Below are 57671 nucleotides of genomic sequence, written 5' to 3'. Positions count from 1 at the left end.
ATAAAGGCGCGCACGAAGCTGAGTGAGGAAGTCATTTTCCGGACGTACAATTTGATCGTGGAGGATATTTTACGCAATATGCAGGAATTTAACGTGCAAACCGAAACGATTTTCGGCAAAAACCATAACCTATTTCGCGAGCTTGCCTCCAAAGAGACGATACATGCAATTCATGAATGGATTTGTGGCATGGTGCAAAAAATTTATCACACACTAGAGCAGCAACAGCCCAAAAAGAATACCCACATCGAAACCGTCATCGCCTATATGGATGCGAATTACGATCAAGACCTCTCGGTCGAGATGATTGCCGAGCAGGTGAATTTGAACCATGCCTACGTCAGCCGCATGTTTAAGCAAGAAGTTGGCAAAACCATGCTGGAATATCTAACGCTGAAGCGTCTGGAGGTCAGTAAGGTGTTTCTGAAGGAAACCGAACAAACGATTCTTGAAATCGCGACGAATGTCGGCTATAACAACGTCAACAGCTTCATTCGGTTCTTCAAGCGCTATGAAGGGCTAACCCCGGGAGATTACCGCAAAACGATTCGCTGACATCAAATAAGAGAGCTTCATCACTTCTTCGAAGTGATGAAGCTCTCTTTCTTTTGCGATTCAATTAACTAGCCGCACACCCCGCTTCGCCTGCTCCGCAATCTGCCGATCATGCAATCACAATAATCGTCCGACCCTGCTCGTTCAGCCGCCGGAAAATATCCATGATCTCCGTTCCAGTCTTCGAGTCCAGAGCTCCCGTAGGCTCATCCGCCAAAATAATTGGCGGATCTCCCGCCAACGTCCGAGCGATCGCTACACGTTGCTGTTGCCCACCAGATAGCTCCGACGGAAAATGCTTACGGCGATCCAGCAAATCGACTGCTTCTAGCGCTTGCAAAAACCAGCGGCTCCCGTTGTTTTCTCGATAATCCGCGATAAATCAGTGATAACTCCACAATATTATCGATAATTTTGAATAGCGAGCCTGCACTCGCGAACGCGAAATCCCCAGCTCCTTCGCGAATTCCCGCTGCGTCCGCTCTTCGCCGCCTCGCTGCCGAGCATGTCGATGAGCGTAATCTCATTCCCCTCTTTGTCCGTACCAATAGGATCATGCAAAAATACATCTTTACGTGTTTTCTTCAGCGAGCGCAAATGCATCAGGATCTCATTCTCAATACAAGGCGCAGCAAAAGTCGCCAACTTCGTGCCTTGTTCGGGGAGAAGGATTCGATTGCTTTGATCAGTCCAATCGTCCCGATGGAGATCAAATCTTCCAAATCTTCCCCCGTATTATCGAATTTTTTGAGGATGTGAACACGAAGCAAGGTAAAGTAGGCGAAAATCTCAATACCTTTGGCCGTGACCATAAGTATGGATTTTCGCTTTTTTTAATCAAGATTTTTCATCATTTTTGATAACTCACACTATATTTCTCTTGGTTACGCAGCCGCAGCATGGGCTATAGCGGATATACATGAGAATAGGTCAAGTGAGCTCGCCGCCAAATATTGTTTGCACCCGTTGTTAAGATATCAGCGAAGCAGTAAATTACTATGCGCAGGCTTCATTTCATAGGCATACTCATGATGATCCAAAAGGAGACTTACCGCTGGAGAATCTCCCAGTGACCACATTTCTCCTTTCGGGAACCGTGGATTTCCAGCTGCTGCATGGTTGAAATCCACTATTTGCTGGAACAAATAATTACCGATATCTCCGTAAGGGCGAAACTTCAGAGCCAGTTCTGCCAAGCCATCACGAATCGTTGAGTACACATTACGAGGCACTCCCCAAAGCGGAATAAGGGAAGCCATGACCACGTTAGCCGCATCGATGTCATTACTTAAGTTGAACTCCCTTTCCCCTTCTGGGCATTGCCTGCTGTGCGCCTCGATACAGAGTAATATCCTCACTCATGTTCAGAAAGGAAAGAATCTTCTCGCATTCCTCGTAACTTTCCTCCATCGATGCTTGGATTCGTTCCGTACCAAAATGTGCTGCGATAATCCCTTTAATTAAAAAACGAGGCGTCAACAAGGCATGCACGATTGCGAATTGGTCGTCCACTTCATTTTTGGCATCGGTATTAATGATTACACGAATTTTCTTACTTTCCGGTACCTCATAAGGTAAAAAGTTAGTCACTGTGTCATCTCCATTCCCGCATCTACGAAAGGCTTACTACTTAAAATCTAATTAAACTGCTATAAATACCACCATCACGTTCCCAAGGATGTATCGGTGTGGGTTTTCGGCACGCCTGAACTGACGACCGTACATGTCGCCAAAGAGCAAATAGCTCATTTGGCTGTGGACATATTGATCAAGCCAATCGAATCAGATGATCTGATCACAACCAAAATAACTGTAATACGTTATTCGCGAATCGCTTCATCTATGGTGACACCTCAACACCCGGGAGATCTTATCAGGAAATTTGAACCCCATTAATTCGGCATTGAGTACCGTATATCTCATAAAAAAAGCCCAAAGATTATTTTCTCTCCTTCGGGCCTCTACTCATTTATAACTAGCAACCTTCTCAAAGAAATTCACACCGCCAACCTGCCCACCCTTGAGTACGAGCTCCAGACCGTCAAACTGCGGGTCATTAGAATAAGCAAGACAGAGCGGTCCGCCTGGATCCAGTACAGACAGACATTCTAAAGCATAGATCCCAAGCTCCCTCGTCACATACCCTGAAGTGTCTCCACCTGCAATTAATATTCGTGAAATTCCAAGCTCCCGGACTAGGTCTTTCGTTAGAGAGCCAAGAGCCATGCCCAAAAGACGGCTGCTGTCTGTTGATCTCATTGCCTGTGCTGCTAGCACTTTACGAGTGTATGCTATGCTTTCATCGTTTGGCCCCGTTGCTGAGTAGATAATGACACTTTTCCCACTTGCCAGCCATTGCTGTGCTTCTTGTTTCAAAGCAGCTTTAGCAACCTCTTGAGTTTCAGCTAGTATCAACTCATCCACAGGAGCCCGAATGCCTACAAATCCTGCCCTCAGTGCATGTTGAATCTGCCCTTCAGTGACCGGCGAACAGCTGCCTGAAATGACTAATAGTGGCGATGGCGATGCCTCTGAGACTGCCATCATCTCCAATTTCATTTCGACTAATCCGTCCGCAATTGCATCTGCTTCCTTGCGCCAAACCTCACCAAGCGCATACTCAATACCAGACGATCCAATGACAAATAATCCGTCATTGGATTGTGCTTCCTCCCAAATCATTCTGCCTGCCATTTCTAACCGTTCTTTATCCAAGACGTCAAAAAGAAGCAGATCAGGGCGTTCCTGACGAATAATCGACTCCAACCGCTCACGTACCTCAGTTTCCGAGCCGCCGAGCGCCAAAATATCAAGCAATGAGGTTTTCAGCGTGGTCTGCCTCTCTAGATGCTGGCGAAGATCAGCTTCCGCCATCGGCGTAACCGGGTGTTTGGCCATCGTCGGATGACGATCCAGCCGATGCACGGTGCGTCCCGCTCCGCCAGCTGCAAAATGGTTGCCGAAAACTGTATATCGGCCTAGATAGGGTACTCCCACGAGCAGTGGAATATATCTGCCTCCGAACACCTCTCGCCCGATTTCCGCCGCTTTGCCTATAGAACCCATACTAGCTGAGGAGTCGAAGGTTGAGCATATTTTATAGTGGACAACTGCAGCTCCAGCCGCTTTTAACATCGTAAAGATCGGGCGCAGCTCCTTCTCCACCTCTTCAGGGGTTAACGAGCGTCCCACGCCAGCTACGCCAAAACAGTCAACGTCTTGAAAACGCGACTGCAGCAATTCAGGCTCAGGAGGTTCCAGAAAGAGGACGGTTTGGAGCCCCGCCTGAAATAATGATTCCAACACATCCGTAGAGCCTGTAAAGTCATCACCATAGTAACAGAGCGGTCGCCTAGAGACTTGACGCTCGGCAAGTTCGAGGCCACCTTGTGCAGGGATATCGTCCATCTGTCTTCAACCCTTCCCGTATTTCTCAATTGCCTTAAGCAATGAAGGATGCTGAGCCGCATAAATGTCCAAAGGTATTCCCTGAACCGCTGCCTCCCAGCCAAGCTTCATGCTCTCAAAGCCTGCAGCCGGGCCATCGGTATGAGCCAGCATACCACCTCCGGCCAAATGCATCACGTCAACCGTCCCCGTTGCCGCATAAGTAGCCGGCGCTGTTCCTGCCCATTGCGCCGAAGAAACGACAGGCATCGTGCTGTAGCCCCCGAGCAGCGGCTCCGAACAGGCTGCAATGGAACGAACCACAGAATCGTTGCTTTCGTAAAATTTACTATTTAATCCATTAACATGGAGGTGATCCGCCCCAGCCAACCGGCAAAGCTTCTGATAGGCCGTAAATTCAATACCAAGCAGTGGCGAACGCGTCAACATCCCCCATTGATTGCGATGGCCATGGATGGGAACCTCACTGTATTGGTTCAAATGCGTAAGACCCGATAACCCAATACTAAGGATGCTGACCATCACACAAGTGCCGCCTGCTTTCACAACCAAATCATGATTTCGGTGCAATTCATCGTAATCACCTGTGATGTTAAAGGCATACATCAGCTTCTTGCCGGTTGCATCTGCAGCCCGTTCTACGGCCGCCATGACAGCCTCTACTTTATCCGCCAAAGGAGCATAGGGGGGATTCGCATTTAATTCATCATCTTTGATGAAATCCATCCCTGCTCTCGCCAGCTTTTCCACCAAGGCCGATAATTCCTCCATCGATAAACCTACACTGGGCTTCACAATCGTCCCAAGTATCGGCCTATTATATACCCCTGTCAGCTTTCGAGTTCCTTCTATGCCAAACTTCGGACCAGGATAGCGATCTGCAAATGCATCAGGCAGCTGCAAATCCAGCAATCGGAGTCCAGACAACTCCTGTAGCTCATACAAATTGCCAGCAACAGCAGACATTAAATTTGGAATGGAAGGTCCAAAATTATGCAAGGGAAACGACACCGTCACTCGCCCGCGTCGATACTTGCCGTCATGATTCGGCGGTTTCTTTGCCCCTGGAAGAGATGGCACATCCGTCTCTTCTAGAGGTTCAATGCGCTCTACGATAGCACCATGTCGTTTTTTAAGCGCATCCGTCTCTCCGGGAACAGCCGTGAACGTTCCAGTTGATTGCTCTCCTGCGATAGAAGCGGCAGCTCGTTCCAAGGAATATGCAGTCTCTACCAAATAAATAGCTGTAACACGATCTTGATTCATCCTGTCCGCTCTCCTTCTACTTTCTTTGCTCGTGTTAGGAACCATTCTTCGCGACACTGGCTGCCTCAAGAATGGCCTTCACCTGTTCAACGCCCGATCGCGGCGAAGAAAGCACAGGCTTCCCTGTCGCCTCCGCCAGCGTTTCCTCCATACGTGCCATTGAGCCTTGCGCCAAAACTAACACATCGGCAGTTTCCGCAACCCTCTTCGCCGTTTCCAGCAATAAACGGTCATGCTCTTCAGGCTTGCCGCTGATCAAAGCGTCAAAAGCGCCTTCAGCGAGCCCGCTCACAAGCTGCACCTGTCTTCCTGCTTCATCTGCCTTACGGCTAACTAATCGCAATGTCGGTTCCAATGTAGACGGCAATGTCGCCAATACCCCAATCCGCGAATAGCTAGCTACTGCCTTGTCAGCCATCCACTCATCGATACGTACAATCGGCACACCGATTTGCTCTCGAGCTTCATCCGCAACATCTCCTACAGAGGAACAGGTGTTGAGAATGACATCCGCACCAATCTCTTCTGCATGCCGGTAGTACTGAATTAAATGACGATTCACGACCTCTGGAATGTGCCCTGCACGCACCACATCGCCGATGAGGCTATCATCGATAATATTCACGAGCCGTACCTGAGGAAGCAGCTCTTGAAACACCTTTTTCAATGGATCGGCAAGACCCTGGCCAGTATAAATCGCAACGACGGTTTGCATTGACATCGAAATCCTCCTTAGAGCCTCCCGGATGAGAAGCTAAGTATTTGAATTACCATACGAATTCCTTATTTAGTCGACGATACTCCCCTTCACGCATAGGAGACTGATCAAAAACTTGACGCCCGCTGTACAAAGGCTTCTTCGTGCCTTTTGGCGTAATATTAACAACATCATCACCACGCCATTCCGTCTCGAAGGTTTGCCCCACTGCATTCTCCAGCGTTCTACGGAAACTCAATGGGAAGGTGATCGTAATTTTCTCACCTGCTACTGCGGAGCCAAGCAAGAGAAAATGCTTGTTGACCCAGCTGCTCGCTTCACTTCCTTTGCCTTCGATCACTTCACCACTACGTTCGCGTACATACTTGATTTTCGTAAAGCCAGCCCACTCTGGAATTCGAATCTGCAGACGAGAAATATCCGTATGAATATCAAGCACTACCTTACCTTCGTGCGGCAGATAAGAGCTGACGTCCAGCCATTTAGAACCGCGGTTTAAAAGGAAATTAACGCTGATCGTGCCGTTCTTCTCGGTGATCGTGTGACTCCAGCCCATGAAGAGGCCTCGTGTTCCCGAGCCTAGGCAGCAAATTTGCAAATCGTTGGTATGGCCGCGGCCCTCGTTCACATCACAAACGAAATCGTTGGGTGCCGAGTAACCGGCAAAAGAGCCCCGTGTGCGCTCTGCTACTTTATAGAAGCTTTTGTTCGCAGGAATATCATCCGACTTGTCATCAGACTCTTCCACCCAATCCAGATCCAGCAGCTGCGATTCCGCCAGATGATTGCGCAAGAAACGTTCTACAGTTCCCCAATATTCCACATATCCGCTGCTTGCTAAAGTAATTCCCGTTGCAATCAAATCGACCAGAGAGCAAGTTTCATGCTCATAGGCTTGTTCGTGCAGATCACCTGGCGTCCAGCCAAAGTTCGTACATTTGGTCAGTGCCCAGTCGTAGCTTTTTTTGACCCAAGCAAGCATTGCCGCATCGCCTGTGAAAACACCGAATCTTGCGATAGCATCAAGTGTGCCTATTCGCGTATGAAAATGCCCGCTCCGATAAGCAAGTGCATCATTAAAGCTGCCGTCTTGATTGAATACGCCGCTGCGTTCCATAATAAGTGCCGTGAAGAATTGGCAAAGTTCAAAGGCATCCGGATTGCCCGTCAGCTCATGATATTTCAATAGAGGCATAACCAATCGACCGCAGAAAGCTGCGGGATCGGGTGCTAATCGCAGCTGTATCGCATTGCTCGACGGCCAGCCCGATTCTTTGTATTCGGATGCCGGATAATACCATACATCGCGCTCTTTGATGGCGATTCGCTTAAGTGCCGCAACGTGACGGTCTGCCGCTTCTTTTACCTTCTGATCCCCGGATTCCATATACCATGTTGTAAGAGATAAAATAACCGCACGCTGATCAATCAGGTTCGCATTCGGCTCCCAGTCACGTGTTGGATTGATCTGTCTGTAGCTCATCCCATCTTCTTTGAAGAACGAGAGTAGGTTTGCCCGATAGCGCTCCTCAACTTCTTTGCCAAACTCTTCTCCGGACATATGGCGGGCAAGAATTAATCCGTCAATCATTCGTCCATGAGATGAGCCATAGTCCCAATCGCCATGTGTCATGAAGGCAGGTTTATGCATCAGATCTGCAGCAAAAAACGGGATATAGTTATGGTCGCGATCCGCCATGCCAATCATGGCATTGATGGCATGGGCCGCACGTTCTTCGAGCATTAGCGTATCGGGAATTAAGCGTTTTGACATCACATTTCTCTCCTTAGTGGTCCGCCTGTCCGATGACTTTGCGGTATTCACCGATGGTCATGCCAACTTTCCGTTTGAAAATCTGGCTAAAATATCGGTAATCCTCATAGCCAACCTTTTGCGCGACTTCATAATTTTTATATTTTGTTTTATTCATTAGCTCTTTGGCTTTGTGCATGCGGATATCGGTTAAATAGTCGACAAAGTTCTTCCCTGTCAACTTTTTGAAAGTCCGACTTAAATAGTCAGGATTCAAATAATAGCTGCTGGCAATTTGATGCAAGGAGAAGGATTGTTCATAATTGCTTTCCAGCCATTTTTTCAACTCGCCTACAACCTTTTCCCCTTGTTTTTCACCGGAATGGCTGTAGAAGCTAAGCACGACGGGAAGCAGCTCCTCTTTGAATAGTTTCTTCACAGCGCTCAAATCATTGCGTTGGTGAATCAATTCGGAATACATTAGCGTATTTTTACCACAGATCTCCTCAATTCGTACATCCTTCTCCTGTAGCTGCTTTTCTATCGCATGAAGGAGTATATCCGCGCACCACTGCAAATGCCCTACTGTCGTAGAGTCACTCACGAATGACGCAAACAATCGCTCAAATTCTTGTTCCGCATCCTGTATATTTCCGGATTGGAGCACCCATAAGAACGAATCCTCTTTATCCTGAGGATAATTCCCAGATAAGTGCATCCCATTCTTCTCTGCAAAAAGCAATACGCCAACGGCTTCCAAAGGTTTACCCGATAAAGCTTTTCTCGCTTCGTTGTAAGCCTCCTCCAGCATAGCAACCTCCGGCTTCCCCATGCTCAAGCCAAAGCTGAAGCTAACGCTCTCTGCTTGTTTCAAGGCATTTTGCACTGTCGCATGCAGTTTGCAAAAATCTTTGGGATCCAGCACGGCTCCCGTAATGGCAAGTATCATCTCACGGCTGCCTTCCTGAATAGTCATAAGCTCATATTCCCAGCGCCCCCCGAAAAGGAATGGCTTCTTTCGGTTTAATTGCTCATGAATAGCCGGAAGCAGACATGCTAAATCACCATATTCTTCGAAAGTGTCTGACTGACCAACAAACAAAGCATATTCACCAGTCTGCCAGGTTGACGGAATGAACGGTTCCTCCCTATCTCCCTTACGAAGTAAAAGCTGTCTCAACCAACCCTCCCCATGAATGCGAGACACCTTAAGCTTCTCTGCTTCGCGTCGATCCAGCTCTAGGAGGGCACTTTCCACCACCGCTGCAAGCTCTTCCTTTTTAACCGGCTTCAGCAGGTAATCAAAGGCTTTATGTCGTATAGCTTCCTTCGTATACTCGAAATCCGAATACCCACTAATGACGATCGTTAACAGGTCCGGCACCTCTTGGCTCAACATGGCAAGCAGCTGTTTGCCGTCGAGACCCGGCATACGCATATCGAGGAAGAGTAGATCTGGCTTTTTGCCCAGGGCCATTTCATATCCTTCTGCCCCATCACTTGCTTCGCCTACAAGCTCTAAGCCCCATTCGTTCCAGGAAATAGACTGAATCAATCCTCTGCGTATCCACTTTTCATCGTCAACAATCATGACTCTTCTCATTTCCTGTACCTCCTCAAAGCTTAGATTTGGATTTTATTATCCTTTCATGGAACCCGCCGTCAGACCGTCAATAATATATCTTTGCAGCAGTAAGTAAATGATTAGAATGGGTGAGACCACAATCACCATGAAGGCAAACACAACGCCCCAATTCGTGCTGTACATCGTGACAAAATTAAAGATTTGCAGGACAATCGTCCATTTCGTGCTGTCTGTCATCAGATAGAACGGACCGAAGAAATCGTTCCAAACCGAAACCATCACAACAATGGAGACGGTCACGAGCACCGTTAGCAGCAACGGTAAAATGATTTGCCAGTATAACCGGAAATACCCGCAACCTTCCAGCAAAGCCGCTTCATCTAGTTCTCTCGGGATCGATTTCATGAACCCCACGAGTAGAAACACTGCAAATGGCAGCAGCACCGCTGTGTAATACATAATCAGACTGAAGTAGGTACCTCTAATATGAAGATCTCCAAGCAGTTTAATCGTTGGTACGATGGACACGGGAACTATAAGCCCCATAATGAACGTGTAATATGCCCCTTGTAGAAAGCGATTGTCTCTGCGTTGAATGATAAACGCAGCCATGGAGGCAAATACATTCACACAGATGACAACTAAGCCTGAAATTAGAATACTATTTTTGAATCCCCGGAGAATGTTAGCCTGTTGGAAAATTTCCTTATAATTGGTAAACTGCCATTCGGAAGGAAGGGATAAGCCGAATAGTGCTGATTCTCGAATTCCTTTGAAGGAATTGATCAATATCATTAGAAAGGGAATCAGAATCAGGCAAGCCAAGCATACCGCGACGATTTCCAGCATCCAGAGTGTCCATTTTTTTCTCATTACATCTCGACCTCTCGCTTCTTCATCGCCATCAGCACAGGAACGCCAATAATGGTGACAAGGATAAATAACACAACGTTAACCGCCGTCGCGTAGCCGAATAACCCCGTACTGAACATACCGCGAATATATGTGTAAAAAACTTCTGTGGTGTAACCCGGTCCTCCCTCTGTCAGCACCATCACCATTTCAAACACCTTCATGGAACCAATCATCGAAAGGAGTACATTCACAGTTAAGGCTGGAGCTAACAGCGGGAATACAATAGAACGGAAACGCTGCCAATATTGCGCACCATCCATGGACGAGCTCTCGATCAGATCCTTTGGAATGAATTGCAAACCAGCCAAATAGACAACCATCGAGAAGCCTGCAACTCGCCATAGGTCGGTGACAATAATAGAGAACAAGGCATACTTAGGATCATTCAACCAATCATGCACCATGAAATGAAGCCCTGCTTTGTCTAACATGGTGTTGATAATGCCATGCTCAGGATGATAGATTGCTCGAAAAATATAACCTATTACAATCGGCGCAATCACGTAGGGCATAAAGAAGATCATGCGCAGCAGATTTCGCAGTTTAAGCGCTTCATTCAAGATTAAGGCTAAGCCTAATCCCAATAAATTTTGCATCAAGGTCACGACTGCAGCAAAAATGAGCGTATTGATTAAAGCCGTTTTCAATCGAGGTTCTTTGAAAAGCTCGATATAGTTCTCCAAGCCATTAAAGCGAATTTGGTCGGCATTAATATTCCAATCCGTAAAGCTGTAGTAAAACCCAATCAAAGTTGGGGTAATGAAGAACAATAGAAAAACGGCGAGGGCCGGGAATGAAAAATACAATGGATATTTCACCTTTCCCATCTCGTCTCCCCTCCTTCGGCTATGAAATGTTCCGGCCGGAGACTATGTTCCGACCGGATAGACTTGGGTTAGAATAACTTACTTAAATCCATCTAGCAACTTGGCTTTTCCGTCTTTTTCATAGTTCGCAGAGAATTCTTTCAGCGCTTTGTCGACATCTCCGTCAATGAAGAACGTTTGCAGTGTCTTTTGGAAATCAGCGAAAGTTGGCGTCAGGCGATTCTGTACATTGATTTTTGCTTTATTGGCATCGATCAAGTCTTTCACGGTTTGCTGTACGGGATACAAGCTGCTCTTAGCGCCTTGGAAGATAGGGATTCCAGGGCTCGTTTGATAGTAGAGGTCAACCATCTCTGGTGAAATCATGAATTTCACCAATTCTGCAGCCACATCCGCATTTTTCGCTTTGCTTGGAATCATTAACTGATTAGGTGGTGTAATCATGGCTGTTCCTGCATCAGAAGCGGAAGGGAATGGGAAGAAGCCAATTTTATTGGTCACGAAATCTTTCCCGAATTTCTTTTCCAGCTGCGGAATAATGCCGTCCAGCATGAACGCCATGCCGACTTTGCCTTCGCCCATTAGATTCTGAAGCTCATCGAATGTCCCCGCGAGCGGATTAGATTGCAGCAGTCCCAGATCCTTCAACTCTTTTTGTTTGGTGAATAAGTCTTTTAATGCCGGAATATCTGCCAGCTTGAGCGCATTCTTCTCTAAATTTGCAACGCCTGCATCACCAATTGCCGGGTCTACATTCGATACCCAACCTGTGAAGTAGAATACTTGGGGTGGCCAACCATCTTTGACCCCTTCATAAAAAGGTGTAACCCCTGCTGTCTTGATTTTCTTCGCACTCTCGATCATATCCGCATAGTTTTTCGGAGGCTGAACGCCCGCTTTAGCAAAAACATCCTTGTTATAATAAATACCCATCATGCCCGTGGCGCCGAAAGGGACACCGTAAATCTTCTTATTCGCATCCGCCTGAAAATCTTTCATCGTCGGAATAACGCGATCCCATACCGCCTTATCTCCCGACCATTCGCGAAGCGTCTCGGAGGCTCTCAGTTTGACGTATTGCTTTGGTCCAGGCTGCATGAGGAATAAATCCGGGAAGTCGCCTGTGGAAAAGCGGGTTTTCATCATGTTATCAAAATCTCCGCCTGGCAGCGCTTGCAATTCAACCTTATTGCCTGTCTTTGCTTCAAATTCTTTGAAAATTTTATTAAAAGGTGTAGCGTCAACCGTATTGGCGATCGCAAAAGTAAGTGTTACAGGGTCTTTTTTGGTTGGAGCTGGTGTCGCTGCAACCGTTGATGCAGCAGGCGTCCCTCCAGCTGGCGTTGGGCTGCTGGAGTTAGTGCCCCCGCTTCCACAAGCTGTCAAAGCCATAATTGCCGCAATGGATGTTGATAGTGTTACCGTTTTCATATTCCTCATTTTCTGTCCCCCTCCTTTAATTTCGCTTACAGGATTAATTATATTGCAACCGCTTACTTTCGACCCATGCACGATAACGACTTTCTATGTTGAATATTCCTACATCATATTAGTAGCTCTGTTGGGAGGCTAACTTCAAGGTTACCGCTGTCCCTACCCCTTTTCTGCTTTCAATACTGAATTGAAACTGCTCACCGTAACGAATCGTATACCTCGCGTATACGTTCTGAACGCCAATGCCACCGCTTGCAGTAGACAACTTGTACTCCTCCTGATAGAGCGGTTGCCTAAGCGACATAAGGATTTGATCCAGCCTCTTCTCCGAGATACCGACGCCATCATCATTAACTTGGATATACACCCATTCCTCTTCCTTCCATGCGCGGAGGTGAATTGTACCTTTGCCTCTTTTGCGTTCGATCCCGTGGAAAACCGCATTTTCAACTAAAGGCTGGAGTGTCATTTTTAACATCGGATAATTGTAAAGGTCTTCTTCAATTTCTAAGCGATACGCGATTTTGCCATCGAATCGAATGCTCTGGATGATGAGATAAGCATCAATTTGTACGAGCTCTTCCTGCAGTGTGACGATTTCATCTGTATTTTTGGTATTATAGCGAAACATATCAGCTAAGGACTGTGCCATTTGGCCAATTTCCTCCACTGCGTGGTAGTCGGCCATCGCTTTAATACTATCCAGCGTGTTGTATAAGAAATGCGGATTAATCTGAGAGTAGAGCATCGCCAATTCCATCTGCTGCAGCTTAATTTGATACACATACTTTGTTTCTATTTGCTCCTGAAGCTCATCCTGCATGGCGTTGAAATTCATGGCAATTCGCCCGATTTCATCTTTGCGCTTCATATCCACCCTGACGGAGAAATCGCCACGTTTAATATGGTTAACGGTTTTGTAGAGATTAAGAATCGGATTGGTAATACTCCTTCCGAACAGCAGCGATAAGATCCCAGAAATGAAAAAGGCGATCAAAGCCGTCCAGATTGCTGTTGTTTTGATTTGATTAAGAGAAGCAAAAATTTCTTTTTTCGGCATAATTAAGACGGTTTTCCAGTTGGAGTATTGAGAACGCGTGTACGAAACAAGCATGGTCTGATCACCGCTACCCGTCCAGAACTTTCCGCTAGTCCCTTTGATCTGAGCTAATGTTTGTTCATCGATGTCAGTTGCAAGTCCATCCGAAGAGTCGAATATTGGATTATTAATCTCATTCAAAATAAGAAAGCGGCTGTTTGCCGTCAAATCCGCACGCTGTCGCATTCCTTTAAATAGACCGAAATTGTAATCAGCACGCACGACGATAAACCCTATTGGATTGGAAAAATCGCGAATGAGCATGGAGGTGGAGAAAGCGGTTCCCCCCTCTTCCTGACCACTTACTGGCGGGGAGCTGAAGAAGTTAACTAACCCATCCTTCGCAATCGTTTGTCGAAACCATTCGGCGTTCTGCACCTGGCTAGCGTTACCTAAGGAGGTGTTGTCCGACGAATTGAGCAGCTCTCCATTGCTATAATAAATCTGAAATCGGATGAAATCCGGAATCGGCGTAATGTTAAAGCTTTTTGAAAATAAATCACCAAGTTTCTGGCGAAACAGAAATTTATTCTGGCTGTCCATAGTCGGGTAGGCATTAATGTTGTCAATATATTCCTGGTTGTAATATGGAGCGAGTAGTAGATTTCGTTTATTATGAAAATCGTTATCCATGTTAAACTCGATCTGCCTGACAATTTGAGCGCTAGCCGTTTCCACTCGTTCTGCCATGGAGTTGTAGGAGATATAAAATGAAGCAGTACCAATCAATGAAATGCAAATGAGAATGATGATAAAATAACTCAATAATAGCATCGTACGAAATCTCGGAAATAAGGCCTCTAGCTTTTTCTTTATGCTATCCATCCAACGCATCCTGATGACCCGCCTCTCTTTCTATGCGAAAACAACCGAAACCGGCTAGAAGGCAGCATGTTACGCTTTACCCTCTATCCGATTCCGGTATGTTTCAAAGGAACTTGCCTTTAGTTTAGCATAGAAATGCTTTCAAACACATAATTTCCTGAACCAACCTTGTGTACGGATGCCGCTCTATCTGGCAAATGGATGGTTGCCGTCGTATTGGCAGGAACCTCCACTTCGAGACGGAAATCGCCTGCCTCCGTTCGGCTCCATGCTACCGCAATACGCCCGTACAGCGATTCATAGCTTGCTTTCACCCAGCTCAAGCCCCCACCCGGTTTCGGGCTTATGATCACATGCTTAAAGCCAGGCGCCTTTGGATCCGCTTCAATACCGGCCATATACCGGAACATCCACTCACCTACAGAACCAAGGGAATAGTGATTAAATGAATTCATTGAAGGCGTTTGAAAGCCTTGCTCCTCTGTCCATCCGTCCCAACGCTCCCAAATTGTGGTTGCTCCATGCTTGATTGAGTACATCCAAGAAGGGAATGCTTCTTGCATCAGCAATTTATAGGCAACATCCAAGCTTCCAATGTCCGTCAACGCCGGCAATAAGTAGCCTACACCGAGGAATCCTGTCGACAATCGATCTCCGCGCTCTTGAATGTCTGCCACAAGACGATCCTGTGCTTGTTTGCGCTGTTCTTCGGTCAGGAGTCCAAATTGCAGCGCTAAGACGTAGACCGTTTGTGTATCGCCGTGAATTCGACCATCGTTAGCGACGAACGCCTTGCGAAACGCTGTAGCGATATTGCTGAATAAAGCCTGGTACCCAATCTCATCTTCTGATTTTCCTAATACACCAGCAATGAGCGCAAGCAGCTTCGTACTGTAGGCAAAATAAGCGGTCGCCAACACTTCGTTTGGCGTGTCAGCCCCTATCGATAGCCAGTCGGCGTAATTGGCATAACCCGGACGAACCAACTCGTTCGTCGTGTTTTTTAAATAGCACACCCATTTCACCATAGCTTCGTAATGGGTTTCGAGGATGCGTACGTCCCCGTACATCACATAGATCGTCCAGGGAATGATGATGCCGGCATCTCCCCAACCGGAGTTGTCCGGAGCGAACCAGTTCAGCCGCGTGTTCCAGTTTTTGTGCCGAATCCACCCTGCATCCGGTGCAACATCCGTAAAAGCACCCGAAGGCTGCTGGCAATCCACCATATCCCAAACATATTTACTGAAAAATCGGGATACATCCATATTGTAAGCGGCTGTTCGGGCAAAAATTTGTGCATCTCCAGTCCAGCCAAGCCGCTCATCCCTTTGCGGACAGTCTGTCGGCACAGACAAGAAGTTGCCGCGTTGACCCCATGTAATGTTGGAATAAAGTTGATTCACCATCGCATCGGAAGTCTCAAGCTGCCCCGTGACGGACATGTCGGAATGAACGACTTTGCCTACGATCGTCTCCAAATCTGGCTCACTAGGGTAACCTATCAACTCGACATATCGAAAGCCGTGGAACGTAAAGTGCGGCTCATAGCACTCTTGCCCCTCACCTTTCAGGATATAGTGATCTTGCTGGCAGGCTTCTCGCAAGTTAGCCATATACAATGTGCCGTCAGGATTCAGCATTTCCGCATGGCTTAGCGTAATCTGCGTCCCACGTTCACCCTGAACCTTTACTTCCGTCCAGCCCACCATGTTTTGACCCATATCATAAATGTAAGTACCAGCTGCTGTCTTCTTCATGCTAACCGGCTTCCTCGTTTGCGTAATGCGGATTGGCGGCTCTACTTCAGCTACAAGTAGACCGTTATAGCCGGAACGTACATCCGGCGCTTCCCAGGACGAATCATCGTACCCGTGGAGAAGCCAACCCGTTAATTCCTCTCGCGCATCGTACGTTTCCCCTTTGATCATATCGGAATAGTGGATCGGTCCCTTACTCGTTCTCCATGAGCTATCCGTTATAACGCTATCTATCGTTCCATCTTCATAATGTATGCTAACCTGCATAAGGAAAAAGGGTCTTTCTCCGTAAACATTATTGCCGAGGAACCCTACGGTTCCCGCATACCAGCCATCTCCCAGGATAGCGCCTAACACATGCCCGCCTACCTCTAACTTTTCTGTGATATCTACAGCCTGGACTTGTACACGGGTGTTATAGTCCGTCCATCCTGGGGCAAAACGTTCACCAATCCGCTCGCCATTGAGATGAAAATCATAAACACCTAATGCCGTTGCATAGGCAATGGCACGCCGTACTTTTTTCTTGACTTCGAACGGTTTACGCAAAAATGGTGAGGGTTGCATGAGGGCTCCCGGCTCGGTTTTACGACCGATCCACTGCGCTTTCCACTCTCCACGCGATAAAATCCCCATCATCCAATATGCCGTTTCGCTCCATGCAGACTGCATATCCGAACCGTCCCAGATGCGCACCTTCCAGTAATATTCCCCTTCAGCTTGAAGCGGTTTACCGTCATATGGTACATGCGTTGAAGTAGTTGAACACACTTTGCCGCTATCCCACATATCCGCTTGGTCATGCTCTAGCTTATCACGAGATGAAGCAACCCTAATCTGATAGGCGCTCTGCAAGCCCCCCTCAGTATCGGAGCGCATTTGCCAGAAAAGTCGGGGCTTTACAACATCGAGTCCAATTGGGTTTATCCTGTATTCGGTTTTACATGCTACAACTTGTATCGTCATTAGGTATGCCTCCAATTTATGTTATTAAATGTGAGATAGTTGCCGTAAGTAAGGGCTTACATGAGACGCTGAATGAAAAGGGCTCCCTTGGCTGCAGCCAACAAATTGTCCATTTAGCCTAAGATGGAACCCAGAATGCACCTTTAGCATAGTCGATGACTAGGCAGCGTGAACATTCAAGAAACCGACTTGTTATGTTATTAAATCCGTTATAAACATGTCGTGATTCCTATTTTCGGATTTCATTCAAACTGTTAACGGAAGAAAGGCTGCCTCAATATCCGGCAGCCAACCCGTACATTAGATTAAATGACTAATTCCCATTCTCGCTTTCCGTTAACGGTTCATCGCCAGTGTGCCCTTGGTCGTGAGGCACTTTAACTATTGCTGTTTGTATTGTTCTATTCCCTGCTAGGTCTGTAGCCGTGTACGTTATGGTATAGACCCTCCCTGAGCCTCCCCCATTTCTCTCTGCTCGAAGACTAAAGGACGTATCGAACATGCCGAAACGCGCATCCTGAATATCGTCATTCTGTAACTTCTCATTGCTTGTTATTGAGGTCAGTACGATGCTGCTGATTTGGGATATATCATCCCTCGCATATACATTGGCTGTAACGGTAATCAGCTTTTTATTCGCTGGCCATAATGTAGTTTTATCCAACGCGACACTTAGTGTTGGTGCGACATTATCCAATTTTAGTGTTAACGATTTTGCGGTTTCTTCATTCCCAGCTTGATCCGTACTCTTGTACTCAAGTGTATGCACACCATAAACGGACAATGTAACTGGTTGGGAGTATGTTGACCACTCAGAACCATCGATACGATATACCGTTTGTGTAACGGAAATGTTATCCGATGCCATGAGGTTCACTGTCGGGTTCGACTTATACCAACCGTTCATTCCATCAATCGGACTTGCTTTTGCGGTGGTAACCGGTGCTTTAGAATCCAATTTAATAATCGTTGATTTTACAACGCCGGGAATTCCTTGCTGATCAACACTTCGGTATTCAATCGTATGGATTCCATCTGTCTTCACATCAATCACTGTAGTGTATGTTGTCCACTGCCCTTGATTGATGCGGTATTGGATCACATTGTTCTCTGGCATTCCGTTTGTAGCTTCGATGGTAACTGTCACAGGATGTAAGTACCAACCCTCTTTGCCGTTTGGCTGCTCGGGCGACACTTTGGACTCAAGCTCCACGATGGACGGTTTAACCGTAAATGTCGCAGTGGCACGCGAGTCGGCATTCTGGCCGCCAACGGTTACTTGATACGTTCCCGTAACTTCTTGACTGATTTTATAAATAAACTGGTAATTTCCATCTAGACCGCTAATGCTTTGATTCAAATAATCGATTTGATTCAAGGGGTTCCTTACTTGAACACTTATGATGTGCCCTGCCTCTGAGCCTAATTGGCCTGAAATCGTTGCGTTTCGGGTGATGTTGTCAAACGATGCGTTTACCGTCAAAGATGACGCCATCGCGAGTGGAGCCATCATGCCAAAGCACAACAGGAGCGACAGTATGATTATTGACCATCTTCTCAATCGTTTCCCCTCCTTTTAAGGACTTATGATGGTGTTGGAAATTGGCGTGCTTTCGGATATTTTAGTTAGTGCAAACACCTTTACTTTGTAGCCAGTGACATCCTCTGGCATATTAACAATCGCCTTGACTTGTTTATCCCCTTCTCCGGGAACCAGCTGTTTGACGAAAGCGTATTTGACCTTCCGGTCTAATGGATCATAAAGGGCGATGACAAATACCCCGTTTTGGGCTACTTTGGAATTGTTATGGATGTTCACAGTCACCATCGTATCCTGCGAACCTTTTAAACTGGAAAGCTCGTTTCCGCTCAAATCATGAAATGACAATCCTGAGAACTCATACAGTCCGCTGCCCCAATCTTGCGCATAAGTTATTGCGTATGAATTTGTCGCAGCTATGCCATACTCATCAACGGCATATATGACGATTTCGTTTGGACCCTCCTGCAGGATTAATGGAACATGAAACGGTCCATTTGCCTGTTGAGCAGCCTGATCCAACACCGTAGTTCCATTCATTTTGACCGTAACACTGGCGTTTCGGCTTACACTCGCCAATAAGTTAAAGTTAGAAGCATTAACCGTCGCAGGTACTTCACTTGTTATGACTACCGCGGATTTGTTGTAGGTTACGATGATTGTTCTGGTATTTATGACATTACCCAGCGTGTCGCTGCTTGCTGAGATTGTGATGATGTTAACACCATCGCTAAGCTGAATCTTGTGCTCAAAGTCCGTTCCGGGATCTATATTTACTGCGTCTACGACGGTTGAGCCATTATTCGTTATCGTCAATTTGGCACCATCAAGCATTGTTCCCTCGACGGTGTATACAGGAATATTAACGGTTTCACTTACTGGGTTTTTCACAGTAAATCCGGCAGATCGCTGAAAACTCACATCTGTGAATGTTGCAGCTGTTAAATAATCAGAATTGCTTGTTGCTTTCCCTGCGTCAACCGCCATACCGACGAAGACTTCATCCGGTAATGTGACATCTGCAGAGTCTACTAGCGCCCAACTATTTTTGTCCGTAGACACAAAACCGGAAACAACATGTTCATTTCTTACAATTTTCAACCAGAAAGGTGCTTTGAGCGTGCTCGATGTCACACTATTGGTGCGATAGCTCCCCCCCGTATTGGTACGATTCATAAAAAGTGCTTTTCTTCCGCTCGTATCAATGGTTTCATCCGATTCTGGAGATAAGACAACAGCTGCTGCGGGTGAATCAGCTGCTAAACTGCCGCGTATCATCAAACCAGCCTTAGCCGCATCATCGATTTCAGAATCAAAATTAATGTAGGCTAGCATCTCAAAGTTACCATGAACAGACTGGTACACATAATGGAAAGAATCCGAACCGTTTCTCACTTCACCCGAACCTTTCACTGTATATGTCGTTCCCTCCAAGCTAGCGCTCCCTGCAATGGCTACAGGGCCAATATCTTGCGATGTCCAAGGAGCAACGTTGTTAGGTCCATTTACATAAATGATGCTTACTGCGGATAGAGTCATATAACCTGCGTTGTCAATGGCTTTTGTGTAAATGTAATGCTCACCTTTCGGCGCATTTTCCCAGTTGAAGGAATAAGGCGCTGTTAGGTCTTCACCAAGCTCCTGATCACCGGAATAAAACTTAACCTTCGCAATTCCCTCATTATCCGTTGCATTTGCTGTAATCAAAATTGGAGTTCCAGCCTGAAACGATGCTTGGTGCACAGGGCTTGTTGTCGTAATTGTCGGGTTATCTGAAACCGAAACCACCAGAGAATTGATATAGTTTTCCAAATAGGTGTACCCGTTGCCAGCGATGCCTTTTCCGTCTGATGGATCATTCGGATTGAGTAGCTTGGCTGTTTCCCAAGCATCCGGTATCCCATCGTGATCGGTGTCTTGCGGAGCAGATGCCGAATACAATTCGGGCAGTCCTCCATCGCTTTGGATTGTATTGGTGATTCTACCAGATCCATTTCTGACATCATTCAGAATACGAGCATCCAACGAATCCCGTTTAGGCAATGAGGCGCCAGCGCCTTGAAGTACCTTCTCATAGGCGACTTGTGCAGTGTCAGTCGTTACAGGACCGCCGATAGGATCGGCTGTATCCGGTATCACCATTGGCTCATACTTGCGGAGCAAAGGTCCTTCTGGATTGATGGCTTTCCATGAACCCTTGCTGTTCGTCACCCAGTTATTGGCCGAAACATCGGCTGCGCCTTCGATGAAGTTGCCGTCAATATACCAGGTACCGCTAAAGCTTGCGCCAGACGGGGCGACAATTCGGCTTTTTACGTTATCAAACGTACTTGGTCCAGGTTTGTAGTAATTGTTGATCATGTTGATGCCCGTTGCCTGCTCGCCGCCATATGCAGAGTTAGCCCCCCAGTTATAAACAACATTATTCCGATAGTCTATTTTCGTCGGATAATTATCCGGATCGGTTTGCCGGTCAAAACGCGGGTTTCTGCTGTTATGATTGGCAATCAGATTATGATGATAGGTTGCATTCGTTCCTCCCCATATTCCCCCGTAGCCATGTGCTCCCTTACCATGAATCGACTGATTCAGGCTGTCACTAATGATGCTCCACTGGACTGTAAAGTTTTTACGATTTTTCACAGTGAACGTCTCATCTGAGCTCCAGCTGAAGGAGCAGTGATCGACAATAATATTGTTGCCCGAAATATCAGCCGAATCACTTAACACGTTAATGCCATTTCGAAAACGAAGATAGCGGATAATCAAATCTGTTCCTACATCGTTATTTCCAAACTTGACCATATATCCGCTAATTGCAATACCGTCTCCCGGCGCTGTCTGACCCGCAATCGTCAGATTCCCGGACGTAATATCCAATCCTCTCTTTAGATGAATTGTACCGGATATTCGAAACACAACCGTCCGATTTCCCGTGCTCACGGCGTCGCGCAAAGATCCCGGTATTGCGGCTTCGCCCTTCGTCGTGTCATAATCCAATAGGTTCGTTACTTCATAAACCTGTCCTCCACGGCCACCTTTGGCATACATGGCCGCTCCTTCAGCCCCAGGGAAAGCAGGTACTCTCGTTGCAGCTGTTGGCTCGATTTCAACGCTTACATTCTTAATTGCACTTGCATTACCTGCTTTGTCAACATACCGATATTCGATTAGATTCTTACCGGTTTGATCGAGTTCGAATTCAGCCGTATATGCCGTCCATTCTCCGCCGTTTATTCGATACTGAACTCGATTATCCTTCGGAAGATTACCATCCTCTTCCATATAAACGACCACTGGCTTGGTATAAGCACCGTTAAGCCCATCAGGAAGAGCAGGAGCAACCGCAGTTGTTATTTGAGGAAACATCTTGGGAATAATCACTGCTTTACTCGGATCCCATCCGTCAAACATACGTGGAATCGTCAATGTGCTGGCTTCCTCGGCTGTCATTTGAGTTCCCATGACCCGAGTTTCTGGACTTGCCCCCGGACCACTGCTGTTATATTCGCCGTAAAAGTAAGGCGGAACTTGCATAGGTGTCCAGCCTTCCGTATGGATATGACTATCCATCCAGGTGTTAATGTAACGCGTCGACGGTTTATCCTGCCATGGACGGCCAAGATAGTGAAGGCCATTTGTGGAGCTGTCTCTCAACAGCCTTGAATTCATGAACACAAGGCCAGGGTCGGTTTCATTTTTTGTTGCAGCAGCCGTTACATAACCGCCAGAGTCCCCTGCATTAATACTGACCGCATCGACATGATCGAACACGGCTGCGCTGGCTGGACCATAAATAAAGTCTGTACGTCCCCTAATCTCACTGTTGTGATAATACTGTCTTCCAAGTCTTGGACTAGCCGTTCGGATACCCGCGTACAATGTATCCTGATAACCGACAAGCTTAACGTTCTCAAACACAGCTTTGTCCGCATTAACGGATAAGGCCAATGCCTGACCATCGCTCGGCTTGGAATCATTTTCAATCGTCAGATTAGCAGCAGTAAAATTGTCGCCGCTTACAGCTACCGTTGCGCCATTGACAGCTTGGTTAGGCATATCTGCGTTTGAAAGATCGTAAACAATTGTCGTCTCATCCTGCCCAGCCCCTACAAGGCTTACATAAGGAGCAGTTACGATTGCTCTTTCCCGATAGGTCCCCTTTTTCACATAAATAACCGTACGAGCATTATTGTTAACCGGTATAGTTGCAAGCGCGTCTGTAATGTTGGTGAAATCACCGCTTCCATCCTGTGCTACCGAAACAACTCTAGCTGGGGCTACAATCATTTCTTCCGTATTTTGGCTCTCACCGTTCGTATTGACAGCAGAAACGACATAATAATATTGCTTTCCGTTAGTAACGTTAGCATCCCTGTACGTCGTTGAAGTTTGATTACTGTTTACAATCGTATAGGGTCCGCCGCTCGTTTCACTTCTTTTTATGTTGTAAGTACCCGCTCCTGCCACTGACGACCATGATAACTCTACACTGCCGTCGTTTGCTGTGGCTGAGAAATCCGCAGGCACCGCAGGTGCTCCCGGCATCGAAATATACGGAAGAGCTTTGGTCTGGTTCGAGATCATACTCTCTAGTGTTGAACCGACGGCTGTCACGACATAATAGTATACCGTACCGTTCGTAGCCGAAGTATCCGTAAAGGATATATTCGAAATATTGCTTGAGATTGTTTCATAAGGTCCACCATTTACCAAACTTCGCTTTACGTTGTACGAAATGGCACCTGATACTGAATTCCAAGATAAATCAACTCGATTATCGGCTGAAACAGCCATTAATCCGGTTGGATTCGAAAGTACCGATGTTGATTGTGCCGACGGAGCTGTCGCCAACGTTTCAGCATGCATGATAAGCKGGAATACGTTTAATCCAAGCAAAAGACACATCCCTATGCTTAGGGCTTTCTTCATGGTTTAACCTCCTTAGAGTTGTGCTTTATCAAAGCTAATTTCACCGCAATGCTCCGGATCTATTGAATGATTGATTCCTCCGATAACGGTTTCATCCCATCCAAACTGTCCCATATAAATGCTTTTAAACTGTAGCCGCTCACGTTTGTAGGAAGTAAAAAACCAGTGCTCAACGTTTTCGTTTCCCCAGGACCCAATACTTCAATAAGTGTCGAAAAATCCACCATTTTCTTGTTTGAATCAAGCAAAACGACAAACAGGGTAATTGGCTTCGGAGTCTGTGTTGCATTTGTGATTTGCTTCTGAGCAATCATATCCGTTGATGAGACTAACGTTGTCATTTGAATTTCGTTCAAATTGTAAAATTCAGGCTTACCGGCCCAGAACGTGTATTCGATCGCGAAACTTTTCTTACTCTCATTACCAGCAGCGTCCATTGCGGAAATCTCAATCTGGTTCAATCCTTCAGCCAACTGCACGGGGTAGGTAAATGGTGTGTTACTTGGTATGTAGACGGAATCTACAACCGACGTTCCATTGTTCTTGATCGTTATTTGCGACTCCTCATCAACAATTCCTTGCACATTGAACAGAAAGTCTTTGACAGTTGCAGGTGGAACATTCATTTGTAAATCGGGGGCATCCGAATCCAGCTGAACAACGCCGGAAATGTGATCTGAGTAAGAACTGCCAGCTCTTCTTGCGATTATTTCAATGTTATTAACGCCAGGGGTCAGCGCAACATCCAAAGAAAATTCCGATTGTGCAATCACGCTTTCATGAACAAGCGTTTGATTGTTGTAGACTGCCAAAGTTACACCAGCTTCTTCTAAAGAACCGTTCAATGTGTAAGATGTTGTATTCGTCCAATTCACAAATGGATCCACTTTCAATCCAGTCGGGACCCGCTCAGCCATTACGAAGTACCCTGCGTTTTTGCCTGCATTATAATCGGTTGCCTGATTGAGACCCATCGTCACCGTTTCACCGGAGGCAAATTTCTTTTCATAAATTTTAAATGAATACGTCAGTGCTGTATCGGCTAATTGTATGGTATCGCCAGTATCTATCCATCCTGATGAAGACGATAGCCATTCTGGCGGTGTTTCCCTTTGGTCCATAGCCACGAAAACCGAAGCTCTATCGCGAACAGGGAAAGTAGCAATCTGCATACCCGTGGTGCTTCCGGTATATTTCATAGTGTCTGCATGCGTTTTGATCCAGTCCATGCTGCTGAATTTTGCGGGAAGAGCGGTTATCTTGAGGACAGCCGTTCGATCTGCAAAAGGCTCATCACCTACATGAAGTCCGGTGTTGATCGACCACCTATTCGCGTTATAATTGTTGTATGCCGTAACGGTGCCAATCACGTTCGTATCAGGTGTTTCGATCGGTGTAACCGCATAGGGGGTGGCCGTAAATTCGGAAATCTCGCCCTCATAATCAATTTTTGCTGTTTCATCTCTGGTAATAACCGCTACACCTACGATGTATGTCTTCCCATTGGTTAAAGCAACAGCCGTATTGGTCACAGAATCCCAAATTTTACTCGCTGAAGGAGACGCATAAGGTGGAATTGACGTTGGAATAGATGTGTAAGTGGCTGTTGTATACCACGGATCTTCCGCTTTCTCCTTTATTTTAATACTGTACTTAGAAGCCCAAGCATCCGGTTCGATCCACATCGCAATGGATTTATCCCGCCCAACCCAATAAGCAATTGTAGGCTTTGCAGGTAAATAATTCGGGACTGTATGCGTTACTTTGATACTTCGTACATAAAGCTCGCCATTGCCTGCCGGGGTGCCGATGGAGATCTTTTTCACATCAATGGCATCGTTTGTATTTTTTCTGGCTGAAATAAGCGTCCCGTCAAACCACATGTTAAATCGCTTCGTCAATGTATTAAGTTCAACTTTAATGGTGTGCCAGGTATTTAATTGATAGGCTGTTTTCAGATCGACTGGCGCTGTATCAGGCCAGTAAACCACACCTTTCGAGGCATCCAATCCCGCAATGACCAGCGATTTGGTTCCTGCCCCATTCGTGAGGTAAATAAGCTGATCTTTGGCTTTGGAAGTACCTGGCTGCAGAAAAGTTATCTCTGCTGTAACAGTACCGTTTTTGGATTCGCTGAACGTTTTATTGATCAGGAACTGGCTAGTACCCGCACCGTTTACCTTAAGATGCATCGCTTTCTGGCTGGTTACGGGCTCAACCTCAACGACTGCGCTGCTCGTGGCCCCTGAAGGAAGTGTGGAGTAATCGAACCCAAGCTGTGACGCCGATTGTCCTTCTGCCGCGTTTGAGAAATCTTTGTCCAATAAAGTTGTAGGAGCAACTGCTGAGTCTGCTGCAACTGTAGGAACGGAGTACCCCGGCATTCCGCCTCCTATAAGCACGATCAATAACAGTGTGAAGCAAAGGATTCGTTTTAACTGATTACGCAAATGTATACACCTCCGAATGTGGAAAAATAGGTTTTAGTTAAACCTTTAAAGTGAGTAGCATGATCATTCTTGAATTCCAATGATTCCCCCTTTCTCGACAGATTTTTTGGTAGCGCTTGCATTTTCGTGTAAGTGATTGATTCCTATGGCAATTTTCTCGGATGTTTTGTCTAAAATGTATCCTAAAATAAATCCACCTTCATAGGGCATTAATTCCATGATTATAGGTTGTTTACTCTTTTAATACTAAGCCGGTACTCGTTAACTTACGAAATACCGGCCTTTTGTCTTTCCCCATAGATCATCAAATATCCAAGTTAATCTGGTCTATTCCTCTGCTAAGATGATCTCGACAGGCCCATATAATCCCCCCGTAGGGAACCATTCCTGCCAACCTGCTTCTTCCTCGCTCCGCTCTCGGTTCCAGTAGGTTATGTCAGGATTCCCTCCTACCAGACTTGTTGGCTTGCCGATTTCGTAGTGAGTACCGAGTGTGTTCGTCACTCTGATTCTCAGCCGAAGTTTGCCAGCAGGCAGAATTGGCAGTTTGAACCGATATGGCCTCCATAGCCTTACGCCTAATGGCACGTCGTCCGCCCAAACTTCTGCGGTTCCTCTGACATGTCCTAAATCAAGTTCGGCATCAGCGAGAGCTGAAGTCTCAATTTCAGTTTCGTACTCCACTGCTCCGCTATGATGTGGCAGACAAAGCGCAGTTCGCCAATCACCTAAAGTTCCTTGCACAGGCTCAGTCTCGAAGCGGATCGGTGCCAGAAGTACGGCAGCTTCCGTGAATGGTACGTCAGGGTTTATTCTAACTGCTGCCATGGCGCCGGCTTGCTGCGCCTTAAACGCTATTTGGCTTCCGTTTGCTTTGACTTCTGAACCGTTAATCCAGACACGCTTCTCCCCTACGCACTCGATCCGCATGCCATTCGCTCCTACGGGCAGCGGGAAACGCAGCCAAACAGGCTTTCCATTACTTGAGGGATCCGAAGAGAAAGGAAGCGGTATCTGTTCAGGAACGGATTCAGGCATAAGCCAGCCTACCATCGGAAGCGGATGAGGTCTCGGGGAAATCCATAGTGACTCCGTTTCAGCAAATTGAAGAACAGAGAAATGATGGATACCTGGAACACCACCTTGTTCGTCGAACCAATGATCCCCGGTAAAGAAAGAGACTACTTCACCATTCTGCAGTTCGATGACACCGTCAACAAACACTTCTCCTTTCCCTTCGGGCAAAGCAACTCTGATTTCATTCCTGCCCAATTGCCACAGAGCCGTTACATCGACTTCTTCCTGGCCTTGTCTGATATAAGGATTGAAATCCCCGTGCTCTGTCACATTGACTCCGTTCACATAAAGCACAGCTCTCCCTCGAACGGCAAACACGATTCGAACCCGCCGAAAGGGGTGATTATGCCTGCTTTCGATGTGATTTATCAAACTGGATTGTATGTTAGGATTCTGGGTAAATAGCCATTTCGGAAGCGGCTGACGCGCGATCGCGTTAACTTCAATGCTTGCCCTTATGACACCGTTGCCAATAGCTTGAGCCCTTAGAAGCAGCTCATTGCTCCCTTCCTGCAATTCAATCCATGCCGTCTGCTCCTCGGGTCMCCCGCTCCAAGTAATCTCTTTATTATTGATGCGTCCCGCGATGTTGGAGTTACTTTCCGTTCGAATCCAATAGCGTCCATCCGATGGCGCGATCACACATGTCTTTGCCCAAACATACTCTCTTTTTTTCAATACACCTAGATTCAGAAATCGACGAGGAACCCGCCCCATTCTCCCCGCCCAAGAACGCATGGATAAATCGCCAAACACGTTGCTGTATACCTTCTGAACTGAACGTAGTTCGTCGTACACTTCTCCATAGCAAACCTGCCAATAAGCGGACTCGCTCCATAATCTCGGCAGCCAATTGGATTCATCCAACCCCGGTTTATGCCAATCAGCCTGCTCCCCCTCTGTTTCTTCCGTTTCTACGCGCACATTCATCATGCGACGTTCGATGGACACAAGCCCTTTATTTTCCCCGTGCAAATCAAAGTCTCCATATCGATTGTCCAAGGTTGGCTCCACTTGAATGCGCCAATCGTTAGATGCTAGCGCTAACCTGCTCCCACGCGTTTTCAATGGACCGATTCGTGCAGGAAAAGGACGAGCTAGAGAGTTTCTAGGTGTACTTATCGTAGTTACAACAGCTGCTAACGTCTTTGTGCATACGATCAATGCGGCAGGCCATGAAGTGAATGGTGCTTGCACTTCAATCCATTCGCCTTCCCGTTTATACGGCATCGCCTCCATCGATCCATCAACCGGATCCCAAAGCTGGGGCACATGATCCGTCTTTAATCGGTAAACGGCAGTCGCAGGTAGAACGGTATCTGGACAAGCAGGTTGATGCATGCTTAACAAAGCGCCGGTCTCCGGGAGCAGTAAGAAGATATCGGCATCGTTGATTCTACGTTGCAAGGATTCACCCGGACCCACCACCCTTCTCGGAATACGTGTTTCCATGAGTACAACTGCATCTTCTGCTGAATCAACATAGATAGCCCCAGTCAGATCCTGCTCATCTTCGGGTACAGCTACAGCAATCACGAAACCGCCTTTGTCCAACCAAGCTTCGGTTCGTATGCGCGCTTCCTCTTCCATGACGGTTGTTCCGCACAAAAGCAAAACAGAAAAACGCTCATCCGCGATTTTAAGTTTGCCATTTTCTGATGATGCTTTCTGCAAGGCGCTATCATCGGCAATATCGAAATCCATTTGTGCTTTTCTTAGCGCACCTGGCTGTTTATGATCTCTGCGGCTCCAACTGCCTGTTAATTTCTTATAGACGTTTTGGATATGGGCTACATAAGGGTTTGGATCACGGTTCGATACCCCCATCGGATGCTCATTTGGTTTCCCATCCGTCAAAGACAAGTGTCCACATATGGCATAAGACGGATAGTGCACAGCTACATCGCAGACATGCGTACCCTCGCTCAATAAATAACAAACACGGCTGATTGTATCGGCAAAAACCGGATAATGCTCGAAATAAGGCTGACGCCATCCAGTATCAGGCGGAGCCCACTCCCACCAACCACCTCGGGTGCTATAATAGACAGCGTGGGGACTATAGACCGTTGCTCCCGCTTGAAACCAGGGTATCAACCAATGCATGGTTTCTTCCAATGTTCCTCCCCATCCACTGGAATGGAAGGCTTCTAAGAATACGCGTGAACCACCATGCAAATGCGTCATGGACGAATGCGGCTTAATCTCGCCATCCATGTCACTTCCCGAAGCGTTATACCATCGATGTGTCCTGAAATAATCCAAATAAAGCCGCTGTGCCCCATGCGGATCGGCTCTTCTCGCTGGTCCTGCCTGATCGCAGCAAATAAGCATTCCGCGCTGTCGGTGCCATTCGCCGAGTGGCATAAAGAAGGATTGTTCGGCAAGTTCAGCAGCAAGCCGGTATACACGTCGACGCACTTGATCAAATCCTGGAAGCGGATCGAACAAGGCGGGAAGCAGAGGCGTTAAATCTTCCCTATATCTTTCCTTGTAACGTGACGTCAACTCAGGTGTCCACAGTGGAAGCGGGGGAAGTTCATCCTGAAAGCTCCCCGCTATCGTCTTGCCGAGATCACCCGGGAAACGACGCTCCATTTCACCATGAATCCGGTCAATTAATAGTCCCGTTGCATGAGGGTTGAGCCAATTGAAGCCTTGGCGTACCGCCACATAAACATGCTCGTTCGTTTCATATAGAACTTCCGAAAATTCGGGCATCTCTTCGCCGTAAGTGAAACGGCGCAATTGATATCCGGCCAGTTCCGGCTGCTCCGTGACGAGACGAGACGGCATGTTGGATCCTGAGAATCCAATTTGATCGTAAAACCACAGGAACATGCCCAATCGCTCCGCTTCTCGCAAGGCTACCTCAAACATGGACCACCAATCTTCGCTCGCATACACCGGAAGATCGCTCACCGAACCGTACTGCGGTCCTGTAGGTGCCAAATTAATAATGCCGATGTTGCGCAGCCCTCCGTCGCGAAACTTTTTCATCTGCCAGCGAATCCGCTCCGGCGTTACTTCTTCCGCACTCCACCACCAGAAGGGGACCGGTCCGAAACGCGGATCCGCCTGAGTAAATCTGTGTTGCAGTTGGGATACGTTCATCATTCGTGATTCTTCCTCCTCGCAGCTTCATGAAAAAACTCCAGTCCTCAAACTGGAGTTTCAACAATCTTCATTTATTTACTAGCTTTCTCTGTTTGAATACCTTTGGTTGTTTGTTCTTCAATCATCCGCAGCGCGGTCATCGAATCTTTGGATTCTCCAAAAATCAAAGGAGAGAATACATTATGGAGCGGCACATCAACATAGGTTAAGCCACTCGCACGTGCTGCTGGAGGCATCGCATTTTGACCGTAGAAGATAGACTGAACATGTTTACCCTGCATTTGCGGCAGGTTTTTCCCAAACGCTTCTTGAACTGCTGGGGTTTGCAGCGAGCCGATAATACCTTCTTTGGCTAAATTGACCTGCATCTCTTCGGAAAGCATGTATTGGATTACTTGGAACGCCTGGTCCTTCTTCGTGGATTGCTTCGTAATAAATGCCGCATACATATTAGGCTGCGCTTTCGTATTAGGAGCATCGGAGAAAGACGGCATGGCGGCGATATCGAAATTCAGGTTTTTATTTTGCTCATACCACTGTACAATTTTCTCGGAAACGTGCACACTCATCGCCATATTCCCTTTAGGGAAATCGTCAACAGAAGTAAATTGATTGGCCGGAATTTCGTAGAAGCGTCTTAGGTTGTCAACTTCCTTCTTCCATCCATCTGTTGCCAGTACAGCCTTGTCCTCCGTCAAACTGAAAGGTGATAACCCGAGTTGATTATACGTCATATATAAACCGGGATGCTGCTGATAGCCCTTATACGTTTTTTCGCCTTCTACACGCGTCAGTTTTTTAGCCAATTCGTAAACTTCATCATAGGTCATGCCATCTTTGGGATAATCAACTCCGAATTTATCAAAAATATCCTTGTTGTAGAAAAGCACGAAATCGCTTAATTGATATGGCAACCCGTATATTTTTCCTTCCGGCGTCTTATTTTTCATTTTCGCCATGGCCGCTGGGTTTAATTTAGTGGTATCAAAATTATACTTTTTGATCAAGTCGGTCATATCGTATTGGAGATCGTTCTGAATAATGCTCTTTTCAAAGTTGCCGCTCGAATTCTCGATAATAATGTCCGGAATCGTACCAGCTGCGATCAGATCCTTATACTGTCTGCCAGGATTATCCCAATGAACATGTTTAAAGGAGAGATCAGGAAACTTTTTCTTCAGGTACTGCCCGATTTGCTTCTCGTAATTTTCTTCTTTTGCATAGAAAGCTGGGTACACTGTATAAATAAAAATTTCGTTATCTGGTGCTTTCTTTGCGGTGCCTACACTCGGAGATTCTTGTGCTGTAGGCTGTGATTCACAGCCTGCAATCACGGTTATTGCTGTCAAGATCAACAAGGATGCTTTAAGGTGCTTTTTCATATTTCTTTGAACCTCCTTAGAGTTGTGCTTGCGTATAACTTTCTTAATTCTTACTTTAATGGAAAATTGCAACGCTTTCATTGGGTGGTATTTCATAAATATAGGCTCATCATACTTTCAACTTCTGTGGTAAATTCAACTCTTCAGGTCTCATTGCTTTCAGCTGCTTATCGTATAACTCGCGATATAAGCCATTTTGAGCTAGCAGCTCTTGGTGTTTGCCTTGCTCCACAATCCGCCCCCGGTCGATGACAAGTATCTGATCTGCCCGAACAACCGTAGCCAGTCGATGCGCTATGACAAACGTCGTTCTGTTTGTCATCAATCTTTCCAAGGCTTCCGTAACCAAGAATTCTGACTCCGCATCCAACGCAGAAGTCGCCTCATCCAAAATCAGGATTCGAGGGTTTTTAAGAAGTGCCCGTGCTATTGCGATCCGTTGTTTTTGCCCACCCGAGAGTCGGACCCCGCGTTCCCCGATAACAGTATCATACTGCTGTTCCCACTCTTCAATGAATTCATGGGCATTAGCTGCCTTTGCTGCCGTGTATACTTCGTCACGGGTAGCATTGGGGTTGCTATAGGCGATATTCTCGTAAACCGTTCCAGAGAACAATATATTGTCCTGAAGTACGAGAGCGATATGGTTCCGTACATCTTCTAAGTCGTAAACTTCATTGACCATAATCTTCGTCATCCAAGGTACAGTCAAAGGAGCTGCGAATTGAAGAATGCCCAGAACAATAATCGTCAGAATATACAACCGGTATGGTTTCAGAAATGTGATATAGCGCCGTACAAGTTGAGAACTTCTAGGATTAGACAACCTCATCTCCCCCTCATATCACAACATCACTTCCAACAAAAGTAGAATGACAAAGTTGGCCAGCCTCGGCAAGCCATCTATCCATATCGGGAAGATCGAAATATCTGAGCATATGGGGTAAAATAAAGCTTAAAGAATCCATTTCATCGTAAATGGGTTCCTTAATCCAATCGGAGATGCTGGGCATTCGGTTCTCCATGGAAACCTGTTGGATCCGTTCGTCAAGCAACGCAGCCAATCCGGCATAAATCGCATAGCGTCCGTTTCCATATAACCGAATGTCCGAAGGATCGATATTGGTCGACTCACAAGCAAGCTCCACGGCTCGCAACACATCATAAGTTCGTAGTGCGGCCATGCTATCGCCCAACCACATCAATTCGTCCGTATATCTGTCCATCATCCCGAATCGTTTGAACGGTTTATCGGTCGGTGAATTCAGATGCGGAAGAAGCGGCCCAATCCCAGTTGGATTGAGGACCATAACCAGCCGGCCAGAAGCGGTTGTTTCTTCAATCCACTTGGCATGCATTTGGAGCTGGTTGGATCCACCGTCCCAAATGGCAATGGTTACCGGAAGTTTAGCACCCGCAAGCTTTGAATCGAAAAATTGCAGACCATGATTTAATAATCCTGTCTGGCTCCACCAGATTTTGCGGATTATCCACATATTCGCTACATCGCCTCCACCAGAAGGACGCGGGTTCAGATCGCACTGCTCTCTTCCCGAAAATACTCGCTTTCGAAGCCATTCGATCGCTTGCTTTTTCAGTTCCTCCTCTGTCAAAGCTTGACGTGATCGTTCAAATATCGCTAACCGCCCCATATTTTCAACGTGTGTGCTTTTAGCATGCTCCAATTCACCGATGACCTGCCCGCTTTGTGTGCACCATAGCTGCTGAGCAGGGATCAACTTAATTTCTTCTTCCGTAACATTTCTAGCTGTGCGTCCAAGCAAATGCTTGGAGAAAAACTGTGCCGCCGCACGTGCTAAGGGAACCGTAAATCGATGAACATTTTCATCTTCGAAAATGTCAAGATTTTCACTTCGGCCGTACATCTCCCAAAATCTTCGGTTGATAGCTAAAGTATGCCTTGGACCTTCTATAGGGACGGAGTCATACGTCGTAGCAAGAATTCGCACAGGCCTTGGTGCCATCGCCAAAACAATGTCTTCATGGTCAAATCCGAGTGCTGAGAAGCCAGGCCATTTCTGTTCAGCATCCTGGGCTTTGCCAGTCAGCAGAAAGTAATGTCGGTTCATAATAAATCCGCCTGGCGCTGCTGCGGCAATACGATGATCGTACATCATCACCAGCGAAGTCTGCGTTCCGCCCCCTGAATGACCTGTCACACCTATACGTTTCGGATCAACCTCTGGCCGGGTGCATAAATAATCAATCGCCCTTACGGCGTCATGGAGCATGTAACGGGCTAAGCTATCGCCTAACGGCATACACTGCCGTCCGACATTTTCATGCTCGGTAACGCTGGTCATCGGAGCCAGTTTCGTTTCAGGATCATAAAATCCGAACCTCTCTCCCTGACCGACGGGATCTAACGACATCACGATAAGACCGGAATGAACCATATAATGGCAAACCGTTTGATATTCGTCACAATGTTTAGCTTGTTCGCGATGACCACATAGAAGAAGCACTGCTCCACGGGGGGCTGATACCCCATCGGGTATATATAAATTGGCAGTCGCATAGACATGTGGCCTTGGTTCAAAAATAATCTTTTCGACACGGAAACCGTTCCCTATTACCGTTCCAGTAATTTTCGGATTTAACGGAGTATCTGAGGGAGGCATACCGCCGATGCAGCGTTCAAGACCAATACGGATGTCTTGCTGCCTCAGCTTAAGTTCTGTCTTATTCGTGATGGCCGAGCGCGCCTCTACACCCTTCTCTGCTGCCCTCATTGCGGATTCGTAAACCCAGCGAGGAAGCTGGCTTTTTACATCAAAATGGGCGATTCCCACATTCTCTAGTTTCTCATACACAGCATTAGGTTCCCCCTTCTTTCCAAAAATAAGAATTATTTGTACCAATTAGTCAGATGAAACTAACAGGTCGGCAATGCGAACAGGCATCCCTGTTAGAACGGACTTCCATATCGCTTCACCAGTCAACACCGAAGCAGCTCCCGCTTCCGCTCCTGCCATAATCTCATAGGGGCGGAGCGGATCTGCTCCTAAGAACAAGTCTTCCAAAATGAGAGGATCTCCGCCTCCATGCCCACCTGGCCGAGGTACCACATGGATTGTTTCTTTCCCGCCAAACAGTGGAAAATAATCAATGGTTTGTTCAGTTATCTGATTCGTTGCCCGCTTGGAGAGGATTTCTTGCGTTTCAATTCTCCCTTTTGTCCCGTTAATAGCCAGTCGATATCCTTCATAAGGCAGCGAAAAGTTAACGGAATAGCTCATCATAGCACCTTTGTTATACTTAATGGCTGCAACGTAAGTATCCTCAATATCGATGTCCGAATCGAATATACAGCTGTCCGCACGGTAGCCTATGTTACTGCTCGGTTCTACAACCATATTCGTCAAATGATCGTCTTCAGGCACAACCTCTTTGCTACGAGTCGACCATCGCATGAAATAAGCGCAATTCTGTTTGACTTGGCATGTACCGCAGTACCTGCCATCTTCTTTGTGCGGGTTGAGCTCGCCCTCTGGACCGAAATAATTCAATGCTCCGTAGGCAAACGCCTCCACAGGCTTTTGATCAATCCACCAATTGACAAGATCAATATGGTGGGTGCTTTTATGTACTGATAATCCGCCGGAATTGCCTCTTTTACGATTCCATCTTTTAAAATAACTGGCACCATGATACGTATCGAGATACCAATTTAAATCGACCGAAGTGACTCTCCCGACTCTACCTTCAAGAATCAGCTCCTTAATTCTCGTATGAATCGGAGCGTAGCGGTAATTAAATGTCACGAACAGCTTTCCCCTGCTATTGTTCTGCGCATCAAGAACACGCTTGCAATCCGCCCCACTCGTAACCATCGGTTTTTCCGAAATGACATTAAGATGGTGTTCCAACCCTTTCACAATGTAATCCGCGTGGGTATGGTCCGCGCCTGCGACAATAACGACATCAGGGCTCGTTTCCAGGATCATTTGTTCGAATTGATCGGGCAGGTAAACCGGCAATTCGTTCAACGTCGGGAATTTCTTGAAACAATTCGTAAATCGTCCGGGGTCTGTGTCCAGCAATCCAACAACTTCACAATGCGCCTGAAAAGTTTCCAGCATGTGTTTGATGAACATACCGTTCGCTCTTGTACTGACGCCGCAGATGACATATCTTTTTCTTGCCAACGTATTCGCCCTCCAATCTTAGGTTAAGTATACAAAGATGAGAAGGTCAAAGAATTAGTAAATACGATCTTGATTATAGGTCAATCCTGTCGAAGGCGTGTTGGAGCAATATGATAATACGCGTCATGCCATTATTTCTTATGTCCCATGTAAAAGAAGTCCCTGCCGAATTAACCGACAGGGACTTCTTTATGAACAAGTTAAGATTATTGCAAATTCACTACAAACGATTTGGAATACGTTCCTGCAACGACATAAATGGTAAACTGCTTCATGTTGCTAGTGCTTCCTTTTTTGGTGTAAGTTAAAGTGAAATCGGGATTGACCGTGATCGAATCCTGCTGAGCAGTCGTCGTACCATCAGCATAAACTAGGTCGCTGATGAAAGCCTGAACCCCTGCAAAGCCTAATAAATAAGTAGCTGAATGCAGATTAACTGTACCATAATTTGTGGTTGACTGTAATTTGCCCAACAGACTGGAATCCCAGATGTACTTACCGTTCAGCGTAGTCGATGGGTCACCTGTAATCGTAGTWGGAGTACCATTTGTTTTTATCTCAGTAATAATTAGTGTATCTGCATTGGCACCTTTTGTTATAGTGAGCTTCTGTATGCCTCCAAGCGGAGAATCGTACCAAACCGTCAAGTTGGTTTTACCCGTATCGAGCCCAATAATTTTATTTCCTCTGGTACCGATAACTTTTGGGTTATCAGAAGTAACCGCCTTTGGAGTAATGGAAAAGGCTTCTACACTTGATCCATCTTTAACTTTAATAACAGCGGTTTGGGTAAACATCGAATAGTCAGTCATTAAGTACGTTATATCCGTAACAGAGGCGGCTACTCCAGTGTCGTAAAGCGTTCTTTGGATCGCAAAGAGATCACCGCTGCTCGACATCTCAACAGAGTAGGTCAAGTTCGCATTGGTTATATTCTTCACGTCTACCGTTACCGAATCGGTGCTCAATGTCTCTAAAATTTGCCCATTCGTGTCAAGTTGAACGACCAAAGCCGTCAATTTATAACTGCCTGATAATGTAGTAGATGGGTTAAACGTGATGCTTTTTGAGCTTATATCCGCAATTCCTTTTAGTGCCGTCGGACTCGCATCTGAGAGCGATACAGCTCCAGAAGTATTTATAATCGCCCCCGTATCACCGCTGATTTTCTCGAGTTTCATTTGAACCTTATAATCAGTTCTGTTCGTTTTGTATTCTGTACCTGTCTGATCGTAAATGATGAATTGCGCTTTGCCTGTCGTCGTCGTTGCTCCACTACTGGAAAACTTAGGATTTATCCCATTAAGCGCCAAAACGTTCGGTGCAGAGCTATTCAGATCAACCTTTATGGAATCGGGCTTGCGGGCAGCCATGATATTGATTGGAAATGATATTGTTTGATCGAGCCCATTAATTCTCACATTAACAGACGCTGGACCTGCCCCCGTCGCCTGCTGAACGATAATTGACCCCGTAGAATTAATTGCCGGATTAGCTAATACGAGCCCTCCTGTGGTGTAAATCATAATTTTTCCTGTCGTTAGGAGATCTGCTCTTTCTGTGGCAGACAACTCATAATTAGCAGAATCGACGACTTTCAAATTGATAGAAATGTTCGTATCGCCTTCTGTCAAAGGATTCGTTAATGGACCGATCTTGATCGTACTAGGCGTCTTAGGTGTCTTTACAGTAACTGTCTGAGAGACCTTCTGACCTTCACTGAATAATGTGACGATCACTTCCTTATCACTGTCCAAATTTGGATAGGCCATCAATTGCAATTCAGGATATCCATCGTTCTCAAAATCGATGAAATCATTTTGCCCTTCATTTCTAAGCACATTTCCAATAACTCCAGTAAATAGCCTGCCTACTCCCATATTCAAATACAGGGGATCAATGACACGATTTCCATACTGGTCAAACGCTTTGAAAGAAAGGTAAGCTTTCTCTCCGGCTTTAAAGGATAACTGCCCGATAGGGAGTTTCAAATTGTTTTTCGTATCACCTAAATCGATTTTCTTCACTAACGGAGGTTCTCCAACAGTGAAGGTTTTATTGACGGATATATAACTGCTCTTTTCGAGTATCATAACGGTTATTGTGCTATTTGGATTAATCTCACTCAGATCGAGACCGATTACACTGTTGCTGGAAAATACAGTCGGGGTGACAATCTTATGTCCAGATACGATGATACTCGCATTGCTTGCTGATAACAGCATCTTCTCGCCATACTGATTCGTCGCTTTATACTCAATAAGCGTTTTAGCTTTTGGAAGCTTTTCAGTTGCAGTTACGATCTCCAGTTTTGTTACCCGTTCATTATCTGGAGAGAAGTTTATTTCCCCATTTAAAACATCAACCCCAGTTAATGCAACTTGATATGTACCAAATGTGAATGGATCGTCCATATCAAGTTTAGCGGTCGTATTGTCATCGGTCCAGTCGGTACCTCCAGTGAATATCACGGGCTTATTATCGGAATCTAAAGCCCCTTCTTTCGTAACAGTCAGAACCGCCTTATTAATATCGACATCTCGATTCAGCCTTACGGTCATTTTATTTTTCCCGATCACTTTTATTTCGGCAATGGAAGCTTTTGCAGGCTTCGCTGTTGTCAAGTGCAGCTGCATGGCCGCATAAACAGTAAGAGCGAACTCCTTTTTTGTAACAGGAACACTTCCGCCGAATTTGCCATCAACCTGATTTGTCATGATTTTTTGCTGAAGTGCGTAGGCGACGTAGCTCTTGTATGTATTGTCTACCGTTTCATCCTTGGTAGGAGTCGCTTGCTTCACCTTCTCATCCAATCCAAGTCCTTTGAGCAGCAGCATGGCAAGTTCTTGGCGGGACATTTGCCCGGAAGGAAGAAACTTATCTCCCGCATCGTAGATTAGACCTGATTTCTTCAAAGCCTCGATATAAAGACGTGCGGGGTCATCCGATTTAACGTCGGAGAAACTCGATGTAGTAAGCATATTATCAATACGCAATCCTAAAACGATAGCAACCGTTTTCGCTACTTGCGCGCGAGTAACCTGTTGGTTAGCACCAAAAGAATCTGCCGATGCCGTGTCGATCGCTTCGATTTTCAACAACGAAGCTATCTTTTTCTTGTCATCCTTCGAGCTGCTTTTCAAGTCCGCGAGCTGGTCAGCCAGATACGTATCAGAAGTAACTGTCGCTGAAGGAGCTGTTGATGCGTTCGAAGTCGCAGGTTTAGTAGCTGTAGATGGTGTCGCTGATGTTTGTGTGTTTTGCGATGTGGCTTCCTCCGCATAAGCCAATGGTGTTAAGCAGTAGCAGAAGAGTAGAAGCGATAAGAATAATGCAAGTTTTTTATGCATACGATACAGGCACCTCCCCAATAGTATAACCTCTAGCGAAACTAAAACGCTTACATTTTTGACGAGACACTGAATTATCTCTAGACACGCCAACCCACTCTCCAATCTCATATTTACTGCGTAACCTAACTATATGGCAAAAATGAGAACTTTCCATAGGTGCCTTTATGCATCTTTATAGGTTGTTTATTTCATCCTGCTGCTGGAGGCAGAAGGACAATTCTCCCCTCCTCCAACGTTACCTGAACTTTATTCGTGTCCTTCAGCCCGATAGAATCCAAGTAACCCGGAGGAATTTGCAGCCGACCTGCTTGGTCCAACACGGCATATTCGACATGGGACTCTTCTTCCTGGTCTTCGAACCCGTTTTCAGCATCCAGTAGTTCTTGATCGAACGATTTACGCCGCAAAATTTCCGATGACGTTTTCCCGTCTCGAATGGCAACTACGCGATCCACCTTTTTGGCAATCATCGGATCGTGCGTGACAATAACGATTGTAAGTCCTAGACTCCGGGTCAAATGACGGAATAAATCAAGAATTTGGTTGGCCATGTTCGTATCGACGGAGCCGGTTGGCTCATCAGCAAGCAAAAGCTTCGGATGGTTTGCCAGCGCGATCGCGATCGCAACCCGCTGCTGCTCACCGCCCGAAAGCTGATTCAATTTGTTTTTTAGCCGGTGGCTTAGGCCTACGGCTTCCAGAAGTTCCATAGCCCGTTCTTGCTTGCGCTTGCCCTGTAGTAAAATGGGCAATTCCACATTTTCCTGTGCAGTCAAATAAGGAATTAAATTCCGCGCATTGTTCTGCCATACGAAGCCAACAGTCTCTCGTTTGTAACTCACAATGTCTTTCTCTGACATGCTTAATAAATCTTTACCATTCACACTTAATTTGCCTGCGGAGGGGCGATCAAGCCCCCCAAGCATATTCAACAAGGTGGATTTGCCGCTTCCGCTGTTGCCGATAATCGCCATTAATTCACCAGCCTCTACATGCAAATCCAAACCTTGTAAAGCAACTACCTCCAAATCAGCCATTTTATAAATTTTGACCAAATTTTCACAATGAATCATACTAGTCCTCCCCCAGTTTAACCGCTTGATGAATCCGAATTCGGGATACGAAAGATCCGAGCACGCCTAACCCTATCGAGATCATCACCGTGATAATCCAGTACAGCCGGACTTGATCACGAGGGTCAAAGGTAACTTCGAATGGCGGAACCTGCGTTTTTGGATCGAACGATAATTCAAATAAAGGAACGAACAAATGACTCGCTACGTTACCAGTCAGAATGCCAATAACGATCGCAGCACCCGAAACCAAGATTTGCTCGCCAGCAAGCATCCATATTAACTGATATAAGGAAATGCCCATCGCTCTGAATATGCCAAACTGCAGCGTTCGTGCGAATAAGGATAGCACCCAATATAACAAGAATCCAAAAAAACAGATGAAAATCGAAATCAGAAACCCAAGCGTCATCACACCATTAATAGCCATTTGGAAAGGATCTTTGATCGACTTGATCTGCTCCTGGTTGGCATCTCTTAAAGATTCGATCTCATAGCCGTGATCAACGATGGCTTGATAAACCGTTTGGCTGCTTGCCCCTGGCTTCAGCTTCAGCCAAACCTCATAGGGCTCTAATGCCAGATTGTTCTGAATATACGGCAGTTGGCCGATTACAAGCTTTGGTTTATTAACTTTCGTGGTAGTGCCCGTCTTTGTCGTAGTTGTTAACGTATCATTAAACCCTGGATTTGGATTCCAAGAGGGCCAATAATCAATTACACCATACACAGTAAATTGGGCTCCTTCCACACCTTCCCAACCTAAGGTTAGGGTGTCGCCGGCTTTCAGACTATATTCTTCAGCCATCGATTTCGAAATTAGAACAGCAGAAGGGTTGCGAGCGATCAAGTTTAAATAGTCATTGAAATGATGATCAAGTAATCGATCTCGCAGCCAAGCGGTTTCACCAAATTGTTTGCTTTCGATTCCCATAAGCTGAATCTTCTCTGTTGTCTTTCCATGCAAATAAGTCGCATCTTTTTTATTAAACACCTTTGCGGCGTGTTCCACACCATTTAGCTGTGTAAATGGCAAGAATGAGGGCTCCGTATACTGTGTCTTAATTGGAGCCTCGGATCCCGCCGCAGAACTGGACTCCTCCTCTTCCGAATCTTCTAGCAACCCGGTTAAAATAGCCGGAGGGGCGTCATTCTCCCAACGAATTTGCATCGTAATATCGGCGCCTGCGGAATAAAGGATTTTATCCGCAGTATTCTTGTTGATTGTGCGTGTTGCACTGGCACTGAATAAACCTGTGGCAATGGTGATAATTAGAAAAACCATAATAAATTGATATTGGATGGTTGAACGGCTGACTTGTATAAATGTGCTGTATAGCGAAGGAGGCCACCATCGTCTGCCAAGCTGAAATACCAATCGCATAATCCAAGGATAGATTCGCAGAATGAGCAGACCCATCCCTAATATAAACAATGCGGGAATGAGAAATAGCAGCGGATCAACCTTCAAGTCACCGGATTTTAAGCCGAGTGACAGCAGCTCCTTTATTCGCGTTTTATAATTATTCAAGCCATAAAGAGCTACCCCAATCAACACGACATCAATGAAATACGTATGCCAAAAGGATTTTTTCTCCTGCCTGGCCGACTGCTGTTTTTGCCCAACAATCGTAACTCGCATGGCAAGGAATACTGGAATCAACGTCATCACAAGTGAGCTTGCGACAGCAATCAACCCATATAGGAAAGCATCCCGATTCACCTCAACTTCAAGCTTGGCCCTCTGTACGAATTCCAGAAATCCGCTGGAAGCCCCTAATAATTTAGTCAGAAGGGCGCCAAAATATGGGCCAATCAAGAACGCAATCGCACCAAGGACTAGTCCCTCCATAACATAACTGAGAATGATCTGCAATCGACTGGCACCGCGACTGCGTAATACAGCGATCTCCGTTTTCTGACGATCCGTGATCAAATTTGCAACCATATACAAGTAAAAGGCGAGCATGAGCATAACAGGCACATTCAATGACCAGAGCATGAGCCTTAGATTGGTTTCTTTCACATAATAGGCAGCAAGTGTTTGTAAGGCTGGCGCATTCATATTATGCGTTTCATAACGTTGATCCATATGGGTCGTAATTGTTCGATGGGCATCAATGAAAGTGTTCGTGGATGCCAACGACATTTGGCTGTAATCAAGCGCCAAGTACCAATAGCTAGACTGAAGATTAAGCTTGCTGCCTGCTGTGAACTCTTTTTCAAATAAATTAAAATCAATCAGAAAGCTGTTTTTATAGCTGCTTGAGATGTTATACCAGAATAAATCCTCGTAATCCTTACGATCAAATACACCTACAGGCTTAATGTAAACGGGTTGTTTCAGTTTCTCATCTTGGATTGTAAAAACGGTGTTAATCACCATGCCGAGCTCTGTCAAAGCTTCCTTTACAACAAGCGCCTCATACACCCCATTCACGGGTTCTTTCTCCGGTAGTCTTCCGTCTAGCAACCGAATGTGTTCCTCCATGCCATCAATGGCAGAGAGATCCGCCGACCGCTGTCTGTTAACATCGACTTTGTCTGGCTCGGCCGGAGTAAGACCATATCGCTGTGTTGATCTTTCACGAACAAGCTGCTGAACAGGGATACCGAAGCTCTTGCTTGCTTTGTTCAGAAATACATCGGTTTCAGAGATTTTTTCGTTCTTTTTCTGATCCTCAGGCGCCATCGTCGCTGACAGCCAGTAGATGCCGGGATACTGACTGCTAGTGGTTTGCAATTGCTGCAGCTCTTTAATCAATAATCTTTGCAAGATAGCATTCGTATATATCGGCATTGTACTAGCAAGAGCCACAGATAACACTAGTCCGAATAGCAGGCTAAGCTCCAGCCATTTATTATTGATCATTTTGCGCAGGATCATGATAAATAATGCCAATCTCTTAACCTCCTAATTATTTAGAATAATCTTCTGCCCTTCCGTTATACCTTTGCGTATTTCCACTTCTCTTGCTGCAACAATCCCTTTCTCCACATCTATTTCTTTCCTGCTTTCACCTTCCATGACCTGAACGTAGTCCCGCCCCATGTAGCTTCGAAGCCCTGATCTAGGTATAACCAGCACATTCTCTCTCTGTTCCGTCACAATGGTAATATCTGCTTGAGAACCGATCGACACTTCTGCTGGAAGTCCCGGAACATTAATAAAAAGAGACTTTGAATTTTTATCTTGAACCGTTTTATTATCGCTAATCGGAGCGGTCATTGGCGTTTGAACAACTTTCCCTACATACGACTTGTCTTTTATTTTGACGTTGACTTCCATGTTGATCTCTACGCCAACCAAATCATTCTGACTGGAGGCCGTATACACAAGTTTCATACTATTCGGGTCTGAGATCGTCACTAGCTGTTTGTAAGCCGAGACTTGGTCGCCCAGTTTCATCGGTTCAATGTAAGTTATGATGCCGTCAACTGTTGCAACAAGCGTCGATCTCTCCAATTGGCTCCGAAGCGACTTTAACTGGAGTTGGGCACTTTCATAATCGAGCATTTTCAAACGAACATCAGGATCATCACCGCCCTTATCAGCTATTACTTGTGCCATTGAAATTTTGATTTTCTCGATCGCTATTTCCTGCAGACGAATTTTCATTTCCAAGTCGCCCGTCTCTGTTGAGGCTACGACATCGCCGGTATGGACTTTGTCTCCCAATTTCACATTGAATGATGTCAATCTACCGCTGGATTCTTTATAAAATAAGTAATCCATTTTATCGGATGCAAACGTCGCAACTCCCGTAATTTGCTTAGCTATATTAGCTTTCTTCGCTTCAAAAAGGGTTAATGATTCTGTAACAGGTTGAACAAGCGGAGGTTTCAACTCTGGTTCTTCCATTGGAAGCAAAGAGCATCCTGTCAAGGTTCCTGCCAAGCAACATACACCCAACATCGGAAACAGTATTTTACTAATTTTATTTAACAATTTGACCATCCTCCAATGTGTATACATGATCGGCAACGCGCATGATTGAGGGATCATGAGTCGTCATTATAATGGTCATCCCCTCCTGTTGAACCAAATCCTTGAATACTTTCATCACCTGAAGACCCATCCTACTGTCCAATTCGGCTGTCGGCTCGTCTGCCAGAATCAATGATGGCTTATGTGCAATCGCTCTGGCTATCGCTACGCGCTGCTGCTCTCCACCAGACAACTCATAGGGCCGATGCTTCATTCTTGTTTTTAACCCTACAAAATCGAGCGCCCTTTCCGCATAGTCCTTATAATGTACGGATGGAATGCCCGCAATTCGTAATCCGAACTCCACATTCTCATAGGCCGTCATCAGGGGAATTAACGCAAAGGATTGGAATATTAATCCCATGTGTACACGTCTTAACTCATTGCGTTTCTTTTCTGAGAATCCACTGATTTCGTTATTTTGAAAATACACTTTGCCTTCCGTTGGCCTGTCAAGAGCACCTAGCATATTCATTAATGTTGTTTTACCTGAACCTGATCGCCCTTTGAGAGCAACTAATTGATGTGGCGCAATCGCCAGATCAGCTCCTTTAAGAGCGTGAACGGCCGTAGAGCCGCGTCCGAATACCCTGGTGATGCCCTCTGCTTTAATAAGAACTTCGGTATTCTGTCGATGTTGTTCAATGATCACGGAAAATTCACACTCCTATGGGTGCTGGTTAAGCCATAATTATTGGATTTAGAAAAAACTCCAGTCCGCAAACTGGAGTTTAACGATATGAGATTAGCCGTTTTGCAATGTCCATAAAACAAGTGCATCAAGAAGCTTCCATGCGTCATTAGTCATTTTTTCATAATTACCAGTCTGAAAGTAGAACGAAAGTCGTGCTTTAACTTCATACCCGCTATCGGAGTGGGTACCCTTATTATAGTAGTAAATGGCTGCTTCATTGCTTTTGCCAGGAATGGTGGCAACTTTAACTGCTTCTTTGCCTGGAAGACCGTAACCTATTGCATATTTAGGGTTTGATTCTGTATACACTTCTACATCGCCGGAGAATCCAGCTGCAGCTTTTAATTTAGTGTCTGCAATTGTGATTGATTTGAGGTTAAATTCATTCGTGTTTTCCTCTTGTGATGAAAGGCCGAGATAGTACATGCCATGGTTTTTGGCATAAACGGTTGGAATCGCAACATCTTTTAAAATTCCACCTTTCAAATACTTGGAATTCAATGTATTGCTGATATAGAGCAAATCATATCCTTCCGTTTTTTCAACTGTGAATTTTCTATCGACAATATTGGTAACCCTGAAACCAAGCGCCTTCAAACGATCTTGAACAAAAACATCCTCAGCAGGGATACTGGATGCATCCCTTCCTACATATAGCACTCTTTTACCTTGAGCGGAAATTTCACCAGTAGGTGCAGCTGGTGTGTCCGGCTTAGTTGCAGGTGTACCTGGCTCAACTGTCGTTCCATCTGCCTCAATCAAATTCTTTGCTTCATAGCTTGCGAGCGCTAACATTTGACGAGTAGCAGATTTCGAACCGCCAAACGTTCCGTCCTCTTGGTTGGTCATCAGATTCTTTTCGAGCGCAAGCGCGACATAACCTTTCGCCCAAGCGTCTACGGAACTATCAGAGACTGGTTTAACGGTTTTAGCATCTTCCTCCAAGCCTAGCCCCCTGATCAGAAACGCCGCGAGTTCTTGTCTGGACACTGCGCCAGACGGTTTGTACGTTTTGCCCTCTGCGTCATATCCGTTTGTTAGTCCTGCCTTCTTCAGCGCCTCAATATAAGGAAGCGCATAGGAATTTGCTGGATCATCCGAACGAACATCTGTAAAACTAGAGCTTGTAAGCGTTTGATCAATTGCCAATTTAAAAATGATGCCAGCGACTTTGGCGAACTGAGCACGATTCATTTGGGCATCCAAACCGAATGTATCGTCCGTTAATCCATTAAATACGCCACTTTGAATCAGTGAATTAAATTTGTCTTTTAGATCCTGTGGAAGATCCTTCAAATCTGTAAAATCATCTGCTGATTTTGCGGAAGCCGAATCCGTACCTTCTGCAAAAGCCAATGGAAGCAAAGAGAAAGATAACAGAAAAACGATTAATAACGAGGATATAAGTTTTTTCATAGAAATCTCCTTTAATTAGATTCTCAAAGAAACAAGCATATGTCAGTTAGTAAGTACCGGGATGAAACAATCGACAAATACATGTACACCTCCCTTACAATGGTATTAAAAGCACTATCCCTACCTTAATATGAATTTATGAATCCATTATAGGGGCTTTTACTCATGTTTATAGGTCTTTCAGAGGTTGATTATTTCTTAGCAGCGTTATCAACAGCAGATTTTTCAGCCTTTCTCGTTTCTATTGCTTTTGTCGATTGTTCTTCGATCATACGCAGTGCCGTAACCGAATCTTTAGACTCTTTAAAAATCAAAGGAGCAAAAATATTCTGCATGGGGACATCGATATAAGTTAGGCCAGTTGCGCGCGCTGCAGGTGGCATAGCTGTTTTACCGTGGAAAATAGCTTTCGTATTCTTCCCTTTCATTTGCGGCAAGTTTTGTCCGAATGCAGCCTGGACGGCTTGGGTCTCGAGCGGTACAATCACACCTTCTTTTGCCAAGTCGACTTGATGCTCTTCAGAAAGAATAGCAGCCATCACTTCAAACGCTTTATCCTTTTTGGTGGATTGTTTCGAGATATACATAGCGTAAAGGTTCGGTTGATACCTCGTATCCGGCACATCACTAAAAGAGGGTGCTGAAACAACGTCGAAGTTCAAGTTTTTGTTTTGCTCATGAAACGAAACAATATGGTCCACTGTCGCAACAGCCATAGCGATATTCCCTTTCGTTGCGAAAGTTTCGACGGTGTCGAATTGATTGGCCGGAATATCATAGAAACGTCTTAAGTTGTCTACGACCTTTTTCCATTCCGGTGTGTTCAAGCTCGCCTTGTCTTCAGCTAGACTTAGCGGCGAAAGTGAAAGCTGATTGTAGCTCATGTAATGACCTGGGTTTTGAGAAAATCCTTTATAGGTAATTTCACCCTCCACACGGGTCAGCCTTTTAGCCATTTCATAAGCTTCATCATACGTCATACCATCCTTTGGATAGTCGACGCCGAATTTGTCAAAAATGTCCTTGTTATAAAAGAGCACAAAATCATTATTGTTGAACGGTAGACCATAGAGTTTCCCATCGGGGGTCATATTTCTCATCTGGGCCATTTGGGCCGGATTCAATTGGTTAGTATCAAAGTTGTACTTCTTAATCAAATCACTGATGTCATACTGAAGATCATTATCAATAATGTATCTCTGTGCATTCATTCGGGTATTATCGAGGATTATGTCCGGTATGGTCCCCGCCGCAATCAAATCCTGATATTGTCTGCCTGGATTATCCCAATGCACATGCTTAATCGTCAAATCTGGAAACTTCTTTTTCAGAAATTGACCAATCTGTTTGTCGAAATTTTCTTCTTTTGCATAAAAGGATGGCCAGACGGTGTAAATGAACAATTCGTTTTCTTGATTTGAATTCACTGGTTTGTTCGTAGTAGCGACAGTGCCTGAATCTAGACTACTTTCACAGCCTGTCAAAAGGGTGATCAAGGATACGATTACTATGGTATGCTTTGCAAATTTATTCATGGTTTAAGCAACTCCTTCGAAGAATAATTGCCCAATCTGAATGTGCTAATAGGCATTAGCCGTTTTGCAAAGTCCATAGGACGAGATTATCCCAAAGCTTCCAGCCCTCTGCCGTGGAATTATCCTGCAGGCCATTACTCCAATAATAGAAAGATAACCGCGCTTTAACCGTGTATCCGTTGTCAGCCTTCGAACCTTTATCGTAATAATAGAGCGCAGCCTTCGACTTATCTCCTGGGATCGTTGCAATCACTTTCGCTTCCTTGCCAACGACACCATAGCTAACACCATAACCGGTATCGGCTTCTTTATACACATCAATGGTGCCTGATAACCCGCCAGCTATCTTATGCTTGCTGTCAACGATTTCGATCGATTTTATTTTTTTAACCGTGGCTCCTTCCTCAAGCGAGGATAAGCCTAGATAGAACATGCCGTGACTTTTCACATAGACGGTAGGAATTGCCACATCTTTCATGACACCATCTTTTAGGAACTTTGAGTTTACGGTTTGACTGAAATAGAGCAAATCATACCCTTTCGTTTCATCGGCAGTAAAATCTTTATCGCCTAGCCTCGTAACAACGAAGCCCATCCCCTTCAAACGATCAGCCATAACAACATCTTCCGTTGGAACAGGAATTTGCTCCCTTCCAACAAAGAGCACTTTTTTACCTTTTGGTGAAATGTCAGGTTGAGGCGTCGGTTCGGGTTGCGTCTCGGGCGTAGCAACAGCCGGTTCTGACGACACGATAACCTTAGGAGAATCCTTAGGTACAGTCGTTGCAGAAGCTTTGGATGAATCTGTAGGTGCAGAAGTCACAGTAGCAGTTGAAGATTCCATAGGTGCAGGCGTTGCAGCAACTGTAGAAGCACTTGGAGCAGGTGAAGGTGAAGCCGTGGAAGATTCCGTTGGCGCTACCGACATCGTGGGTGCTGGCGATACAACAGGTACTGCGGATTCGGTGACTTTAKGTGAGACACTCGTCTCTGGTTTTGTTTCCGATGAAGAGCAGGCGATCACGGTTATCGTCATCAAAGCGATAATAAGCAGTACGAGAAAACGCTTCATATTAACTAATTCCCCCTTAATTGTTAAATAATTTCCATTGGATACGTTTGGCACTCCGTTATATCTTTACTTTATTACGAATTAAATGCGCTTACATTAGGGGAGGAGTTCTATTTTATAGGTTGTTTGTTGCATCTTTCCGATTGTTACAAATAAAAATAGGCCCTCCAAAGCGGAGTGGCCTCTCAATTTATCTTAATACATGGAGGATCACTTGCTGCCGATCGCCCATTTTACGGCTGCATCGAAGAGCTTCCATCCCTCATCGGTTTGATTTATCTCTTCTCCGCTTACCAAATAAATGTATACTTGGCGTGCCGGTACAGGATCGTTATTCAAGTTTTTCATACCTTTCTCAAACGCGCAAATAACAGCTCTTTGGTCATCATCAGGAGCTGAAGCAACAATGACAGCCTCCTTGCTTGGCACAACAAAACCGATCTTCCCGTCCAGATTATAGATGTCCACATTGCCTTTTAACCCAGCTGCCATCGGATGTCCGGAGTTTTTGATCGTTATCGTCTTCCCGGTAAAATCGCCATTATCCGTATCCGTTTCTTTGCCCGACAAAGCCACATCACCTATATTTTGAGATTCCGCATAAATGACGGGAATCGGAGAAGCAATCAATTTGTTGCCAACTCGGCCGGAGTTTACCGTAGAGCTGACGAATACCAACGAATATTTCAATGCTTCGGCAGCGGTAAGTTCTTTATCTGTCATCACTGAGACCTCGAACCCAAGTGCTTTCAGATGCTTAATTGAAATGCCATCACCCCCGCTCTCCCTGCCTACAAAGAGTGCCTTCTTGACTTTTCCGGACAGCGCCGGAGCATTCCCCCCCTGACTCACATCAGGATTTACCTGGGTTGTTGCTGTGCATGCCGTAGTGAGAATCAGGGTAAAGGCAATAATGAGCAGGCTCAATAATCGCTTCATGAAAACTCCTCCCTAGCGGTAAAAGCTACTTATTACCTGCTGCCCATTTAATTGCAGCATCAAAGAGCTTCCAGCCATCGTCAGTTTGATTTATTTCTTCGCCATTGAACAAATAGAAAAACACTTCGCGTACGAGTACAGGGTCACCTTTTGCGTTTTTTACGCCCTTCTCATAAGCGAAAATAGTTGCTTTTTCCTCGTCATTCGGAACTGTAGCCACAACGATAGCTTCGGCACCTGGGGTAGCGTAGCCCATTTTCCCCTCGGCTTTATAGACATCCACCAGATTCTGCAGCCCAGCTGCAAGTTGATGCTTACCGTCTTTTATTTGAATTGTTTTTGCCACGTTCCCTGCATCCAATTTCCCGTATCCCTCGTTAACCGTCATGCCTGTATCCGAGGTTGATTGCGGCTCGGCATAAATAACGGGCACTGCAGCCTTTACAAAATTATCTCGAATTTTACCGGAATTGACGGATTCGCTTACATAAATTAGCGAATACCCATTTGCTTTCTCGGGACTTACTTCTTTGTCTGAAATTATTGTGACGTCAAACCCATGTACGTCCTTTAGCCGTTTAGTCACAATCGCATCCCCGCCGCTGTCTCTCCCGACAAAAAGTACTTTTTTCCCATTACTTTGTGTCTTACTCTGAGCTGAAGGTTGATTGGTCACGCCATCCAATTGGACCGGTGTCGCTGTACAAGCCATCAGCACCATAAACAGCAGTAAAACGGTTATCATGTTCAGTGTACGTTTCATGGATCAAATCCCCTTTACTCGAATAGTAGTAAAAAACTGAGATTACTTTTTCCCATTTTGCGCAGCCCATTGGATCGAGGCGTCGAAAAGCTTCCATCCGTCATCCGTCTGATTCATTTCTTGCCCGGACGGTAAATAGAAAAACACCTGACGAGCCGGAATGATCTCATTCTTTATGTTTTTCGTTCCCTTTTCATAACCGAAAATGACGGCTTTCTGATCGTCGCCTTGAGCCGTTGCTATAATGACCGCTTCTTTTCCTGGAATCGCGTACCCCATATTACCCGTGCTGTTATAAACCGTTACCTGATCCTTCAATCCGGCTGCAAGTGGATGTTTACTGTCTTTCATTTGTATGGCTTTCACATCATTCAGTTGTCCATAATCCAGAATTCCCGTCATACCGGCGATGCTAACCGACTGCGTTTTGGCATAGACAACAGGTACATCGGAATTTTTCAACTGGGAATCTAACTTCGAGGAGTTGACCGTATCGCTGATAAATACCACACCATAGCCTTTCGCTGCGTCAACTTTAAAGACGCTGTCTGATGTATCCATAACCTGATAGCCCAGCTTCTTCAAATGATTCATGATAATGGGATCGTTGGTGCCTTCGTTTTTTTTAACATAAAGCAATTTTTTGGCATTTGTTGGCGCAGATACCGTCTCAGTTGATGAACAAGCCATCAAAGAAACCACAACTCCAGTAGTGATGCAAAGTGCAAGAAACCGTTTCATTTCCATTCTCCTCCAATCCTTACATGACCCTACTCCACTAATCCAGTTCTTTCTACGCCTTCTACGAACCAGCGCTGCGTGAACGTATACAGAAGCATCGGCGGAATAATCATCATGAAAGTGGTAGCCATTCGAATCGCTTCATCATTAACGGAAGGCCCGTATTGTTCGGCTTGCTGCCGGAGTGCTGAGGCTATGCGTGAAATACCCATGGACAGCGGCGCGGTTTCAATATCTGACAAATACATGCTCGGTAAATAGAAATCATTCCAGGTCCAAACAAAGGAAAATAGAAATACAACCAGAATGGCAGGCTTGGCGAGCGGCATCATGACCTTATAAAAGATCTTAAACACATTCGCACCGTCAATTCGGGCTGCTTCCTCCAATTCCTTCGGTTGTGTCGAGAAAAATTGACGATAAATGATGACAAATAGCGCTCCCTTTAAGCCAAGACCGAAAAACGCGGGAACAATAATGGGATAAATCGTATTGAGTAGCCCCAATTCTCTCGCATATATGATGTTCGGCAGGATCGTTACTTGCATCGGAACTATAAAAGTCAGCAGTAATAGGAAAAACATCAATCTCTTAAAAGGGACTTTCAATCTTGCGAAGGCATATCCAGTCACAGCACAGGACAACGTTTGCAAGATGGCCACAGATAGAGAGAGAGTCAAGCTGATGCTGAAAGCTTTGGGATATTTCAACCATTCCCAGGCTTCCTGAAGATTTCCAAGATAAAGTGTTCGCGGAAACCAGTTAACAGAAGGATCTAGTAGGTCATCCGCGTCTTTGACCATCGTGGTGATCATGTGCAGGATCGGCTTTAAATAAATATAAGCCGTATCCAGCAAGATTAAATAGATAAAAAATTTAAACAGCAATCCTTTATCCGCTTCTCTGCCAATGATCGTGTAGCGGGCTTTATTTAACCAAAGCAGAAATGATTGTGACTGTTCTTTCTTAATTTTTAATCCGATCATAGCCTCACCCCTCCTAAGTTTTTTGGGTTGCATGTTAAACCRTCTCTCTTTGCGACTTTGTTACTCTGTTGAAAATGATGAATATAATTGCGAGGAAGAAGCTGATGATCAAGAAATAAATCCAGATCAATGCGCTGTACGACCCATATTCACTTTCTCTTACTTTTCCCAAAATCGGATTTGTCGGAAACGTAAACAAATCAACGACCGTATAGATCAGATTAAGAAAAATAAATGGTGTCATCGCTGGAAGCGTAATTTTCCAAAACGTCTCCCACGGACCGGCGCCGTCTATTCGAGCCGCTTCATAAGCCGAGTTTGAAATCGTTTGCCTGCCTCCAAGGAAAATCAGGATTTGTACCCCTGAATACCAGAGAATTAACACAAACGAGTCAAGAATCTTGATGAGCGGCCCAGACCATGTAGACGATAAATTAGCAGTAATGAGGCCGGAAACGTTGTACTTGGACATAAAGCCCAAGTCGCCCTCGCCTTGCGTGAGGAATTCAGCTACGACTTGACCTGTTGCCAAGATGACGGGAAGAAAGAATATCGCACGAAAAAAAGTTCGCCCTGCAAATTTTTGATTCAGAATAATGGCAATCATCAATGCGAATAGGACAATAATTGGAATCATAAACAAGGCTTGCCGGAGAAACGGCAATAAATCGTTGTATAATAATTGTCCATTCTCGAAAAGAATATACCGGTAATTCGTCCAAGCAATATACTCAGTTGTCGTTTTCGTTGCCGTAATCGTTACTTTTTGAAAGCTCATATACAAGGAAAAGCCAATTGGGAAAGCCATGAAAATGAGAAAGCCAATAAACCAAGGAGCAATAAAGATCGCGCCTTCCACATATTCGACAAGGGATGAATTTAATCTGAACTTTCGTTTCATCGTTTTACCCCTCCTCGAATCACAACGAAGTTTTGTGCAGGTACATCCAGATCGCCACTGCGGTAGGGCTCCAAATTATAGTTCACGATAATCCGGGTACCATTCTCATAAGTTGTTTCTTTTACATTTGTGGCGAGCGTTTTGTGATTAGCAATAAATTGATCTTGTACGTTACCAAGAGCCTCATTGTATCGCTTATACTGCTCCACAGCGAATGTCTCCCAGTAGGGAAAATAGGTGTTGTAGTACCGAATACCGAACGAATTCACATATTTTTTCGATTCTGCTTGTGTGAATACAAAAGATGGCTCTGCGCCATATTCAATATCCCGTAAAAAGTCGTGCACATCCTCTTGTCGGTTATTCACATATTCCGAAGAATAGCCTACTAGGCCATGCGTAGCAATCTGAACAAAGGGAACCGCCTCATCGGAAAATAAATCATAAGAATGATCATACACTAGCGATTGAATATACTTCATTTGGGGCAGGGCATACAAATTGGCAGACTTCCCTTCTACGCCGCCTAACGAATCTTTGATCGTTTTTAAAATTCGTTCCTGAACATCCCGAGCATGATCTCTGGTCGAACCGAACCCTGAATTATAATCACTGAACAGACTTTGTCCGAGTATATTGACTGCAATTCCGTCCGCACCCATGGTTTTATAGTGTGTCAAGTCTTTCTTGACCATTTCTTCTGCAAATTTATAACTAACCGCTGGTGTTTGTACTCTGTTATATAGCGCACTTACCGATTGATTGCGCCCGGCCAAATTGACGATGGCATGATATTTCTCATCGAAGCCTGCTGCCCCCGTATTGTTCAACGCATATTCGGCCTCCAGATAAACAGGTATTCCGTAGCTGTGGGCATTGTCGATAAATGCTTTCATGCCTTTATCGCCGCCAATACGGGAATCAACGGGAAACGTGTTCCCAAAGGCGCTGTAGCCACCTTTTTGCCAACCCTTAAATGTTAGGGACATATTGGCTATGCCTTTTTCATGCAAGGTATTAACCATATGTGTGGCATCATCTGTCGTGGTCAAATTGAGATATCGCGAGGTGACTAAGCCGTCTTCTTGATCCCCCCCGATAAAGTCTACATGCATAGGAATATTAGGATTAGTGACTGTGACGGGCTTCGCTCCCTTTTCTTTTATCAGATAATTCCGGTATGTTTGAGCCATACCCACATAATCTGACTTTTGGCTGTCCAGCAGATAGTAACGCACAATACGATCACTGCCGAACACTTCATCTCTGTTGTAATCGATATACCCCCATGAATCGGGGACATTCGTATTTCTCGTAGTAAACTGCAGGAAGCTTGATCGGAAATTCATTTGAGTCGTCACCCAGTTATAGTTGCTGAGAACCCCGGCAGGGGCCGCAACGATGTTGGCATATTCATCTCCGTCATGAACGATCGCTACAAAACCTTTGGAACCCGTCTTCATCCCGAATACCGGCATCACAATTTTGTTGCGGTTATTACTAAGTCCTGCGAAGGTGTTGTCTTGACCGTATACAGACTCATCATATATTTTATTGACATTCAGTTGATTATCTTTAAACCGTACCAATGCTCCAGCGCCGTCTGGTATGAATAGATAACTGTCCTGCCCAGCAGCCGTATATTCGGCACCGAAGAAGGGAAACAATCTGGCCCAGACGAGGCCCATGCTCGTTTCCTTAACGCCTTCGCGTATAATCTTCGTCTCTACATAATCGTTTTCGATTCTCACCTCGATCGGGATCGTGAATCCAGTCGCAGGCAGTTCATACACCAATGAGAACCCGCCGGGAATCATCTTCACCTCTTTGACTCGTCCTCCATCCGCTGCCAAGTTTGTTTCCTTCGCTTGCAGGATATTTTTCGAGAAATCGACGTATTGGACCATCAACGGCGAAGCCAGATGCTTTTTCCAGGTCTCGGAAATCTTCTCCTTATCCCAAGAATCCGGGTTTGGAAAAGATCGGTAAACATTTGCGTTCCGTTTATCTTCTACAACAAAATGACCGGTTTTTTCATCCATTTTTAAACGCAGAAGATCGGTTTCGGCAACTTGTTTAAAGTCGCTCTCCTTTGGCAACTGAGAAGCGGCGCTCTTCACCGCAGAAACACTACTTCCCGTCTCTGCCGGCACAATAGCGCGATTTTCCGTTGCTTTGAAGGTTACTTTGATATTCGTCACTGCCAAATAAATGGCGACCAAGAGCAGGATGGTGATGACTGCTGCGGTTTTACCACGTTTGATTATCCTTATCATCTCAAGATCGCCTCCTGATACATTTCTAAGATTAACGATACCAAATCATTGGTCAGTCCTGCTGTAAGAAAGAGGAGAACGCCAATGACCAGCATGGTGCACAGCGTAAACAGGATGTTTAATAGTGTTTCTCCTACACTGTAATTATGAATCCATTGGATTTTCCAAAAGATCAATAAACCGATCCATACAATCATCCCTTGTTCGACATAATGATAAATGGTGGACTCCGACATCGTCAGGACGTTCGAAATAAAGGCAAGAGGTACGCCAATAATGATGTAAGGAATGAGCGCATATGCGCTGGCGATAAAGATATCTCTAAACCTTCCCTCTCCTCGATATATGGAGCTAACGAGATAGTTCGAAATGACCCACGCAATCCATACTGTGAAAAATTGTGTAAATATCGAGTAAATATCCACATGAGTCGAAGCGTTAAATGAAAAACTGGTAACAAGTCGCTTGATCACTAGAGATGCATATACGCAAGCTAAGATGATAATCGCACTCAAATAGCTTCCTTTACCTTCATACCTTATCGCGATAAAACCATCAATCGGATGTTTCATCATGTAAAATACATGCTTGAAATTCATAAGAAAGCTAGTTTGTATCCGCTGCCTATTGCGCCATTTATCACGAAGCCTTCTTGTATAAGTCACTTTACTAAGCAGTACGTATAATAGTCCGCTGATAAAAAGTAAGCTGGCAATCCAAGAGAAGTTTTGTTGCAGCCAACTCATTCTAATTTGCCAAAAGGCGTCCGAGTACCCTTCCTGATTCCCTGCCTCCTTATATAGTCTTAACGCATCAGGATACTGTTCCTTTGTAAATGCCGCTTGGGCTAATCCCATGATGGCGGGTGTAAATTGCGCATTCATTCGAAGGACTTCCTGCCAAGATTTTTCACTATCTTGATATAACCCAGCAAGCGTCTGTTGATTCGCTTGATCTACCTTTTGACCAAATTCCGATAAGCGAAACACTTGAACGATATTCTCCTGATCGTCCAATATGTATAATTCATTCCTACTGTTCACATCAAGCGCAACAGGACTTTTCAAGAGGCCGACTTGAGATGACCCGACTGCCGAAGCGCCGCCCCAAAAGTACAACAGGTGGCCTGACGCATCATAATGACTAATATATTTGAATTGCTGATCCACAACGATCATATTGCCGCTTTGGTCAACGGCCACATCAATCAGCTGCGGACCTGAAGTTACAGGGCCTACGGGCACAGCTCCGGGAACCACTTCGCCGAAATTTCTATTGCCACTGCGAAGTAAATTGTTTCCTTTAATATTTAATTTCTTTAATTGGTCGCTCTTGGCCATACCGCCGGTGACCGTATAGATATAGCCATTTTTATCGGTAGCAACACTGTTGATCGTCTCTGGTCTCTTAGCGACTTCATTGGCATACATTTTTTTGGTGTATAACATGCGCTTCAGAGCGTCTAGCGGAGAAAGAGCCGTTTTGTTTGCTCCGAAAAAGCCCTGAAACTTGCCCTTCGGATCAAGCAGGACGATTCCCTCGTAACCGCCATGCACCGCGATATACAGGAATCCCCTTTCATCTACCATCACCTTGGCAGGATCGTAGACAAATGTCGCCGGGATGTATTTGGATTCCGGGCGTTTGAATTCCGTTTGCAGCTTACCGGTCTTATCCAGCTTAACGACTCTTTTGTTTCCCGTGTCTGCAATATAGATATCGCCTTCCTTGGTAACAAATATCCCTTCTGGCTTATTGAGAGGACTTTCATTAAGGGTCAAATAACGAATCAGTTTCCCTGTTTCCGTCAGATGAACGATCCGGTTGTTCCCTGTATCTACAATATAGACTTCGTTCTTCGCATCGATAAAGATGTCCTTCGGATTACTAAGTGGTGAAGGGACTTTAACGGATGGCTGCTTAGGATCTGTTGTATACAAATCCTCTCCGATTACATCGAGCGGAAAGTAGGCTGGTTGAAGCCATATTTGATTATTGTAACTGTCCTTCGTATAAGTCTTATATTTCACTTCGGCATGTGTAGTTGTTGGCAACAGCGCCGTGCACAAGATGATCAAGGAAAGGAATAGCCTCCACCTGTGGCATCTTATTTTCATGCTCAAACCTCCATTTCTGTCTCTTCCTTCCATTAGATA

The 57671-nt window shown here is 45.5% G+C and carries 39 protein-coding genes and 1 pseudogene (2 of these 40 running past the window's edge); 2 read left to right on the top strand and 38 right to left on the bottom strand.

Going from position 1 to position 57671, the window contains the following annotated elements; translation table 11 throughout:
• A protein-coding gene (locus AB4114_RS15585; RefSeq protein ID WP_441989292.1) for a helix-turn-helix domain-containing protein crosses the window boundary here: on the top strand, positions 1-555 show its 3' portion. 1773 nt of this gene lie to the left of the window's left edge; only the last 555 of its 2328 coding nucleotides appear in the window; its start codon lies off the left edge, out of view; it ends in the stop codon at positions 553-555.
• Between the two features lie 109 nt (positions 556-664).
• Here AB4114_RS15585 and AB4114_RS15580 read toward each other — a convergent pair whose 3' ends face one another.
• The 4 genes and pseudogenes from AB4114_RS15580 to AB4114_RS15565 form a co-directional block, all read right to left on the bottom strand.
• Positions 665-895, bottom strand: coding sequence for an ATP-binding cassette domain-containing protein (locus AB4114_RS15580; RefSeq protein WP_441989259.1), 231 nt, complete (start codon positions 893-895; stop codon positions 665-667).
• 42 nt (positions 896-937) lie between these two features.
• Positions 938-1322, bottom strand: a pseudogene (locus AB4114_RS15575) (sigma factor); the annotation flags it as partial.
• Between the two features lie 210 nt (positions 1323-1532).
• On the bottom strand, positions 1533-1814 hold the full coding sequence (locus AB4114_RS15570; protein ID WP_441989258.1) for a hypothetical protein: 282 nt from the start codon (positions 1812-1814) through the stop codon (positions 1533-1535).
• A gap of 25 nt (positions 1815-1839) precedes the next feature.
• The gene (locus AB4114_RS15565; RefSeq protein WP_441989257.1) at positions 1840-2145 is read right to left on the bottom strand and encodes a hypothetical protein; all 306 of its coding nucleotides are present in this window, start codon (positions 2143-2145) and stop codon (positions 1840-1842) included.
• Positions 2146-2241: 96 nt separating this feature from the next.
• On the opposite strand from AB4114_RS15565, the gene AB4114_RS15560 reads away from it, so the two are divergent.
• A complete protein-coding gene (locus AB4114_RS15560; protein ID WP_441989256.1) occupies positions 2242-2451 on the top strand; it encodes a hypothetical protein in 210 nt (69 codons plus the stop codon).
• A gap of 69 nt (positions 2452-2520) precedes the next feature.
• Here AB4114_RS15560 and AB4114_RS15555 read toward each other — a convergent pair whose 3' ends face one another.
• The 34 genes from AB4114_RS15555 to AB4114_RS15390 form a co-directional block, all read right to left on the bottom strand.
• The gene (locus tag AB4114_RS15555) at positions 2521-3963 is read right to left on the bottom strand and encodes a four-carbon acid sugar kinase family protein (protein ID WP_441989255.1); all 1443 of its coding nucleotides are present in this window, start codon (positions 3961-3963) and stop codon (positions 2521-2523) included.
• 6 nt (positions 3964-3969) lie between these two features.
• Positions 3970-5229 (bottom strand): ribulose-bisphosphate carboxylase large subunit family protein, encoded by a 1260-nt coding sequence (locus AB4114_RS15550; RefSeq protein ID WP_441989254.1) that lies wholly within the window; start codon positions 5227-5229, stop codon positions 3970-3972.
• A gap of 34 nt (positions 5230-5263) precedes the next feature.
• A complete protein-coding gene (locus AB4114_RS15545) occupies positions 5264-5950 on the bottom strand; it encodes an aspartate/glutamate racemase family protein (protein WP_441989253.1) in 687 nt (228 codons plus the stop codon).
• Between the two features lie 46 nt (positions 5951-5996).
• Complete coding sequence (locus AB4114_RS15540; protein WP_441989252.1) at positions 5997-7721, bottom strand: hypothetical protein; 1725 nt, start codon at positions 7719-7721, stop codon at positions 5997-5999.
• Positions 7722-7734: 13 nt separating this feature from the next.
• Positions 7735-9303, bottom strand: a complete 1569-nt coding sequence (locus AB4114_RS15535; RefSeq protein ID WP_441989251.1) for a response regulator transcription factor — start codon at positions 9301-9303, stop codon at positions 7735-7737.
• 36 nt (positions 9304-9339) lie between these two features.
• Positions 9340-10158, bottom strand: coding sequence for a carbohydrate ABC transporter permease (locus tag AB4114_RS15530; protein WP_441989250.1), 819 nt, complete (start codon positions 10156-10158; stop codon positions 9340-9342).
• Positions 10158-11027 carry a carbohydrate ABC transporter permease gene (locus AB4114_RS15525; protein ID WP_441989249.1) on the bottom strand — a complete coding sequence of 290 codons (870 nt, stop codon included), beginning with the start codon at positions 11025-11027 and terminating at the stop codon, positions 10158-10160. Before AB4114_RS15525 ends, AB4114_RS15530 begins: the two co-directional genes overlap by 1 nt.
• Before the next feature lie 78 nt (positions 11028-11105).
• Positions 11106-12467, bottom strand: a complete 1362-nt coding sequence (locus tag AB4114_RS15520; protein WP_441989248.1) for an ABC transporter substrate-binding protein — start codon at positions 12465-12467, stop codon at positions 11106-11108.
• Between the two features lie 109 nt (positions 12468-12576).
• Entirely contained in the window at positions 12577-14385 is a 1809-nt protein-coding gene (locus AB4114_RS15515) for a sensor histidine kinase (protein WP_441989247.1), read from the bottom strand.
• A gap of 119 nt (positions 14386-14504) precedes the next feature.
• Positions 14505-17111 (bottom strand): family 78 glycoside hydrolase catalytic domain, encoded by a 2607-nt coding sequence (locus AB4114_RS15510; protein WP_441989246.1) that lies wholly within the window; start codon positions 17109-17111, stop codon positions 14505-14507.
• 313 nt (positions 17112-17424) lie between these two features.
• The gene (locus tag AB4114_RS15505) at positions 17425-18672 is read right to left on the bottom strand and encodes an OmpL47-type beta-barrel domain-containing protein (RefSeq protein WP_441989245.1); all 1248 of its coding nucleotides are present in this window, start codon (positions 18670-18672) and stop codon (positions 17425-17427) included.
• 15 nt (positions 18673-18687) lie between these two features.
• Complete coding sequence (locus AB4114_RS15500; protein WP_441989244.1) at positions 18688-23583, bottom strand: pectinesterase family protein; 4896 nt, start codon at positions 23581-23583, stop codon at positions 18688-18690.
• A 59-nt stretch (positions 23584-23642) separates the two neighbouring features.
• The gene (locus tag AB4114_RS15495; RefSeq protein WP_441989243.1) at positions 23643-26033 is read right to left on the bottom strand and encodes a hypothetical protein; all 2391 of its coding nucleotides are present in this window, start codon (positions 26031-26033) and stop codon (positions 23643-23645) included.
• A gap of 327 nt (positions 26034-26360) precedes the next feature.
• Positions 26361-30227, bottom strand: coding sequence for a hypothetical protein (locus tag AB4114_RS15490; protein WP_441989242.1), 3867 nt, complete (start codon positions 30225-30227; stop codon positions 26361-26363).
• A gap of 71 nt (positions 30228-30298) precedes the next feature.
• Positions 30299-31609, bottom strand: a complete 1311-nt coding sequence (locus tag AB4114_RS15485; RefSeq protein WP_441989241.1) for an ABC transporter substrate-binding protein — start codon at positions 31607-31609, stop codon at positions 30299-30301.
• Between the two features lie 109 nt (positions 31610-31718).
• Positions 31719-32435 carry an ATP-binding cassette domain-containing protein gene (locus AB4114_RS15480; protein WP_441989240.1) on the bottom strand — a complete coding sequence of 239 codons (717 nt, stop codon included), beginning with the start codon at positions 32433-32435 and terminating at the stop codon, positions 31719-31721.
• Between the two features lie 13 nt (positions 32436-32448).
• Positions 32449-34443: an alpha/beta hydrolase family protein gene (locus AB4114_RS15475; RefSeq protein WP_441989239.1), complete on the bottom strand. Its 1995-nt coding sequence runs from the start codon at positions 34441-34443 to the stop codon at positions 32449-32451.
• 48 nt (positions 34444-34491) lie between these two features.
• On the bottom strand, positions 34492-35778 hold the full coding sequence (locus AB4114_RS15470; protein WP_441989238.1) for a Gfo/Idh/MocA family oxidoreductase: 1287 nt from the start codon (positions 35776-35778) through the stop codon (positions 34492-34494).
• Positions 35779-35984: 206 nt separating this feature from the next.
• On the bottom strand, positions 35985-39128 hold the full coding sequence (locus AB4114_RS15465; protein ID WP_441989237.1) for an S-layer homology domain-containing protein: 3144 nt from the start codon (positions 39126-39128) through the stop codon (positions 35985-35987).
• Positions 39129-39319: 191 nt separating this feature from the next.
• The gene (locus tag AB4114_RS15460) at positions 39320-40204 is read right to left on the bottom strand and encodes an ABC transporter ATP-binding protein (RefSeq protein ID WP_441989236.1); all 885 of its coding nucleotides are present in this window, start codon (positions 40202-40204) and stop codon (positions 39320-39322) included.
• A 1-nt stretch (position 40205) separates the two neighbouring features.
• A complete protein-coding gene (locus AB4114_RS15455; protein WP_441989235.1) occupies positions 40206-43106 on the bottom strand; it encodes an FtsX-like permease family protein in 2901 nt (966 codons plus the stop codon).
• A gap of 12 nt (positions 43107-43118) precedes the next feature.
• Positions 43119-44162 (bottom strand): efflux RND transporter periplasmic adaptor subunit, encoded by a 1044-nt coding sequence (locus AB4114_RS15450; protein WP_441989234.1) that lies wholly within the window; start codon positions 44160-44162, stop codon positions 43119-43121.
• The gene (locus AB4114_RS15445) at positions 44143-44844 is read right to left on the bottom strand and encodes an ABC transporter ATP-binding protein (RefSeq protein ID WP_441989233.1); all 702 of its coding nucleotides are present in this window, start codon (positions 44842-44844) and stop codon (positions 44143-44145) included. The genes AB4114_RS15450 and AB4114_RS15445 overlap by 20 nt, the downstream gene beginning before the upstream one ends.
• A gap of 93 nt (positions 44845-44937) precedes the next feature.
• Entirely contained in the window at positions 44938-46302 is a 1365-nt protein-coding gene (locus AB4114_RS15440; protein ID WP_441989232.1) for an S-layer homology domain-containing protein, read from the bottom strand.
• Between the two features lie 191 nt (positions 46303-46493).
• Complete coding sequence (locus AB4114_RS15435) at positions 46494-47837, bottom strand: ABC transporter substrate-binding protein (RefSeq protein ID WP_441989231.1); 1344 nt, start codon at positions 47835-47837, stop codon at positions 46494-46496.
• A 55-nt stretch (positions 47838-47892) separates the two neighbouring features.
• The gene (locus tag AB4114_RS15430; RefSeq protein ID WP_441989230.1) at positions 47893-48909 is read right to left on the bottom strand and encodes a hypothetical protein; all 1017 of its coding nucleotides are present in this window, start codon (positions 48907-48909) and stop codon (positions 47893-47895) included.
• A gap of 210 nt (positions 48910-49119) precedes the next feature.
• Positions 49120-49848, bottom strand: coding sequence for a hypothetical protein (locus AB4114_RS15425; RefSeq protein WP_441989229.1), 729 nt, complete (start codon positions 49846-49848; stop codon positions 49120-49122).
• A gap of 25 nt (positions 49849-49873) precedes the next feature.
• The gene (locus tag AB4114_RS15420) at positions 49874-50611 is read right to left on the bottom strand and encodes a hypothetical protein (protein WP_441989228.1); all 738 of its coding nucleotides are present in this window, start codon (positions 50609-50611) and stop codon (positions 49874-49876) included.
• 42 nt (positions 50612-50653) lie between these two features.
• A complete protein-coding gene (locus AB4114_RS15415; RefSeq protein ID WP_441989227.1) occupies positions 50654-51352 on the bottom strand; it encodes a hypothetical protein in 699 nt (232 codons plus the stop codon).
• A 29-nt stretch (positions 51353-51381) separates the two neighbouring features.
• A complete protein-coding gene (locus AB4114_RS15410; RefSeq protein ID WP_441989226.1) occupies positions 51382-52338 on the bottom strand; it encodes a carbohydrate ABC transporter permease in 957 nt (318 codons plus the stop codon).
• 34 nt (positions 52339-52372) lie between these two features.
• Positions 52373-53239, bottom strand: coding sequence for a carbohydrate ABC transporter permease (locus AB4114_RS15405; protein ID WP_441989225.1), 867 nt, complete (start codon positions 53237-53239; stop codon positions 52373-52375).
• Positions 53236-55515, bottom strand: a complete 2280-nt coding sequence (locus AB4114_RS15400; RefSeq protein ID WP_441989224.1) for a DUF5696 domain-containing protein — start codon at positions 55513-55515, stop codon at positions 53236-53238. Before AB4114_RS15400 ends, AB4114_RS15405 begins: the two co-directional genes overlap by 4 nt.
• The gene (locus AB4114_RS15395; RefSeq protein WP_441989223.1) at positions 55512-57632 is read right to left on the bottom strand and encodes a YIP1 family protein; all 2121 of its coding nucleotides are present in this window, start codon (positions 57630-57632) and stop codon (positions 55512-55514) included. Before AB4114_RS15395 ends, AB4114_RS15400 begins: the two co-directional genes overlap by 4 nt.
• Positions 57633-57664: 32 nt before the next feature.
• Positions 57665-57671, bottom strand: the 3' end of a protein-coding gene (locus AB4114_RS15390; RefSeq protein WP_441989222.1) for a glycosyl hydrolase. Its footprint extends 3083 nt past the window's final position; the window shows 7 of its 3090 coding nt (coding positions 3084-3090); its start codon lies beyond the right edge, outside the window — the gene reads right to left on this strand; it ends in the stop codon at positions 57665-57667.

The organism is Paenibacillus sp. 2RAB27, from assembly GCF_052115445.1.
In the GTDB taxonomy this organism is placed as follows: Bacteria; Bacillota; Bacilli; order Paenibacillales; family NBRC-103111; genus Paenibacillus_E.
Note: the sequence above shows the minus strand (reverse complement) of the source record. Positions and strands in the feature narration are given on the sequence as shown.

What these genes read in the sequence shown, in the direction of transcription:
- AB4114_RS15420 (WP_441989228.1), bottom strand. Translation starts at nt 50,611, where the DNA reads ATGAAACGTACACTGAACATGATAACCGTTTTACTGCTGTTTATGGTG.
- AB4114_RS15515 (WP_441989247.1), bottom strand. Translation starts at nt 14,385, where the DNA reads ATGGATAGCATAAAGAAAAAGCTAGAGGCCTTATTTCCGAGATTTCGT.
- AB4114_RS15555 (WP_441989255.1), bottom strand. Translation starts at nt 3,963, where the DNA reads ATGGACGATATCCCTGCACAAGGTGGCCTCGAACTTGCCGAGCGTCAA.
- AB4114_RS15545 (WP_441989253.1), bottom strand. Translation starts at nt 5,950, where the DNA reads ATGTCAATGCAAACCGTCGTTGCGATTTATACTGGCCAGGGTCTTGCC.
- AB4114_RS15550 (WP_441989254.1), bottom strand. Translation starts at nt 5,229, where the DNA reads ATGAATCAAGATCGTGTTACAGCTATTTATTTGGTAGAGACTGCATAT.
- AB4114_RS15400 (WP_441989224.1), bottom strand. Translation starts at nt 55,515, where the DNA reads ATGATAAGGATAATCAAACGTGGTAAAACCGCAGCAGTCATCACCATC.
- AB4114_RS15450 (WP_441989234.1), bottom strand. Translation starts at nt 44,162, where the DNA reads ATGGTCAAATTGTTAAATAAAATTAGTAAAATACTGTTTCCGATGTTG.
- AB4114_RS15440 (WP_441989232.1), bottom strand. Translation starts at nt 46,302, where the DNA reads ATGAAAAAACTTATATCCTCGTTATTAATCGTTTTTCTGTTATCTTTC.
- AB4114_RS15535 (WP_441989251.1), bottom strand. Translation starts at nt 9,303, where the DNA reads ATGAGAAGAGTCATGATTGTTGACGATGAAAAGTGGATACGCAGAGGA.
- AB4114_RS15415 (WP_441989227.1), bottom strand. Translation starts at nt 51,352, where the DNA reads ATGAAACGGTTTCTTGCACTTTGCATCACTACTGGAGTTGTGGTTTCT.
- AB4114_RS15570 (WP_441989258.1), bottom strand. Translation starts at nt 1,814, where the DNA reads ATGGCTTCCCTTATTCCGCTTTGGGGAGTGCCTCGTAATGTGTACTCA.
- AB4114_RS15410 (WP_441989226.1), bottom strand. Translation starts at nt 52,338, where the DNA reads ATGATCGGATTAAAAATTAAGAAAGAACAGTCACAATCATTTCTGCTT.
- AB4114_RS15540 (WP_441989252.1), bottom strand. Translation starts at nt 7,721, where the DNA reads ATGTCAAAACGCTTAATTCCCGATACGCTAATGCTCGAAGAACGTGCG.
- AB4114_RS15530 (WP_441989250.1), bottom strand. Translation starts at nt 10,158, where the DNA reads ATGAGAAAAAAATGGACACTCTGGATGCTGGAAATCGTCGCGGTATGC.
- AB4114_RS15520 (WP_441989248.1), bottom strand. Translation starts at nt 12,467, where the DNA reads ATGAGGAATATGAAAACGGTAACACTATCAACATCCATTGCGGCAATT.
- AB4114_RS15425 (WP_441989229.1), bottom strand. Translation starts at nt 49,848, where the DNA reads ATGAAGCGATTATTGAGCCTGCTCATTATTGCCTTTACCCTGATTCTC.
- AB4114_RS15510 (WP_441989246.1), bottom strand. Translation starts at nt 17,111, where the DNA reads ATGACGATACAAGTTGTAGCATGTAAAACCGAATACAGGATAAACCCA.
- AB4114_RS15435 (WP_441989231.1), bottom strand. Translation starts at nt 47,837, where the DNA reads ATGAATAAATTTGCAAAGCATACCATAGTAATCGTATCCTTGATCACC.
- AB4114_RS15525 (WP_441989249.1), bottom strand. Translation starts at nt 11,027, where the DNA reads ATGGGAAAGGTGAAATATCCATTGTATTTTTCATTCCCGGCCCTCGCC.
- AB4114_RS15485 (WP_441989241.1), bottom strand. Translation starts at nt 31,609, where the DNA reads ATGAAAAAGCACCTTAAAGCATCCTTGTTGATCTTGACAGCAATAACC.
- AB4114_RS15460 (WP_441989236.1), bottom strand. Translation starts at nt 40,204, where the DNA reads ATGATTCATTGTGAAAATTTGGTCAAAATTTATAAAATGGCTGATTTG.
- AB4114_RS15395 (WP_441989223.1), bottom strand. Translation starts at nt 57,632, where the DNA reads ATGAAAATAAGATGCCACAGGTGGAGGCTATTCCTTTCCTTGATCATC.